Origin of the sequence: Pumilibacter intestinalis (assembly GCF_943193005.1) — a bacterium.
In the GTDB taxonomy this organism is placed as follows: domain Bacteria; phylum Bacillota; class Clostridia; order Christensenellales; family Pumilibacteraceae; genus Pumilibacter; species Pumilibacter intestinalis.
Map to the genome: position 1 here is coordinate 57,672 of NZ_CALPCH010000003.1, position 57,671 is coordinate 115,342.

45 protein-coding genes and 1 tRNA gene (2 of these 46 cut by a window edge) are annotated in these 57,671 nt (G+C 48.3%); 38 read left to right on the top strand and 8 right to left on the bottom strand.

Annotated elements, in window-relative coordinates; genetic code table 11:
• The 7 genes in view from NFR55_RS02125 to NFR55_RS02155 are tightly spaced (at most 26 nt apart) and all read left to right on the top strand, a layout consistent with a single transcriptional unit that may run on beyond the window.
• Nucleotides 1-1,131 carry the 3' portion of an ABC transporter substrate-binding protein gene (locus NFR55_RS02125; protein WP_251545768.1) on the top strand. 207 nt of this gene lie to the left of the window's left edge, so 1,131 of the gene's 1,338 nt are visible here — the last part of the coding sequence; its start codon lies beyond the left edge, outside the window; it ends in the stop codon at nucleotides 1,129-1,131.
• A gap of 17 nt (nucleotides 1,132-1,148) precedes the next feature.
• Nucleotides 1,149-2,120, top strand: a complete 972-nt coding sequence (locus NFR55_RS02130; RefSeq protein WP_251545770.1) for a carbohydrate ABC transporter permease — start codon at nucleotides 1,149-1,151, stop codon at nucleotides 2,118-2,120.
• Between the two features lies 1 nt (nucleotide 2,121).
• Entirely contained in the window at nucleotides 2,122-3,033 is a 912-nt protein-coding gene (locus NFR55_RS02135) for a carbohydrate ABC transporter permease (protein WP_251545771.1), read from the top strand.
• 19 nt (nucleotides 3,034-3,052) lie between these two features.
• Nucleotides 3,053-5,578, top strand: coding sequence for a glycoside hydrolase family 32 protein (locus NFR55_RS02140; protein WP_251545772.1), 2,526 nt, complete (start codon nucleotides 3,053-3,055; stop codon nucleotides 5,576-5,578).
• A 13-nt stretch (nucleotides 5,579-5,591) separates the two neighbouring features.
• Nucleotides 5,592-8,141 carry a hypothetical protein gene (locus NFR55_RS02145; protein ID WP_251545773.1) on the top strand — a complete coding sequence of 850 codons (2,550 nt, stop codon included), beginning with the start codon at nucleotides 5,592-5,594 and terminating at the stop codon, nucleotides 8,139-8,141.
• A gap of 26 nt (nucleotides 8,142-8,167) precedes the next feature.
• Complete coding sequence (locus NFR55_RS02150; RefSeq protein ID WP_251545774.1) at nucleotides 8,168-10,702, top strand: DUF4097 family beta strand repeat-containing protein; 2,535 nt, start codon at nucleotides 8,168-8,170, stop codon at nucleotides 10,700-10,702.
• 26 nt (nucleotides 10,703-10,728) lie between these two features.
• On the top strand, nucleotides 10,729-12,075 hold the full coding sequence (locus NFR55_RS02155; protein WP_251545775.1) for a glycoside hydrolase family 32 protein: 1,347 nt from the start codon (nucleotides 10,729-10,731) through the stop codon (nucleotides 12,073-12,075).
• An 11-nt stretch (nucleotides 12,076-12,086) separates the two neighbouring features.
• Here the strand turns inward: NFR55_RS02155 and NFR55_RS02160 are convergent, their stop codons facing one another.
• The 4 genes from NFR55_RS02160 to NFR55_RS02175 form a co-directional block, all read right to left on the bottom strand.
• The gene (locus tag NFR55_RS02160) at nucleotides 12,087-12,287 is read right to left on the bottom strand and encodes a hypothetical protein (RefSeq protein ID WP_251545776.1); all 201 of its coding nucleotides are present in this window, start codon (nucleotides 12,285-12,287) and stop codon (nucleotides 12,087-12,089) included.
• Complete coding sequence (gene dusB / locus NFR55_RS02165) at nucleotides 12,284-13,210, bottom strand: tRNA dihydrouridine synthase DusB (protein WP_251545777.1); 927 nt, start codon at nucleotides 13,208-13,210, stop codon at nucleotides 12,284-12,286. Before dusB ends, NFR55_RS02160 begins: the two co-directional genes overlap by 4 nt.
• Nucleotides 13,207-14,514, bottom strand: coding sequence for a MazG family protein (locus tag NFR55_RS02170; RefSeq protein ID WP_251545779.1), 1,308 nt, complete (start codon nucleotides 14,512-14,514; stop codon nucleotides 13,207-13,209). Before NFR55_RS02170 ends, dusB begins: the two co-directional genes overlap by 4 nt.
• A gap of 981 nt (nucleotides 14,515-15,495) precedes the next feature.
• A complete protein-coding gene (locus tag NFR55_RS02175; protein WP_251545781.1) occupies nucleotides 15,496-15,705 on the bottom strand; it encodes a helix-turn-helix domain-containing protein in 210 nt (69 codons plus the stop codon).
• Between the two features lie 146 nt (nucleotides 15,706-15,851).
• Between NFR55_RS02175 and NFR55_RS02180 the strand changes: the two genes are divergently transcribed.
• The 13 genes from NFR55_RS02180 to NFR55_RS02240 all read left to right on the top strand — a co-directional run bounded on the left by NFR55_RS02180 (nucleotide 15,852) and on the right by NFR55_RS02240 (nucleotide 35,308).
• Nucleotides 15,852-16,253 (top strand): hypothetical protein, encoded by a 402-nt coding sequence (locus NFR55_RS02180; protein WP_251545783.1) that lies wholly within the window; start codon nucleotides 15,852-15,854, stop codon nucleotides 16,251-16,253.
• Nucleotides 16,254-16,327: 74 nt separating this feature from the next.
• Nucleotides 16,328-18,127 (top strand): molecular chaperone HtpG, encoded by a 1,800-nt coding sequence (gene htpG / locus NFR55_RS02185; protein WP_251545785.1) that lies wholly within the window; start codon nucleotides 16,328-16,330, stop codon nucleotides 18,125-18,127.
• Nucleotides 18,128-18,483: 356 nt separating this feature from the next.
• Entirely contained in the window at nucleotides 18,484-18,726 is a 243-nt protein-coding gene (locus NFR55_RS02190; RefSeq protein ID WP_251545787.1) for a (2Fe-2S) ferredoxin domain-containing protein, read from the top strand.
• A gap of 9 nt (nucleotides 18,727-18,735) precedes the next feature.
• Nucleotides 18,736-20,451, top strand: a complete 1,716-nt coding sequence (locus tag NFR55_RS02195) for a [Fe-Fe] hydrogenase large subunit C-terminal domain-containing protein (protein WP_251545789.1) — start codon at nucleotides 18,736-18,738, stop codon at nucleotides 20,449-20,451.
• Entirely contained in the window at nucleotides 20,448-21,611 is a 1,164-nt protein-coding gene (locus NFR55_RS02200; RefSeq protein WP_251545791.1) for a SpoIIE family protein phosphatase, read from the top strand. Before NFR55_RS02195 ends, NFR55_RS02200 begins: the two co-directional genes overlap by 4 nt.
• Nucleotides 21,612-21,823: 212 nt before the next feature.
• Nucleotides 21,824-23,263, top strand: a complete 1,440-nt coding sequence (locus tag NFR55_RS02205) for a 4Fe-4S dicluster domain-containing protein (protein WP_251545793.1) — start codon at nucleotides 21,824-21,826, stop codon at nucleotides 23,261-23,263.
• 202 nt (nucleotides 23,264-23,465) lie between these two features.
• Nucleotides 23,466-24,833: an amidophosphoribosyltransferase gene (purF, locus tag NFR55_RS02210; protein WP_251545795.1), complete on the top strand. Its 1,368-nt coding sequence runs from the start codon at nucleotides 23,466-23,468 to the stop codon at nucleotides 24,831-24,833.
• Between the two features lie 367 nt (nucleotides 24,834-25,200).
• Nucleotides 25,201-25,785 (top strand): hypothetical protein, encoded by a 585-nt coding sequence (locus NFR55_RS02215; protein WP_251545797.1) that lies wholly within the window; start codon nucleotides 25,201-25,203, stop codon nucleotides 25,783-25,785.
• Nucleotides 25,786-25,809: 24 nt separating this feature from the next.
• Nucleotides 25,810-27,237: an extracellular solute-binding protein gene (locus NFR55_RS02220; protein WP_251545799.1), complete on the top strand. Its 1,428-nt coding sequence runs from the start codon at nucleotides 25,810-25,812 to the stop codon at nucleotides 27,235-27,237.
• A gap of 10 nt (nucleotides 27,238-27,247) precedes the next feature.
• Complete coding sequence (locus NFR55_RS02225) at nucleotides 27,248-28,183, top strand: carbohydrate ABC transporter permease (protein WP_251545801.1); 936 nt, start codon at nucleotides 27,248-27,250, stop codon at nucleotides 28,181-28,183.
• 1 nt (nucleotide 28,184) lies between these two features.
• On the top strand, nucleotides 28,185-29,072 hold the full coding sequence (locus NFR55_RS02230) for a carbohydrate ABC transporter permease (protein WP_251545803.1): 888 nt from the start codon (nucleotides 28,185-28,187) through the stop codon (nucleotides 29,070-29,072).
• 32 nt (nucleotides 29,073-29,104) lie between these two features.
• Entirely contained in the window at nucleotides 29,105-30,436 is a 1,332-nt protein-coding gene (locus NFR55_RS02235) for a glycoside hydrolase family 32 protein (protein ID WP_251545805.1), read from the top strand.
• Nucleotides 30,437-30,439: 3 nt separating this feature from the next.
• Nucleotides 30,440-35,308, top strand: coding sequence for a hypothetical protein (locus NFR55_RS02240; RefSeq protein WP_251545807.1), 4,869 nt, complete (start codon nucleotides 30,440-30,442; stop codon nucleotides 35,306-35,308).
• A 48-nt stretch (nucleotides 35,309-35,356) separates the two neighbouring features.
• Here the strand turns inward: NFR55_RS02240 and NFR55_RS02245 are convergent, their stop codons facing one another.
• Nucleotides 35,357-36,328 (bottom strand): LacI family DNA-binding transcriptional regulator, encoded by a 972-nt coding sequence (locus NFR55_RS02245; RefSeq protein WP_251545808.1) that lies wholly within the window; start codon nucleotides 36,326-36,328, stop codon nucleotides 35,357-35,359.
• 111 nt (nucleotides 36,329-36,439) lie between these two features.
• On the opposite strand from NFR55_RS02245, the gene NFR55_RS02250 reads away from it, so the two are divergent.
• Together NFR55_RS02250 and NFR55_RS02255 are read left to right on the top strand one after the other, a co-directional pair.
• A complete protein-coding gene (locus NFR55_RS02250) occupies nucleotides 36,440-39,532 on the top strand; it encodes a glycoside hydrolase family 32 protein (RefSeq protein WP_251545810.1) in 3,093 nt (1,030 codons plus the stop codon).
• Nucleotides 39,526-40,446 (top strand): carbohydrate kinase family protein, encoded by a 921-nt coding sequence (locus NFR55_RS02255; RefSeq protein WP_251545812.1) that lies wholly within the window; start codon nucleotides 39,526-39,528, stop codon nucleotides 40,444-40,446. The genes NFR55_RS02250 and NFR55_RS02255 overlap by 7 nt, the downstream gene beginning before the upstream one ends.
• 173 nt (nucleotides 40,447-40,619) lie before the next feature.
• Here NFR55_RS02255 and NFR55_RS02260 read toward each other — a convergent pair whose 3' ends face one another.
• Entirely contained in the window at nucleotides 40,620-40,844 is a 225-nt protein-coding gene (locus NFR55_RS02260; RefSeq protein WP_251545814.1) for a hypothetical protein, read from the bottom strand.
• 365 nt (nucleotides 40,845-41,209) lie between these two features.
• Between NFR55_RS02260 and NFR55_RS02265 the strand changes: the two genes are divergently transcribed.
• The 12 genes from NFR55_RS02265 (at nucleotide 41,210) to NFR55_RS02320 (ending at nucleotide 52,854) form a co-directional block, all read left to right on the top strand.
• Nucleotides 41,210-42,508 carry an ATP-binding protein gene (locus tag NFR55_RS02265; RefSeq protein WP_251545816.1) on the top strand — a complete coding sequence of 433 codons (1,299 nt, stop codon included), beginning with the start codon at nucleotides 41,210-41,212 and terminating at the stop codon, nucleotides 42,506-42,508.
• Nucleotides 42,509-42,580: 72 nt separating this feature from the next.
• Nucleotides 42,581-43,747, top strand: a complete 1,167-nt coding sequence (locus tag NFR55_RS02270) for a competence protein CoiA family protein (RefSeq protein ID WP_251545818.1) — start codon at nucleotides 42,581-42,583, stop codon at nucleotides 43,745-43,747.
• A 332-nt stretch (nucleotides 43,748-44,079) separates the two neighbouring features.
• Entirely contained in the window at nucleotides 44,080-44,895 is an 816-nt protein-coding gene (locus NFR55_RS02275; protein ID WP_251545820.1) for a DNA adenine methylase, read from the top strand.
• 271 nt (nucleotides 44,896-45,166) lie between these two features.
• Nucleotides 45,167-46,270: a hypothetical protein gene (locus tag NFR55_RS02280; protein WP_251545822.1), complete on the top strand. Its 1,104-nt coding sequence runs from the start codon at nucleotides 45,167-45,169 to the stop codon at nucleotides 46,268-46,270.
• Complete coding sequence (locus NFR55_RS02285) at nucleotides 46,267-46,608, top strand: hypothetical protein (RefSeq protein ID WP_251545824.1); 342 nt, start codon at nucleotides 46,267-46,269, stop codon at nucleotides 46,606-46,608. Before NFR55_RS02280 ends, NFR55_RS02285 begins: the two co-directional genes overlap by 4 nt.
• A 528-nt stretch (nucleotides 46,609-47,136) precedes the next feature.
• Nucleotides 47,137-47,796 carry a hypothetical protein gene (locus NFR55_RS02290; protein WP_251545826.1) on the top strand — a complete coding sequence of 220 codons (660 nt, stop codon included), beginning with the start codon at nucleotides 47,137-47,139 and terminating at the stop codon, nucleotides 47,794-47,796.
• Nucleotides 47,797-48,106: 310 nt separating this feature from the next.
• On the top strand, nucleotides 48,107-49,195 hold the full coding sequence (gene mobL / locus NFR55_RS02295) for a relaxase MobL (RefSeq protein ID WP_275556901.1): 1,089 nt from the start codon (nucleotides 48,107-48,109) through the stop codon (nucleotides 49,193-49,195).
• A 127-nt stretch (nucleotides 49,196-49,322) separates the two neighbouring features.
• Nucleotides 49,323-49,607, top strand: a complete 285-nt coding sequence (locus NFR55_RS02300; protein WP_251545828.1) for a hypothetical protein — start codon at nucleotides 49,323-49,325, stop codon at nucleotides 49,605-49,607.
• A 146-nt stretch (nucleotides 49,608-49,753) separates the two neighbouring features.
• Nucleotides 49,754-49,927: a hypothetical protein gene (locus NFR55_RS02305; protein ID WP_251545830.1), complete on the top strand. Its 174-nt coding sequence runs from the start codon at nucleotides 49,754-49,756 to the stop codon at nucleotides 49,925-49,927.
• 9 nt (nucleotides 49,928-49,936) lie between these two features.
• Nucleotides 49,937-51,355, top strand: coding sequence for a tyrosine-type recombinase/integrase (locus NFR55_RS02310; RefSeq protein WP_251545832.1), 1,419 nt, complete (start codon nucleotides 49,937-49,939; stop codon nucleotides 51,353-51,355).
• Nucleotides 51,355-51,981 carry a hypothetical protein gene (locus tag NFR55_RS02315; protein ID WP_251545834.1) on the top strand — a complete coding sequence of 209 codons (627 nt, stop codon included), beginning with the start codon at nucleotides 51,355-51,357 and terminating at the stop codon, nucleotides 51,979-51,981. The genes NFR55_RS02310 and NFR55_RS02315 overlap by 1 nt, the downstream gene beginning before the upstream one ends.
• 195 nt (nucleotides 51,982-52,176) lie before the next feature.
• The gene (locus NFR55_RS02320) at nucleotides 52,177-52,854 is read left to right on the top strand and encodes a GIY-YIG nuclease family protein (protein ID WP_251545836.1); all 678 of its coding nucleotides are present in this window, start codon (nucleotides 52,177-52,179) and stop codon (nucleotides 52,852-52,854) included.
• A gap of 53 nt (nucleotides 52,855-52,907) precedes the next feature.
• On the opposite strand, the gene NFR55_RS02325 is transcribed toward NFR55_RS02320, so the two are convergent.
• Nucleotides 52,908-52,983, bottom strand: a tRNA-Arg gene (locus NFR55_RS02325).
• Between the two features lie 266 nt (nucleotides 52,984-53,249).
• Entirely contained in the window at nucleotides 53,250-54,239 is a 990-nt protein-coding gene (locus NFR55_RS02330; RefSeq protein ID WP_251545838.1) for a LacI family DNA-binding transcriptional regulator, read from the bottom strand.
• Between the two features lie 290 nt (nucleotides 54,240-54,529).
• On the opposite strand from NFR55_RS02330, the gene NFR55_RS02335 reads away from it, so the two are divergent.
• The 4 genes in view from NFR55_RS02335 to NFR55_RS02350 are tightly spaced (at most 34 nt apart) and all read left to right on the top strand, a layout consistent with a single transcriptional unit that may run on beyond the window.
• Nucleotides 54,530-55,573: a glycoside hydrolase family 130 protein gene (locus NFR55_RS02335; RefSeq protein ID WP_251545840.1), complete on the top strand. Its 1,044-nt coding sequence runs from the start codon at nucleotides 54,530-54,532 to the stop codon at nucleotides 55,571-55,573.
• A gap of 1 nt (nucleotide 55,574) precedes the next feature.
• On the top strand, nucleotides 55,575-56,525 hold the full coding sequence (locus NFR55_RS02340; protein WP_251545843.1) for an ABC transporter permease: 951 nt from the start codon (nucleotides 55,575-55,577) through the stop codon (nucleotides 56,523-56,525).
• A 20-nt stretch (nucleotides 56,526-56,545) separates the two neighbouring features.
• Nucleotides 56,546-57,472, top strand: a complete 927-nt coding sequence (locus NFR55_RS02345; RefSeq protein ID WP_251545845.1) for a carbohydrate ABC transporter permease — start codon at nucleotides 56,546-56,548, stop codon at nucleotides 57,470-57,472.
• A 34-nt stretch (nucleotides 57,473-57,506) separates the two neighbouring features.
• Nucleotides 57,507-57,671, top strand: partial view of an ABC transporter substrate-binding protein gene (locus tag NFR55_RS02350; protein WP_251545847.1) — the start only. It continues 1,590 nt past the right edge of the window; the window shows 165 of its 1,755 coding nt (coding positions 1-165); the start codon lies at nucleotides 57,507-57,509; the stop codon falls past the right edge of the window.

The following is a 57,671-nucleotide window of genomic DNA, read 5'->3' on the forward strand; positions in this document are numbered from 1 at the left end:
TTCAACGCCGAATACAAGAGCAAGAAAATCAAGGCTCAAATTACCTTTGTTGCTCAAACCTCGGGCGTGGACCAATACGAGGCAACCATATCCAACCTTTACAGGCAGGGCGGCGGCAAGCTGTACGATATAATATCGTTCGACGCGCCCAAGTGCGCGGGTTACGCAAAGAGCGGCATTTTGTACGATATGACGAGTGCGCTCGGCGATTACACCGACGATTTCATAGGCGAATCGATAAATAGGTTTAACGACAAAGTATACGGATTGCCCATACAGGAATCGAGCGCGGGCTTTTACTACAATCTTGACGTTATGAAAGCCGCGGGAATAACCGAAAACGAATTGAACGGCTACAAAACCAACGGCTGGACTTTCGAGCAGTTTAAGAACGTGTGCGAAAGACTCAAAAACGCGGGCAAAACCGCGGTGGATATGCAACTTGCGGCGGGCGGCGAAACGTGCACTTATCTACTCTATCCGCTCGGCAACGCGGCGGGCGGCGAGTACGTTTCCAAAGACGGCAAAACCGCCAACGGATATCTCAACAGCGCGCAGACCAAAGAGGGCTTTCAGTTTATAAAAGACTGCATAGACAGCGGCTACACCAACTATCAGATAAGCGGCACGGAGTTCCTCACCAAAAACACCGTGGGCATGTATCTTTCTTCGGGCTGGACCATTCCCGATATAAAGGAGCAGTACAGCGCGAACTTTGCGGGCGGCTGGGGAATACTCCCGTATCCGCACAAAGACGGAAGCCCCGCGGTATCGGCTACGGGAAGTTGGAGTTTCGGCATAACCAACAACGGCATACGCAACAAAGAAGCGGCTTTGGAGCTTATCAAGTGGATGACGAGCGACTCGAGCGCAACCACCATAACCAACGCAACGGGCATGATAGCGGCAAAGAGCACTATAAACAAAAACTACGAGGCAACCTCGCCCGAGGGAGTGCTGTACAATCAGCTCGTAAACTCGGGTAAAGCCCGTCCCTCCATGGCGGCGTACGCCGATTTCTCCACCGAATTCAACCTCATTATAACGGGCTTGCGCACGGGCGGAGTGGACGCGGTGCTCAACGAGCATACCACCTCTTTGCAAACCAAGATAAACCGTAACGACCGTTAAATCGGAGAGGGGAAAAGATGTTTTTAGGCGCATTGCTTGTCTTTATCGCAATGGCGGCGGCATTCGGAACGGTTGCCGTAGCAGACGTGATAAAGGCAAAGAAAAGTAAAGAGATATACCGAATAAGAGAGTACGGCTCGGCGTATTTGATGCTTTTGCCCGCGGTTATGCTTGCGTTCATATTCGTAGTGTTACCCATAGTTTATTCGCTCGGGTATGCGTTTACCGACTTTCACATGTATTACCCCAACGATATAAACTTTGTGGGCTGGGATAATTTCGTCGAGCTGTTTAGGGAGATAAGCGTAAAGGGCGAACTGTATCACGCGATAATAAACACCGCTATATTCGTGGTGTGCGTAGTGCCGCTTCAAATAGGGCTTGCGCTCGTGCTCGCGCTTTTCACCAACCGCAAGAAAAAGGGCGTGAAGATATTCAAAGTTTGTTTCTTCACTCCCGTGGTGATTTCGCTTACCGTAACGTCGTTTTTGTGGGTGCAGATTTTAGCCCCCAACGGCTCGGGCATGCTCAATTCCTTTTTGGCTATGTTCGGAATAGGGCCTATAGACTTTTTGGCTCAAGAGGACACGGCTATGCTGTGGATTGTGCTTATGAGCGCGTGGCAGGGTTGCGGATATCAAATGCTCATATTCAGTTCGGGACTTACCAACATACGCGACGACTTATACGAGGCGGCGAGTTTGGACGGCGCGAACGCCTGGAAGAAATTTTTGCACATTACTCTCCCCGGACTGCGCTCCACGCTCTTGTATATTACGATTACGGTGTTTGTGGGCGCGTGCAGGGTAATGATACAGCCCATGTTGATGACCGACTACAAACTGCATACGGTTACTCTCAGCTACTACATGTATCAACTCGGCTACGGTTCCAAACTCGTGGGGCTATCGTCGGCGGTGGCTCTCATGATGACCGTGGTTATAGGTTGCATAACGCTGTTGCAGCGCAAATTTTTGAAGGAGGACTGATATGAGAAACGAAATTTGCGCGTTTGGCGGAGTTGTGGCAACAGCCAAACACGCCGCTCCCGTTAAAAAGAAAACGATAACGGCGGTGTGGTATGTGTGCGGCGCGGTGTTTTCGCTTATATTCATTTTGCCCGTAATATACATGCTCGCGGTGTCGACCAAAAGTCAGCTTGCCGCCGACAGAGCAACGGGCATAGCGATGTTCTTGCCCGACTTTCACAATTTGAGCACCTTTTTCGGAAACTACGCAAAAGTGTTTACCGACTACGGCATTTGGCAAAACGCGCTTAACAGCCTTATATACGCGGCGATAGCCATAGTGTGCAACGTGTTGGTTAACGGACTTGCGGGTTACGCGATATCCAAGTTCCGTTTCCCCGGCAAAAAGTTCTTTACCTTTATTATTCTCTTTCTCATAATAGTGCCAGTGGAAACCTCCATAATACCCATGTATATGGTTGTTACCGAGCTTTTGGGTTTGAGCGACCGCGCAACCGTGCTCGGCGTGGTGTTGCCGTCTTGCATAAGCATATTCAACATATTTTTGTTTATTCAGTTCTTTCAAGGCATACCGAGCGGATACGAGGAAGCGGCGAGAATAGACGGTGCGGGCAGACTGAAAATATTTTTCAGCATAATACTGCCTTTGAGCAAGCCCATAGTGGCAACCGTGGCGGTGTTCTGCTTTATAGGAGTGTGGAACGATTATCTTTGGCCCATGATGCTCCTTACGCCTTATCCCGATATGATGCCCATTCAGGCGGTTTTGCAGACAATACAAAACATAGAGGGCGTTACCACGGGTGAAATCATGGCGTCGCTCGTAGTTACGAGCATACCCATTTTCGTGATATACGTAGCCGCTCAAAAGTACATAGTGCAGGGCTTCGGTTCTGCCGGACTAAAAATGTAGATAAGCGGCGGGAGGCAGTATGAAAAAATCAGGAAAGTTAGGAGCGTTTTTGTTGGCGGCGATAGTGGCTGTGGCGGGCTTCGGCTTGTCGGGTTGCGACGAGGCGGAGGCGAGCACTCTTTTGGCAAAGTACGCGTTCGAAGACGTAAGCGGCTTGCAAACCTTAAACGAAGCGAGCGGGAAAGCGGACGCGGTGCGTTATGTGTTTTCCGCCGAAAACGCCGAGTATTTGGTGAAAGAGCCAACCGAGCCGCTTACCAAAAACGGCGCGAAAGGCAAATGCCTTTATATGGACGGATTTTCCACCTATGTGGAAAACGGCGACTTTGCCACGCCCGAAACGGCGATTACTCTTTCCGCCTGGATAGCTCCGCGCGTGTTCGAGAATTTACCCAACTATAACGACCAATCCGAAGCGAAAGGGCAACCGCGACTCACCTCTGTGATAAACAAAGGCAACATAGAGATGGGGCAGGGATTTTTGCTCGGCTACGGCAGACTGGGCATGTGGGGCTTGCAACTCGCGCTTCACAACTCCGACACCGATACGAATTTCGTTGTCGCTTTCTACGACCCCGTAAACGCGTTGCCGCTGTACGCGTGGTCGCACATTGCGGCTGTGTATAACGGCGACACGGGATATATCGCGCTGTTTTATAACGGCGAAAAGGCTTACGAGGATATAATACCCGAGCTTGTTAACACCGAAATCATAGAGAGCTCGGAAGCTCTTTACGTGGGAGCTTACTGTGCGCCCGTAACCGAATTTTCGGTAAAGCGGCAAATGCCTTCGGGGCTACTCGACGAGGTTGCGATATACGGCGAGAGTCTTACGCCCAAACAGGTGCGCGGATTATTCGAGGAGTGCGCCGCAGGCGGCGAAGCTCCCGCGCTCGATTACAGCCAAATCGCGCTCGATTCGTCGGTATACGAGGGCGACAGATACCGCCCGCAGTATCACGCGATACCGCCCGCGGTGTGGATGAACGAGCCGCACTCGCCCTTTTACTATAAGGGAAGATACCACGTGTTTTATCAGTGCAATCCATCCGGACCGTATTGGGCGCAAATTCGGTGGGGACACATAGTAAGCGACGATATGATACATTGGAAATACGTGAAAGACGCCGTTGTGCCCACCAAAGACATATGCCCCGAAGGAGTATGGACGGGCGGCGCGTGCATAGGTCCGGACGGAACGCCCTGGCTTGCGATTACGGCGGGAACGAATTTGTACGGTAATCCCAATCACGGCGGGCAAAACGTGGCGTTTGCTCATGCGGCAGACCCCGACGACCCCGACCTTACCGAGTGGATTGTGGAGGATACGCTCACCATAACCCAACCCAACGACAACTCCATGGGCGAGCGCGAACAGTTCCGCGACCCCTTTGTTTGGTACGACGACGAAACGAGTCAGTATTTTATGCTCGTGTCTTCGTCCGTGCCGGGTGCGGGCGGCACGGCTAACGTGTACACCTCGCAGAACATGCACGAGTGGACTCATCACGGATACTTGTACGAGTGCCCCTATCCCGAATACGATATAGCGGGCGAGCACTGGGAGTGCGTTGTGATGTTGCCCATATCCACCAAAGACGGCAAAACCACCAAATACATACTGTTCGACTGCCCGCAGTACGCCCGCGGCGAAAACGCTCCGCTTGTGGAATGTTATTATTGGATAGGCACGTTCAACAAGCAGACTTGCCGATTTATTCCCGACAGTCACGAGCCGCGACTTTTCGATATAGGCACGGCTACGTTTACGGGTCAGAACGGATACTGCTTTTTAACCGACGAGCAAAAGGAAGCGGGCATGACTTACGAGCAGGGGCGCACGGTGCTGTATTCCATTGCGCAGGGCAAATACGCGGGCACGGGACTCAACTATTACGCGGGTTGGGCGCACAACTTTTCTTTCCCGCTCGAGCTTTGGCTTTCGGACGACGGCAACGAGGTGATACGCGAGCCGATAAAAGAAATAGAGAGTTTGTACGGCAAGGTGGAATACGAATACAGCGGCGCGGGCACGACTGCGGCGCAGATAAATTCCGAAATAGGAGAGATACGCGGCGATACCATAAAAATCGACGCAACCGTTACGCTCGCGCCCTCTGCCGACAATTACGCGGCTAAAATCGGAGTGAGATACAATCTCAATACTTCGCTCGAGGGAACGGAGCGCACGTTCATAACTTTTTCGAACGGCAAAGTATCGCTTGACAGATTGCAGTCTACTTTGCGCCCCGGCGTGGATACGCAGTCGTTGCACGATTGGGCTTTCGGAGATAGGCGCGAGTTCGATATAACGGTGCTTTTGGACCGCTCCATGCTCGAAGTGTATATAAACGGCACGGTGAGCGCAACCATGCGAATTTATCCGCATTACGGCGATTCGGACTATATAAGACTGTTCGACGAAAACGCGGGCATGGTGATAAAGAAATTCAAGATAACGCAAATGAAAAGCGCGTACTCGAAAGACGGGAGCATAACGCCGCCGTACTACGGAAACACCGGCAACCTGGCGGATAAGGTTTAGGAGGGGGAATACGATGCGTAGAACAATTTGCAAAGTATTGCTTGCGGCACTCATAGCGGTTTCGGCGTTTGCGTTCGCCGCTTGCGAACAAGCGGACGAGCCGCGCGCGCTTCCCGTGCAAGTGCTCAACGGCGGATTCGAAACCGCCGATTTGAGCGGTTGGACGGTTGAGAGCGGAGAGGCGTTTAACGACGACAGCGTGTCGTCGCGCAAAACTTTCTCGTTCGCTTACGACTCGGCGCATAAGCAAATACCCGTAAATCAAACGGGCAACTGGTATCTGAGCGGCAAGGGGTACGACAACAGCCGCAGTCACGGATATACGGGCAGTATTCGCTCCAACAATTTTATATTAGACGGCGACGGCACGGTGTCGGTAAAGATAGCGGGCGGAGCTTTGGTTACGCGCAAAGGCGAAAACGCGCCGCTCAAGAGCAAAGAAAAAATTTGCTATGTGGGAGTATATACCGCACAAGACGATAAACTCGTTCACAAATTCACAAACACGTACTTTTTCGAACACACCGAAGATTACGTGAGCGTGGAGGACTACGAAAACGGCACTTGCTGTACGGATAACTTTTACCGCTACACTGCGGATTTGTCGGAGTACGTAGGCAAAGAAATGTATATGCGCATAGTGGATAACGACACCCACGTTTACTACGGATACATCAGCGTAGACGATATAAGAGTGGGCGACTCCGACGCGCAGACCGAGGGAGCGTATTTCGAAAAGACCCGCGACTATTTTGCCGACGCGGAAGCTCCGAGCATATACGAAATAAAGAACGGCGGGTTCGAAACGGGCTCGCTCGCAGGTTGGACGGTGGTTAGCGGTCAGGCGTTTTCCAACAGCGGCGTAAACTCAAACGCGTATTGGTGGAACGAAAACATTCCGTACCGCCGCGACGGCAACTATCACTACGGCTTTTACAAACCCGCCGAAACGGGAGTAATGCGTTCGAGCGAATTCGTGCTCGGCGGAAGCGGATACATAAGCTACAAGCTGGGCGGATGCCGCGACAACTCGCGCACATACCTGCGCTTTATGGTAAAGAACGGCGACAGGGCGGAAGAGGTTGCGCGTTTCTCGAATTTCAAGTTTTGGAACTATCAATTCCCGTACGTTCAAAACGGAATGCGCATACTCAATCTCGTGCAGTATTACGCCGACTTTTCGGCATATCTCGGCAAAACCATGTTTATAGAGGCGGTGGACGAAAACACCTCTACCGCCGACGAGGACTGCATAACGCTCGACAGCGTGCAAACCTATTGGGAAAGCAAGCCGCAATGGTACACGAGCGTTGCGTTCGAAGCCAAAAAAAATCCCGACGATATAGACATAGAGCCCGATAGCCCGTACCAACTCAAAAACGGCACGTTCGAAACGGGCGACTTGACGGGTTGGACTATGAATGGCGAGATAGGCGTGGTTTCTTCGGATTACGGGTGGTGGAACGAAAACTACCCGTATAACAAGAAAGGCACGTACCTGTTTACGGGCATAGCGCACGAGGGCGGCACGGGCACGCTCACAAGCGATTTGTTCGAGCTCGGCGGCACGGGCGTGATTTCCTTCCGCATGGGCGGCGGCGCAAATCCCAAAAAAGTGTATATTTCGGTGCTCGACGAACAAGACAACGAGCTTGCCAGGTTTGCCAACGGCAAATTTGCCGACAACGGCACTGCGGGCTTGAACGTGAACAGCTTTTTGGCTAACATGGTGCAATACAAAGCGGATTTAACAAAGCTCGGTATAGAACTCGGCGCAAAAATAAAATTGCAAATCGTGGACAACGCGGTTTCCAACTGGGGACTCGTTACGGCAGACAGTTTCATTACGTATTACGAAACCGCCGAGCAAGTGCCCGCCGCCGCGTTCGAGGCTGTGAACATAAAGCCCGACGGCGACGAAATACTCGGCGAAAACGACGAATATCAAATACTTAACGGCGATTTCGAAACGGGCGATTTGAGGGGCTGGACGGTTACGAGCGGAACGGTTAACCCCAACCCGCTATCCGACGCGGTAACTTTTTGGGGCGAGAAGATTACCTACAATAAGAGCGGTACTTATCATTTCGACGGTTGGCTCGCAAACTCCGATGAGAATGCTTCGTACACGCTTCGTTCCGAAGAATTCACTTTGGGCGGAAGCGGTCATATAAGCTTCAAGATGGGAGGCAAAACAGCCGAACTCAAAGTGTATAAAGCCGACGGAGAGTTGATTGCCCGCTACGCCAACACGGAGTTTGCCGACGTGAATTTCCCCAAGGTGGAAAGCGGCTGCCGCCTTGCTACAATGACAACGTATGCAGCCGATTTGAGCCAATACGTGGGGCAAAAGCTTTATATAGAAATTTGCGACCGACCGTTCAACGACGGCGAAGAGGGTTGGGGCGTGGCGTTCTTCGACGAGATAATAACATATTACGAAACCGCGCCCGACGTGGCGAATATGTTCGACACCGTGGAGCTTAACGCCGCCACTTCCGCCGACGGCGTGGCAAAGCCGTTTAACATTCCGTGGGTAACGGCTGTAAACAGAGTAAATTAAAATCAAAATACAGGGAGGAAAGGAAAATGAAGAAAGGATTTTGTAAGATTTTGAGCCTCGCGCTCTGCCTTGTTGCGGTGTTTTCGGCAGTCGCGTTTGCCGCGGCGTGCGACGACGAGTCGAAGGAAATCGCTCCGCCGCCGCCCGAAACGTGCACCGTGACTGTAAACGGGCAAGAGAGCAAGGTGGATAAAGGCGGCACGTTTACGTTGCCCCAAACCTTTACGCCCGAAAATGCGGATTTCGAGTTCGTGCGCTGGATTATCGAGGGAGAACACGCCTTAGACGGCAACGTAATTACCGTAAACGGCGACTTGACGATTACCGCCGAAACGCGCAGAAAGGCGGCGGTAAAGATAAAGGACGGAATCCCGCTCGCTTTCACGGTGGGCGACGATGCGAAAACGATTACCGTTTCGGAATATATTACCACGCACGGCAATACCGTTACGGTAAATTCGAGCGAGCCGAACGTTGCCGCGGTTTCGATTAGCGGAGACACCGTTACAGTAAAGGCGGCGACGCACGGCACGGCGAGCGTAACGGTTTCATGCGGCGATATCGAAATTACGTTTACGGTTACCGTAAGCGAAGAGCAAATAATAGTTCCGATAGTTCCGTCGGTTAAAAATCCCGAGGTGGAAATAAGCGAAACGCACGATTTTTACAACGGTGACCTCATCGTAAATTTGGCGGAAAACATAGAACGCCCGGAGCTTATCACCTCGTATGCCGTAAATTCGCAAGAGGTGCAAGGCGACGAGTATACGCTTACAAACAACGATAGCTATACGGATACGCCCGCTCTTATTACGCTTAACGTAACCGCCGAATACGAAGGCGGCAGTTTGACTTACGCGTACAAAGTGAACGTAATAAACTCTGCGGCGTATCGAGTGGAAAACGGCGGTTTCGACAACGGCTTAAACGGCTGGACCAAAACGGGCGAAATCGGAAATATCAGCGAGGCTACGGCGTATTGGACCAACGAAAACGACGGCGCGGGGTACTCGTTTAACGCCGACGGCAAGTTTTTCTCGGCGTACGAGCCAGAAGATAAGTTCGAACGCAATATAGGCACGCTCGAAAGTTCGCCGTTTAAGATTGCGCAAAACAGAGTAATCACGTTCAAACTCGGCGGCGCAAAGCACGATATATTCGTTGATATAGTGGATACCGCCGACGGCGCGATACTCGCGCGTTACGGCAACAGCGCGTGGGCGGCAACAACTACGGACGGGGTTAAATGCGGTTGCACGCTAATCGCCTACAAAGCCGTTTTACCCCAAGCGGCGGCGGGCAAGACCGCATATATCCGCGTAATAGACATGGCAAGCTCGGACTACGGCGTACTGTTCTGCGACTCGTTCGTTACGTATTACGAGAATGAACCCGAGGGCGAGTTTACGCCCGCGGTAGATATAACCGACCGCCCCGCAACTATTTACGATATTTATAACGGCGGGTTTAAAAACGACATGGCGGGCTGGTTTATTTCGGGCGGCGAAATCGGAGCGGTTACTTCGGATAAAAGCTATTGGAACGACGGCGACGGTGAAGCCGTAACCGACCGCGCTTACGGTCAAGAGGGCGAAAAACTGTTCTCTTGGTGGAGTTGGGAAGGAAACAAAAAAGGCGAAGCCGACGAGGGGCATGAAATCAATCGTGAGGGCAACATGGGCACGCTTACAAGCAATATGTTTGTGCTCAAAAACAACAAGTCGGTTTCGTTCATGCTCGGCGGCGCAAATCGCAACGTGTACGTAGAACTCGTTAACGCCGAAAGCGGTACGGTAATAGCCGTATTCCGTAACGATAACGCGGTTGAGAATAAACAAGGTTGCCTTGTGCGGTATCACTATACCGTGACCGAGCTTGAAAAAGAAACGCTTTGTTATTTCCGCGTGGTTGACGTAGCTGTTTCGGGTTGGGGTTGCTTTACCGCCGACGGTTTCAAGGTAAATCTCGACGAAGAGCCCGAAGAAAGCGCGGCGGCTCAAAATCGTTTGAACGAATACAAAACGGTGGTAAACGGCAGTTTCGAAACGGGCAATCTCGACGGGTGGACTGCGCCCGCCGACAACGCGCTCGGCGGAGTTACGAATACCGAAGAAGCAAAAGACTATTATCAAACCAACGAAGAAACGAAAGACGGCGATTACTTGTTTACGTTTGAGTATAACGGAAACAAAGAGGGCGGAACGGGCGTAATTCGTTCGAGCGCGTTCATTCTTCAAAAAAACGGTATCGTTTCTTTCCGTTTCGGCGCGGCGCACAATAGGGAAGTGTATATCAACGTATATACTGCGGGCGGAAAACTTTTGGCTACTTTCCGCAATAACGCTTATACTCAAAATACGGTAATGGTGCAGTATTATTACGAGTTCGACAACGGCGAGGAAATCTCGTGCTATTTCGAAATCGTAGACAACGCGACGAAAGATTACGGCTGTATCGTTATGGACGATTTCCGCGTTAACCTCGCGGAAGCTCCGCAAAATGCCGTACTCGGGAGTGCGCTCACTAAAGCCGAACGCGACGAGGCAAACAATAATATATAAAACACAAAAAAAGGACTTACACAGTTATGGCACAGGAACAAATCAGACCGGCATATCATATCACGGGCGGCAACGGGTGGATTAACGACCCCAACGGACTCGTTAAATTCAACGGCGAATATCACGCGTTTTATCAGTATTACGCGGAGGCTACTTATTGGGGACCCATGCACTGGGGACACGTGAAAAGCAAGGACTTGACGAATTGGGAGCGTTTGCCCGTTGCAATCCGACCCGACGAGCAAGACGACGGCTGCTTTTCGGGAAGCGCGATAGTGCACAACGGAAAGCTGTGGCTTATGTATACGAGTTTCAAGAAAAACGACGGCGGCGTGAGCGAACGGCAGTTGCAAGCTCTTGCTTCGTCGGAAGACGGCATACACTTTTTTAAGCACGGCATTGTGATAGGCGAAGAAGATTTGCCCGCAGAGTACTGCCCGTGGAGTTTCCGCGACCCCAAAGTGGTGCGAGCAAACGACGCGTTTTACTGTTTGGTAGCCGCCAAACGGCGCGGGGGCGGGGGCAGAATACTTTTATATAAATCCTGCGATTTGTTCGATTGGGAGTTCGTGCGCGACGTCACCGAAACCGACAGCGGCGGCAAGATGATAGAGTGCCCCGATTATTGCACACAACTCGGACTACTGACCTACAGCGAGCAGTTTCAGCCGCGCGAGGGTAATACTCATCTGAATATCCACAGTTCGTTTGCGCAATTCGGCTCGTTCGATTTCCAAAATCCGTTTGTGCCGAACGGCAAGCGGCAAATCATAGATTACGGGTTTGATTTCTACGCTTCGCAGACTTTTGCCGAAGAACCCGTTATGATAGGTTGGATGGGCATGTGGGACAGAAACTATCCTTGCGCAAAGTACGGTTTTGCGGGCATGCTTACCGTGCCGCGCCGACTGAGCAGGGAGGGCGACGAACTCATACAAACGCCCGTATACAAAGCAAAAAAGGTATGCGAAAAGTCGGTAAACAAGAAGCTGACCGACAATATTTCCGTGGGAGCCGTTCGCTTGGAAATAAAAGATTTGCGAGCGTTCGATTTGAAAATGCGCAAATCGGGCGATAACTACGCGAGCTTTACTCTCTTTGGCGACGAGTGGATATTCGACCGCTCGCGTGCGGGCGAGCGCATTGTGGGGGTGGAGGAAGACGACGATTCGCTTGCCGGCATTCGCCGCATGCCCTACCGCCGCGCGGAAACTGATACCGTGGAAATCGTTTTCGATAAGTTTTCGGTGGAAATTTTCGTGAACGGCAAAGCTCTCTCTTCCACGCTGTATCCCGACCCTTCCGCTGACGGACTCGAGCTGGAAATCGATTGCGGCGGTTGCGCCTACAGCCGCTACGAAATCGCAAAATAGTTAACCGTATATTATTTCTTTACTTTATTATAAATCAAAAACACCGTGCAACCTATGAAAAACACGAGCAGGATAAAGATATTCCACAGTACGTACTGTTTTGCGGGCAGTTCGCGCTTGGATAAAACTATAAGTCCGATAGTGGCGTAAACGTATTGCGCGGCTATAATCGGCGCGATTATCAGCCATACGGAAAACGCAAATAAAGTCATAATTCGTTTACCGCCTTTATGAGCTCGGCGGCGTCGGTTACCGTGTTTACGTATAAGCGCAGTTGCTTTGTGCCGCGCACGCGTGAAAGATATTTGCAAAGGTGTTTGCGCATTGTGCGCACCGCCACGGCGGGCGGGAAATACTCGAGCGCGTAAGAAATATGCTTCTTTATTATCTCTTTGAGCGTTTCTCGCGAGGTTTGCGTTTCATCGGCAAAAATATCCGGATTGCCTATCGCGCCGCGCCCTACGGCTACGCCCGCGCAACCGTACTCGGCGATTTTGGCTTCGGCATCCTCGCGGCAGGAGATATCGCCGTTGCCTATAACGGGAACGGTTACGGCTCTTGCAACCCGCGCTATTTCGTCCCAGTCGGCAACGCCGCCGTAACCCTGCTTTGTGGTTCTGCCGTGCACCGTGATTGCCGCCGCGCCCGCCTCCTGCATTTTTGCGGCGAACTCGGGCGCGTTTTTGTTTTCGTCGTAATATCCCAAACGGTGTTTTACCGTTACCGGTCTGCCGCCCGCCGCGCTCACGCATGCGCGAACTATATCCGCCGCGCGTTCGTGCTCGAGCATGAGCGCACTGCCCTCGCCGCATTTAGTTACTTTGGGCACGGGACACCCCATGTTTATATCGATTATATCGAAGCCCGACAAAGCGGGGAGAGAAAGAGCGCGGCAAAAAAAGTCGGGCTCGCTCCCGAAAAGCTGAACGCAAGACGGCGTTTCGTTGCCTGCGAGACGCAACAAAATTTCGGTTTTTTCGTTGCCGTATACAAGCCCTTTTACCGATACCATTTCGGTTACGGTGAGCGAAGCTCCGTAGTCGCGGCAAATGCGCCTAAACGCAACGTCGCCGTAACCCGCGAGCGGCGCAAGCGATATGAAAGGGCGGGCAAATTGTATGTTGCCGATTTTCATAACTTTGCAAAAAAGTCGGAAATTTGATTTTTTTGTTCCGCTTTTTCGAAATTTTCCTTGATTTTCGCCAAAAATTTATTGAGCGACACTTCGGCGTCGAAATTTTCTTCCGCCATTTTCGCCGCCAAAACAAACAGTTTTTTGGCGTATTTTTCTTCCGAGTTCGGAGCGGTTTCCGCCGACTTTTCAAGCTCGTCAAATCCGCCCGCGTTAACCTTTGCGAGCTTTTTGTATATCTTTTCGGCGGCGAGCAACGAGGGGAAATTTTGCGGCAAGCGGTTCAATTTGTCGGCGGTGGAAACGTAGCTTTTTTCTTCCGATTTCGCCGCTTCCCAGTAGCCGAGCGCTTCGTCGGCGTTCGCCGCTTTGTTCTCTCCGAAAATGTGGGTGTGGCGGTTCACGAGTTTGCCGCACAGCGTGCCGAGCACGTCCGAAAGCTCGAACTCGCCGAACCTGCGCCCCATGTTGCAGTGAAACACCGCTTGCAAAAGCACGTCGCCTATTTCTTCGGTCATGGCGTCTATGTCGCCGCCGTCGATTGCGTCAACGGCTTCGTAGGCTTCTTCTATTAAGTTAACGCGTATGCTCTCGTGAGTTTGCGCCTTGTCCCACGGGCAACCGTCGGGCGCAACGAGCCTGTCCATTATGCGGCACAGGTCGCCGAACGTGTACTTTTGCTTGTAAAATCCGCTTTGCGCCGCAACGTACAGTTCGCAAGAGTAGTCGTAGCCGCGTTGCATGTCAAGCTCGCAAAGTTTGATTTTGCGCAGAGCGTTCTTTATATATAAGGTTATTTCGGTTTCGTCGCCGTAATATTCCATAAGCCACAGCTTTAAGTCGCCCGCAAGATATGCGTCGTCTATTTCGGTAACGTGCAACGCAACCGAGGTGTCGAGGCAGGGACGGAGCGCAAGCGCGCTTGTTGCGCTGAGCCGCAAAAAGTCCGCGCCGAGTCCGCGAGAACGCGACGGAGCGACTCCGCGTATAATCTCGGTTTGAGTTTTTTGAGCGAGCGCCGCCGCGATTTCGTCCGCGCCGTCGCCGTCGGTGAGATATGCCGCGCTCGAGTGCTCGCGCTCGGCGTTCAATAAAACCGAGCATATTTTTTCGCACAGCTTTGTAAAATCGCTTTCCGACTCGTAGTATTCGTCGAGCGGCACAACGTGCGCAAACTCTTTGAGCACCGCCGCGCCCGCTTTGGTTTTGCCCGACCGCACAAACGCGTGTTTCGCAGTCGCTATCTTTTGCGCCGCGCTTTGCGTGAGGTCGCCTTTTTCTGTTCCTATTCCTATAACGGTTATCATGGCTATATTGTAGCAAAACGCCCGAGCATTTGTCAAATAACCGCATAACTTTTATGCCGCCGTTATTTCGCCGTCATATTTTTAACACAATGATTTATTATAATTACAGCATATTAAATCCGATAAAATTTCGCGGCGGCGTTTCCTCCTTTGTAAAATAAGTTTTTCATCATCTTCCTTTTTTCACAAAAGACGCCGCTGCGGATTTTATATCAAATAAGCCAATCCCAAATTCTTCCTTTGTAACAAAGAGCGCGTGCATGTAAATGTGCCGCGTTCTTTGTTTATAGGGGGGGGTAAGCCTTTTGGCGTCAAAAGGCTCGCGAAAACCGCAAGGGGGCGGAGCGATTTCGACGCGCCCCGCCCCCTTTGAACCCCCACCCTCCACGACTTCCCTGCGGGAAGCGATAAAGTTTAATACGGGAAACCCTGTCATTGCGAGCGGCGTAGCCGCGCGGCAATCTCAAGCGAAAGAACGAACGTCATTGCGAGCGAACGCAGTGAGCGCGGCAATCTCCTGCTTTAGAAAACAAAGGTATTCCCGCTTTTGGAGGCGCCCCAAAAGCGGGGCAAAAGGGCGGCGGGGACACTTTCGGCTGTGTCCCCTGCACCCCCGCAACGATAAGGGCGTTGCCCTTAACCCACACGCTAACGCGTAGAGGTTTTATTGCGGGTAACCGCTACTGTTTGGGGCTATCCCGTCATTGCGAGGGCATTTATGCCCGCGGCAATCTCAGCCGAGAGAAAGTAATAGTTGCTGTACTTGTTCCATGCAGGGGATTGCTTCGCTACGCTCGCAATGACATTAGGACGAAAATACTACAAAGAATTTTTTGTTCCGTCCTCGTTTTCGTATCCTACTAAGTAATCTACGGATATTCCATAAAAAATCGCAAGTTTAATACAATCCAAAACATTGTCGCTTAAAACCTGTCATTGCGAGCGAGCCATGCGAGCGTGGCAATCCCCTGCATGAGAAAATTATTCGTCTTTAATCCCCAATAAGTAGTCGGATGATACTCCGAAAAATTCACAAAGTTTAATCAATATATCAAACGAAGGCTCACGGTCGCCCGTTTCCCATTTTGCTACGGCGGCTTGCGATACTCCCAATTTTTTAGAAAACTCTACTTGTCCTATTCCGTTAATGGTACGTTCTGCTTTCAATCGTTCTTTGAATAATTTTTTCATGTTTATATTATGGCATATAGGAATAAAATTTTGTTTAATTATGGCAAATTGCCATAAAATGCTTGACTTATATTATGGCGATATGTCATAATATAGGTAATACGGAAAAAACAGCCATAGCACATTGTTTCAAAGGAGTGGTTTTTATGAAAAGCGAGGAAGAGGTTTTAGTTTCTTTAGCAAACGACGTTAGCGGTTTTATTATTATGTGTAGCGAAAAAGACGCTGAATTTTTAACTAAGCCGCACAATGACAGAAACATAGAAGAATACATGCGTGTTTTTACGTTGGCGTTTGCGTTCGGGTTTAGGGGAGCGTTTTTGCGAGTTGTAAATATAGCCGAGGAGAACGGCAGAGCGGACGAGCTTTTGGAGAACATGAAAGGGTGCGCTCATAATTTCCCTTTGGTTGAAAAGTGGGTTGAAGAGTTTATTTCGCAGATAAAAGATGAAGAGTTAAAAATTTTATCGCAACAGTTTTGGAAAGAAAAAAAGGAAAAGTTCGAAAAAGAAGGTTTCAGTTATGCAAACCTGTTTGGATTTGCATAAAAAGATTGCTTTTTTCTTGCAAAAGGGGTATAATGCTTTACGAAAATAAACGGTATTATTCGGAGGGCAAAACCATGGCAAAGAAACAGTTCAAAGCGGAGTCGAAAAAACTGCTCGACTTAATGATAAATTCCATTTACACCAACCGCGAAATATTTTTGCGCGAGCTTATAAGCAATTGCAGTGACGCGATAGATAAGCGGCACTTTATGAGCTTGACCGATTCGAAAATGGCGGCGGAGTTTTCCATAACGCTTGTGCCCGATAAAGCGGCGCGAACGCTCGCAATAACCGACAACGGGTGCGGCATGAACAAGTCGGAAATGGAGAACAATCTCGGCACAATCGCAAAGAGCGGCACTCTCGAGTTCAAGGAGAACCAAAAGACCGACGAAAATCTCATAGGGCAGTTCGGCGTGGGATTTTATTCGGCGTTTATGGTTGCCGACAAAGTAACCGTAATAAGTCTTAAAGCGGGCGAAACGCAGGCTTATAAATGGGAGAGCGAGGGCGCGGACGGCTACACCGTTACGGAGTGCGAAAAAGCCGAGGCGGGCACGGAAATCACTCTTCACCTCAAAGCGGACGACGAGGACTGCGAATACGGCGACTTTTTGGACGATTACCGCCTTACCAACCTTATCAAAAAATACTCGGATTATATCCGTTACCCCATAAAGTTGGGGGATAAAACGCTGAACAGCATGGTTCCTTTGTGGCGCAAGCGCAAAAGCGAGGTGAAACCCGAGGAATACGCGCAGTTTTACAAAGACAAGTTTTACGATTTCCGCGACCCCGCAAAGGTGTTTTCGGCGCAGGTGGAAGGTAACATAAACTACTCCATGCTTGCGTTCGTGCCCGAAAAAGCCCCTTACGACTACCACACCCGCGAGTACAAAAAGGGACTTTCGCTGTATAGCGGCGGCGTGCTCATAATGGAAAAATGTTCCGACCTGTTGCCCGACTATCTCGGATTTTTCAAGGGGCTTATCGATTCCGCAGATATCAGCCTTAACATATCGCGCGAGCTGTTGCAAAAGGACAGGCAGTTGCGGGCAATCGCAACCTCGCTCGAAAAGAAACTGCGCGGCGAGCTAAGTAAGTGGCTTAAGTCCGACCGCGAGGGCTACGAAAAAATGTTCGCCGAGTTCGGCAACTCCCTAAAGCTGGGCGCATACGACAATTTCGGCGCAAAGAAAGACGATATAAAAGACCTTTTGCTGTTCAAAACCTCCGACGACAAACTTGCGACTTTTGCCGAATACGTTTCGCGCATGAAAGAGGGGCAAGACAATATATATTACGCGTCGGGTGCGAGCGTGGAAGCAATAAAGGCGTTGCCGCAGGTGGAAATGTTCCTTGAAAAGGGATACGAAATACTTTGCCTGTTCGACGCGATAGACGAATTCGTGATAAAGGTGATAGAGAACTACGACGGCAAAAAGTTCGTTTCGGTTGCCGATAAGAACGCCGCCGCGGTTACCGACGAGCAAAAAGCCGAACTCGAGAAAAAGTCGGGCGACAGCGAAAAACTGCTCGCCAAAATGAAAGAAATACTTGCGGGAAAGGTGAAAGACGTTCGCCTTACCGCGCGGCTCAAGTCCGCCGCAGCCTGCATTACGAGCGACAGCGAAATATCGCTCGAAATGGAGCGGGTGCTCAAAGCCATGCCGGGGAGCGCGGGCATTTCCGCCGACCGCGTGCTCGAAATAAATCCCGACCACTCGGCGTTTGTTAAAATGGGCGAACTCGATTTGAGCGGCGAAAAGTTTGCCGACTACACCAACGCGCTTTACAACGCGGCGTTATTGCAAGAAAATTTGGCGGTAGATGACAGCGCGGCTCTCGCGGCTCTTTTGGTGAAACTTTTGTAAACTCTCACGGCAAAAGACTTCTCTTTAATTCGGAGAAGTCTTTTTGCGTTTACCGAGTCGTTGCGAGCGGTGTCACCATGTCATTGCGAGGGCACTTGTGCCCGCGGCAATCCCCTGCATGGAACAGGTAAAGTCACTGCTCAGTCCTCTCGGCTGAGATTGCCGCGTCGGGCTTCGCCCTCCTCGCAAAGACATATTGCCCGATGTTTTATATTTTTTGACATAGACAAAATCATTGCATAATATGGCGAAATATGTTATAATTCCCATTGCAACGGCATGCTTTCGTCATTGCGGGCAAGTGAAACGAGCGAAGCAATCTCGTTCATTAGAAAGATATCAAGGAGAGCGTAATTATGGAAATAAAAGTTTGTATCGGTTCGTCGTGCCACCTGCGCGGAAGCTACGAGGTGATAGAAAAGCTCAAATCGCTTATCGCGGAGCACTCGCTCGAAAACAAAGTGAACCTTGCGGCGAGTTTTTGCTTGGGCAAGTGCGGCGCGGGCGTTACGGTAACGGGCGACGGCGAATTTTGGGAGGGCGTAACTCCCGAAACGGTGGAAAGCATATTCAAAGAGAAAGTGCTCGGCAATAAATAAAACGGAAAAATGAGAGAATATCTTAATTTTAAGCAAGCAAATTGCAAAAACTGCTATAAATGTTTACGCGAGTGCCCCGTAAAGGCTATCACGGTGATAGGCGACAGGGCGAGAATACGCGAAGATTTGTGCGTGCTGTGCGGTCATTGCACGGGCGTTTGCAGTTTCAACGCCAAAGAGGTGGTAAACGATATCGCCGCGGTGAAAAAATTGCTCGCGGGCAAAAAGAAAGTTATCGCTTCGGTTGCGCCCGCGTTTGCGGCGAGTTTCGCGCCCGATTTCGTTGCTTTTAAGTCCGCGCTTAAGAGCCTCGGTTTTGCCGACGCGTTCGAAACGGCGGACGGCGCGCGCGAGGTTACGGACAGATACCGCAAACTGCTCGACGGCGGCACGTATCGCAATCTTATAGCTTCGGCTTGCCCCTCCATAGTCAGGCTTATGGAAATATACTACCCCGACGCGCTGAAATATCTTGCGCCGGTGGTAAGCCCCATGATAGCGCACGCCAAAATGCTCAAAGCGCAATATCCCGACTGCGCCATAGTGTTCTTAGGCCCTTGCATTGCCAAAAAGCGGGAAGCCGACGAAAGCGGCGTGATAGACGCCGCGCTCACCTTCGAGGAGCTCGCCGCAATGTTCGAGGAAAAAAATCTCGAACTGCCCGAGAGTGCGGAGGTTGCGGCAACCGCGGCGGCGGGAGAGGACGCGAACGGAGATAAAAAGAACGCGGCGAGGTATTATCCCATAAACCGCGGCATTATAAAGTCGTTCGAGGCATACTCGGACGGATACGAGTACATAAGCGTGGACGGACTCGCAAGGGCGAAAGAGGTGCTTGCCAACATAGACTCGCTTTCGGGCATGTTTATAGAAATGCACGCGTGCGAATTTTCCTGCATAAACGGACCGTGCGCGCTCAAAAAGGAACGCGGCGGCTTTATAAAGGCGACCGAAACGGTGCGTTCTTACGCAAAGACGGGCAAAGCCGAGCCTAATCCGATATCGGATATAAAACTCGACTGCAAATACAAAAAACTGCCCGACTCGCGCAAGACGCCGAGCGAAGAAGATATAAAGAGGATACTTGCCGAAACGGGCAAGCACTCGCCCGAAGACGAGCTCAACTGCGGGGCGTGCGGCTACAACACCTGCCGAGAAAAGGCGGCGGCTGTGTTCAACGGTCTTGCCGAAATAAGCATGTGCGTGCCGTACATGCGCGAGCGAGCCGAGGGACTGAGCTACGATATAATCCAAAACAGTCCCAACGGCATATTCGCGGTAGACGGCGAACTCGCCATAACCGAAATAAACGAAAAGGCGGCGCAGTTGCTGGGCGCGAACATAGCGGTAATAAAGGGCGATTTGCTCGAAAAGTATCACAATCCCGTGGATTTCTATGCCGCGCTTTACGATAACGAGTGTTTCACCGCCAAAAAAGTACTGCTCGAAAAAACGGGCAAGTGGGTGGAAATGACGGTGCGCAAAGTGAAAAACCAAAACACTTTGTTCTGCATAATGAAAGACATTACCGAGGACGTGGACTACAACGCCCGCATAAACAAGATAAAAGAGGAAACGGCGCAAGCCGCGAGCGAGGTTGTGAGCAAGCAGATGCGAGTGGTGCAGGAAATAGCATCGCTGCTCGGCGAAACCACCGCCGAAACCAAAATAGCGTTGCTTAAGCTCCGCGACGCGCTCGGAAAAGAGGCGGGAGAGGAGCGATGAACAGCGTTCTCGAATACGGTTATGTGTCGCTCAACAAGAAAAACGAAGAACTTTGCGGCGACAAAGTGGAGATGATACCCGCCGCCGACGGAGGGGCAACCCTCGTGCTCGCCGACGGCATGGGCAGCGGCGTGAAAGCCAACATTTTATCCACGCTTACGAGCAAAATTTTGTGCACTATGGCGGCGGCGAACGTGCCGCTCGAGGAGTGCATAGACACAATCGCGGGCTCTCTTCCCGTTTGCAAACAGCGCGGAGTTGCGTATTCCACCTTTTCGCTTCTTTCGGTAACGCCGGGCGGGAGCGCGTATCTCGCCGAGTTCGATAATCCGCCCGCCATACTTTTGCACGGCGGCAAATATACTCCGCTCGAACGCGCCGAACGCGTTTACAGCGGCAAAAAGCTGTATTTGAGCCGCTTTGCTTTCGAGCGCGGCGACGTTCTGCTCGTTATGAGCGACGGAGTTGTGCACGCGGGAGTGGGCGAAACGCTCAATTTCGGCTGGGACGTAAAGGAAATCCGCGAGTTTGCCGAAATTCAGTACGACCCCGCGCTTTCGGCTCGCACCATGGCGAGCATAATGGCAAACGCGTGTTACGAGCTTTACGGTCACCGCCCCGGCGACGACACCACCGTGCTTGCGGTTAAGTTCCGCGCCCCGCTCTCGGTAAACATGATGATTGGTCCGCCCTCCAGCCCCGAAAGCGACGGCTTGGTGGTGCAAGAGTTTATGGCGCACGACGGCAAAAAGGTAGTGTGCGGCGGCACGAGCAGTCAGGTTGTGGCTCGCGAACTCAAAACGCAGGTAACAACGAGCTTCGATTACATAGATAAAGACGTTCCGCCCATAGGGTACATAAACGGCATAGACTTAACTTGCGAGGGAGTGCTCACGCTCAAAAAATTGCTAACTTACGCCGACAAGTACGTTTCGGTATCCGACCCCGATATTAAGATGTTTAAGGGCAAAGACGGAGCGAGTCTGCTCGCAAATCTGCTGCTTATAGAGGCGAGCGAAGTAAATCTTTTTGTGGGCAGAGGGGTAAACCTCGCGCACGAGGGCTTGGGAATAGACAACAAAACAAAGCTCGACTCGGTGGTAAAGTTGATAAACATTCTCAAATCGCTCAACAAAAAGGTTGAAATCAAGTATTATTGAAGCATGAGATTGCCGCGGGCACAAGTGCCCTCGCAATGACGGGTACACACTTGCCCCCCCCGTGTCATTGCGAGGAGTCCGCAGGACGACGAAGCAATCCCATACATGAGGACACTTTAGCCCCTCTATTGTCATTGCGAGGAGTCCGCAGGACGACGAAGCAATCCCCTGCATGAGAAAGAATATTAAAAGAAAAAGAAACGGTAAAAAATATGGATAGAGTATTCGACACAAAAGTACAGTTATTAAAGTATAAAGTTGTAAAAGCGGTAATCGAGCGGGCGTATGCCGACAACCTCGACCAAGCGGTATACGAAATACCCAAAGAAATAGTTCCCGGTCCCAAGTCGGATATGCGGTGTTGCATATACAAGGAGCGAGCGGTGCTTTCCGAGCGCGTGCGCATGGCAATGGGCGGCGACAAAGACAATCCCAACATTATAGAAACCCTTCCCGTGGCGTGCGACGAGTGCCCCATGGAAAGTTATTTCGTAACTCCCGCATGCCGCGGCTGTATTAACCACAAGTGCATGGAATCTTGCCCGCGCGGCGCGATAACCATAGTGAACCGCACGGCGCAAATAGACGCCGAAAAGTGCATAGAGTGCGGCAAGTGCGCAAAAAGTTGCCCGTACGGCGCGATAATAGAGCTTGCCCGACCTTGCGTAAAGGCGTGCAAAATTAAAGCGCTCAAGATAAACGAGGACAAAACCGCCGTAATAGATAACGACAAGTGCGTAATGTGCGGCGCGTGCGTATACAGTTGCCCGTTCGGCGCGATTGTGGACAAGTCTTACGTGCTCGACTGCGTGGAAATACTCAAGGAAGCGGAAAAAACCAAGCGCAAGGTATACGCCATAATCGCGCCCGCAATAGTGAGCCAATTCAAATACGCCAAAATAGAGCAGATTGTGGAAGGCATAAAAAAGCTGGGCTTCCACCAAGTTATAGAAACCGCCATGGGCGCGGACATCACGCTCGGCAAGGAAATGGAAGAACTCAAAGAAAAGGACAAGATGACCACGAGTTGTTGCCCCAGCTTTGTAATGTATATAGAAAAGCATTTCCCCAAATTAAAGCAATATATTTCGTCGTCGCCCAGCCCCATGGTGGAGGTTGCGCAACTCATAAAACGCACCTCGCCCGACAGCAAAGTGGTGTTTATAGGTCCGTGCGCTTCCAAAAAGTACGAATACAAGCTCGAAAAAACGGGCGGAGCGGTGGACTGCGTGATTTCGTTCGAAGAATTGCAGGCGTTTTTGGACGCTCGCGGCATAGACGTTGCAACCCTCGAGGAGTCGCCGCTAAACAACGCGTCCAAATACGGCAGAATTTTCGCAAAGAGCGGCGGCATTACTCAGGGCGTGAAAGAGCTTAAAGAAAAGTACGGCGTCACCAAAGAAATTTGCCCCATCGCGCTCAACGGTCTCGAGCAAATAAGGATAAACATGCTTAAAATGAACGCAGGCAAACTGCCCGAAAACTTTATAGAGGGCATGGCGTGCGAGGGCGGTTGCCTAAACGGTCCGCTTTGCTTAAGCCACGGCGACAAAAACATTGTGGACGTGGACAAATACGGCGCACAAGCCCGCGAGCAAGACATTGCGGCGAGCATGACGCTTTACGAAATGACAAAAGAAATGAAAAAATGACGCGTCGGGCATCGGCTCATACTGCGTCAAATTTGCTCCACCCTGTCATTGCGAGGGGCTTGCCCCGCGGCAATCCCATGCATGAGAAAACAAACCAACCTTATAAGCGGGCTATATTGTCATTGCGAGGGGCTTGCCCCGCGGCAATCCCATACATGAGAAAACAAACCAATCTTATATAAAAGGAAAACATAAAAAGAAAATGCAAAAACTCAACGAAGAATGCGGAGTGCTCGGGTTTTACGACAACGACGGCTACAACGTGGCGCACATGCTCTATACGGGAATGTTTGCGCTTCAGCACAGAGGACAGCAGAGTTGCGGCATTGTAACCAACGACGACGCGCATCTGCACCAACTCAAAGACAAAGGTCTTGTAAGCGAGGTTTTCAACGAACACAACCTCACCTCGCTTGTGGGCAATATGGGCGTGGCGCACGTTCGTTACGCAAAAGAGGGCGACCTTCTCAAAGAGAACGCGCAGCCGCTTGTGTCGCGCTACTGCAAAGGCAGTATAACTCTTGCGCACAACGGCAGTATAGTGAATGCCAAAGAATTGCGCGAAGAGCTTGAGATGGGGGGCGCAATCTTCCAGTCCACCAACGAAACCGAAGTTATAATGCACCTTATAGCCATTGCGAGAACGCGCGTTAAAAGCATAGAGCAAGCCGTGCTCAAAGTAATGGAGCAGATAGAAGGCGCGTACAGCATGGTGCTTATGTCGCCGCGCAAAATCCTCGGCATACGCGACCCGCAAGGCTTCCGCCCGTTGTGCATAGGCAAAATAGGTAACAGCTACATACTCGCGAGCGAGAGCGTTGCGCTCGACGTTATGCGCGCCGAATTCGTGCGCGACGTAGAGCCGGGCGAGGTGGTGCTTATAGAAGAGGGCGGCAAAATCACGAGCTTTAAGAATTTTTGCGGAAAAAAGCCGAGTTTGTGCGTTTTCGAATACGTGTATTTCGCCCGCCCGGATTCCGTGATAGACGGAGTGAGCGTGTACCGCACCCGCATAGAAACGGGCAAACAGCTCGCGCTTGCGCACCCCGTTGAAGCCGACCTCGTAATAGGCGTGCCCGACAGCGGAACGCACTTTGCTCACGGCTACGCATACCAAAGCGGCATACCGTTCGGCGACGGACTCATAAGAAACCGTTACACGGGCAGAACTTTTATAAAGCAGACCCAAGCCGAGCGCGAAATGGCGGTATCCATAAAACTCAACGTGCTCAAAGACAACGTGAAGGGCAAGCGCATAGTTATGGTAGACGACTCCATAGTGCGCGGCACGACGAGCGCGAACCTTATAAAAATGCTCAAAGACGCGGGAGCGAAAGAGGTGCACATGCGCGTGGCAAGTCCGCCGTTTTTGTGGCCGTGCTACTACGGCACCGATATCCCCAGCAAAAAAGAGCTTATGGCGGTTAAATACTCCATAGAGGAAATACGCGAAAAACTCGGGGCGGACACCATAGGCTATTTGCCCGTAGAGGCTCTCAAAAACATAGGCTTGCGTTCCGATTTCGGCTACTGCGACGCCTGCTTTACGGGCAACTATCCGGTAAGATAAGTTTTGTGAGTTCCTCACGGCGGGGATTGCTTCGTCGTCCTGCGGACTCCTCGCAATGACATAGTGACCGCCGGACTCCTCGCAATGACGGGAGGAAACTGTCATTGCGAGGGCATTTATGCCCGCGGCAATCTCCTGCATGAGAAATGCAATCCCCGCAACAAAAATAATAATGCAAACCAAAAAAAACTCCCCCGAAAATCCGCGGGGGAGTTTTTCGGTGCGCCCGTATACAAAAAATTTATAAAAAACTCTTGACAAGTCGAATAATATGTAGTATCATATATATGTCAAACGATTGACATGTATATGTCAATCAATAGTCGCAAAGCGTATGCGGGAAATAGCCGAGATGAGGAGGCTGTGAATGTATATCTTGGAAAAGAGAGATAGCAATTCGGACTACGGAAAAAGGCAGATATTGGCGGTGCAGGAAAAGTTTAAGGTTTTTGTGCCGGCTTTGGCTTTATTGCTTTCGGGGTTGCTCGCGCTTAATATAGCGAACGTCGCGCTCGATTTCATGGCAGTGTACGTGTGTGTGTTTATCGACGCGATAGGCGTAGGGATAAGTATCGGGCTTGCGCTTTCGCTAATAAAAGGGAATACGCGGCAACGCAATCTGTTTGAGCGGATTGCGGAAAAAGCCGAAACGGCGGCAACGGGCGAGGAGTCGAGGATTTTGCGTTACGCATCCGATTCGGACGGAATATTGAAAAGAGCAAATACGGTGCGCGTAACGGAAACCGAAAATAATTATGTGATTTTGCCATTGTTGCCCGAATACAAACATAAACTTTTTACGCATTATGATTTTCGCGGAGATTTCGGAAGATTGATTTTGCCGAAAGACGAGTATACTTTATTAGAAGAAGAGAGCAATATAAATTTCGTGTCGGATAAAGCCGAATTTAAGTTTACGACCACGGGCGATAACGTAAATAAACGTGCATAGCACGTAAAAATAGGAGGAACAAAGATGAAAAGAGTGTGTGCGGTAATACTTGCTACGATGTTGGCGCTTTGCCTTTTTGCTTGCGGAGGCACGGGCGACATAGCCGGCAAGGGCGAGTTTTTGGGGCTCAAAGACGGCGAAGAGTTTACGACCGACAAAGAAATATCTATAAGCTTTATTCGCCCGCGCGGAAACGACGCGCAGGAAACTTGGTGGGATACTACCGTAGACGCGTTCAATACCGAGTATGCGGGGCGCATAAAGGTGTCGAGCGAGGTTCTCGTGCGCGGCGACAACAGTTCGTACGAACAGCAAATCGGCTTGCGCGTGGCGGAGGGATTACCCGACGTGATGTATATGGACGGACCGTATGTAAGCAACTGGGCGTATAACGGTATGATAATTCCGCTCGACAACTATATTACCGAAACTTATCTGACCGATTTCATGGACTACGTGCTCAATCAGGGGACGTATAACGAGCGGCTTTACGCGTTGAGCATAGTTGACAGTACGATAATGGTATTTTACCGTAAATCGTTCATGAACGCATTTTTGGCTACCAATCCCAAGTTTGACGCCGACCACAGCGCGATTTCGCTTCCCACGTCGCCCGAAAACGCATGGACGTTCAATCAGCTTGCCGAGATAGCCGCCAAGATGACCACAAATCTCGAGGGCAACAAAAAGCGTTACGGATTGAGCATAACGGGAGATAAAACGGAGTGGATGAGTTATGCGTTCTCGCCGATGTGGAACGGGAAAATTTTGGGTGACGACGCTCTTACCGCTACCGGCAATCTCAACTCCGCAAAGGGGCTCGAAGCAGGCAACTATTTGCGCAATTTGAGAAAAAATGAAGCAATCAATCCTTCGGCGAGCGGCACCGATTTTTACGACGACGGCGTTAAAGAGGGAACTACGGGCTCGGTCTGCAAAGCGGCAATGTATTTTACGGGTACGCAGAATATTACCAAATTCAACGAATTTACGAATATTGCCGAAGATTGGGACGCAACGTATTATCCGCGCAACAACGACGGGAGCTACTCCGTTCCGTGCGGAGGTTGGACGCTTGCCATGAGCAAAGACTGCGCGTCGGGTAAACGCGTAGCTGCGGTTGAGTTTATCAAGTATCTTACGAGCGTGCAATCTTGCCGAAGCTTTGCGTCGCAAACCGCTTCGCCTCCTGCGCGTAAGTCGCTTTATGACGATATGGACGAATACAAAGACGGCTCTGTCGTGCAAAACGGAGCGTACGTGCGCATAAAGGAGCAAATATTCAAGGCCGCCGCGCCGCGTACCAAGACGGTGGCGTATGCCGAGTTCAGTCCGCTGCTTGCAAAAGCTCTCAACGAAATCGTTTCGGACACAAATCCCAACATTCAAGAAAAGCTGAACGCCGCCGCCACAACTATAGACAACAAGATAAGACAGGCGAACTACAAGTAACGGAGGGCGTATGTTGGAAATATCGAAAAAGAAAACTTCGGCGCGGCAGCGCAGATACGACGTCACGGGTTGGCTGTTTTGCCTGCCGGCGGTGGTGTTCGGATTGATTTTTTTGATAACGCCCATTGCGCTCAGCTTCTTATTCAGTTTCACCGACTACCACATGTTGCGCGGGCTAAACGCATTCGTAGGCTTTAAGCATTATGCGGAACTGCTGAAAGACGCGGTTTTCGGCAAAGCGATACTCAATACGATTAAATTCGTAATATTCGTTGTACCGCTTCAGTGCGGGCTTGCGCTTGTGCTCGCGTTGCTCGTGAACCGTACGGCAAAAGGCTTCGGCATATTCAAACTCGCATACTTTGCGCCGGTGATTACCTCTATGACCGTTGTCGCGTTGCTGTTCATGAATTTTTACGATACGACCGGGCTCTTTAATCTTTTGCTCGGAGCGGTAGGGATAGACGCGCAAGGATTTTTGCATGACCCTAACCAAGCGATGTACAGCATAATATTCATGTCGGTTTGGCAGGGCGCGGGCTATCAAATGATAATCCTTTTGGCGGCGTTGCAAAACGTACAGCCGGAACTGTATGAGGCGGCTTCTTTGGACGGCGCGAACGGTTGGCAGAAATTTCGCAACGTGACTCTTCCGGGCATATTGAGCGTAGGGAGCTTTGTTTTGCTCATCACCGTGATAGGCGCGTTCAAGCTGTTTACTCAGCCGTATATCATGACGCAAGGCGGTCCGGATAACTCTACCATGACTATAGTGCTGTATATCTACGAGCGAGGCATGACGGATAAACTCATAGGCTACGGCAGTGCGATAGCCATGCTGTTCACGTTCGCGTTCATTGCGGCGAGCGCGATAGGCAAAGGCGGCGGCAGATTGGTCTCGTTCTACCGCAAAAAGCGAGACGCATATATCGAGGAGATGATTTGATATGGAAAACACGTCTAATCTTCCTCTTGTGGAAAAATCGCCGCGTACGGGCGCAAAGGCGCGTAAAACGGCTGCGCTTGCCGTGCGGTATATTATAAACATAGTTCTCGGCATATTGTTTATCTCGCCGCTTTTGTGGATGTTCGTAACGGCGTTTAACCCCGTTCAGGCGCTCGGCAGTCAAATCACGTCTATAACCGAATTTTTGCCCAAAACGCTATCGCTGAATAATTTCAAAGCTGTGTTTACGCGTATACCCATGGTAAGGTATTTGCTCAATACGCTTTTGTATGCGCTCGGCACGGTCGTACTTGTGCTTATAGTCAATTCGCTTGCCGGTTATGCGCTTGCGAAAATTCCGTTTCGCGGACGCGGCGCCGTGGTAATGTTTATAGTAATAATGCTGACCATTCCTTTTGAGGGCATAACGCTGTCGCTTTATATGGTGGTAAGCAAATTGCAACTTCTAAACACTCCTTTTGCGGTGATACTGCCCTCCGCCATGAGTTGCTTTTACATCTTCATGTTCAGGCAGTTTTTTACAGGCATTCCCAACGCCGTTATAGAGGCGGCGGAAATAGACGGTTGCAAACCGCTTACCGTATTTTTCCGTATCGTGCTTCCCATGGCAATGCCCGTGTTCGTCACTGTGTTTATTCTCGAATTTTTCGGTAAGTGGAGCGATTATTATTGGCCTATGCTCACGCTCACGAACTCGGATTTATGGAATATTCAGATAGCCATAGCCGACTTCAATTCACGCGCAGAGCACTACGGACAGTTTATGGCCGCGCTTACGGTTTGCACCTTGCCCATAGTGATACTCTTCCTGTTTTTGCAAAAGTATTATATACAGGGTATAGCTACGCAAGGTATTAAAGATATGTAAAATCGTCGCCCGAACGGCGCAAAGGAGTATGTATGCACAATAAACCCGTTTATCATTTCGCACCCGTTAAAAATTGGATGAACGACCCGAACGGAACGGTGTATCGTGACGGAATATATCATTTGTTTTATCAGTACAATCCCGAAGGCAGTTCGTGGGGCAATATATGTTGGGCGTATGCTACCAGCTCCGATTTGGTGAATTGGGAGCGCAAGGGCGTTAAACTTGCGCCCGAAACGTGCAAAGGCGAGCAGTACTGTTTTTCGGGTTGCGTATTTCCGCAAGACAACGGATATTTGATGGCGTACACTTCCATAGGCTACGAGCCTTGGGCTATACAGGAGCGCGCCCGTCAAAGATTTGCTTTTGCCTCCGCGGATTTTTCGCGTATCGAGCGACTGTACGACAAAGATTTGAACGAGAGCAGTCAACCTTTTCCCGTTCGCGAGTGGCGCGACCCGTTCATTTTTTCGTATAACAGCGCGCATTATCTATTACTGAGCGGGATTTGTTGGAGAGACGGCGGAGCCGAACACAGCGTGCTTTTGTACCGCGCCAAAAACGCGGAATGCACAGAGTGGGAATTCGTGAACGTGTTGCTTACCGAAAAAGACCTCGTTATAGAATGCCCCAACATGCTCGTGGAAAACGGAAAAGCCGCGCTTATATATTCGAGCACTACCGACCGCAAAGTAAAATACGTTGCGGGGGATTTCGACGGCACAAGACTTTGGGAACGCAATCGCGGCGTTGTGGATTGGTCGCTCAACTGCTACTACGCCACCAATTTATCGGCTTACGAAGACGGAGGCGCTGTGCTCTACGGCTGGTTGCAGGAAAATTTGAAACACGGAGATTCGCCCGACGGCACATACAGCGGCTGCTTGGCAATGCCGAGAAAGGTGCGTATAGACGAACGCTACCGTTTGCATTTTGCGCCTGTGGAACGGTTTTGTTCGTTGCACGGCAAAGAGTTGCCGTTCGAGAACGGCGACGTTGTTTTCGACGGCGTAAACGCTCACTTACTGTTCGAAACCGAAGGAGATTGCCGCGTTCGCATTACGGAAGGCGACAGAGAATATATAACCGTGCGCGTGCGCGACGGGGAGATTATCATAGGCAGAAAATCGCGTTTTCAAAATGCGGTGGAAACCGAAGAGCGTATTTACATCGGCGGCAACAAGCACAGGATAGAGGTGTTTGCGGACGGCTCGGCTACCGAATTTTTCGTGGACGACGTGGCGGCGGTAAGCGTGAGAATGTACCGCAATCACAAGCCGAACAAATTGCTTTCCGTAAAAGAGGGAAAAGTATTAAACGTTTGCGCATTTACCATGCGAGCGGCTGAAATAAAAGGAGAATAGAATATGAATAAGGGAAGAAAATGGTTGATAACGGCAGTTGCGCTCATGATATTGAGTTGCTTATGCGTTGCATGTTCTAAGCAGATTGCCGTGCCCGACAATTTGCCGTACGGAGACGTAGACCTGTCGCAGGAAACGGCGGCGGGGTTGGAGAGCGCGGCGCGGTACAAAACGCGTTTCAAAAACGGAGATATCAACATAGGCGACGTTATGCCGTATTATCACGACGGCATATACAGTTTCTTTTATCTTGCGGAAACGGGCAGCCACCCCGTTTACCGTGCGGATACTACCGATTTCGTCAATTTCGAAGATAAGGGAGAGGTTCTTGCCGCGGGAGCGCCCAACGCGCAAGACGCCATGATAGGCACCGGCAGTATAGTAAAAGCGGGCAACGACTACTACTTTTTCTATACGGGATTTAAGAAAGACAATCCCGAAGCAATCATGCTCGCCAAGTCGAGCGGCAACATAGACGATTTCGTAAAAGTAACCGATTTTATTATAAAAGCCGCCGACGTAAACGGGTGCGACCTCGAGGGTTGGGATTTGCGCGACCCGGAGGCATATTACGACGAAGAAAACGAGCGGTTTGTTTTGCTTGTTTCGGCGCGTAGAAGCGACGAACCCGTTATAGCGAAGTTTACCGTGTCGCTCGATTTGTCTGTTGTGACCTACGAGGGCGTAATATATTCCGACGCTCGGTTCGGCGCGAACGTGCTCGAATGCAGCGACCTGTTCCGCATGGGCGACAAGTGGTATCTCACCTATTCGGTTCAGGACGTGTCGAACGGCGGCAACGACGGAGCGAATTCGGTGGAAGCCGAGCTCGGAAGTCAGGGCAAAGTGTTTTATGCGGTTTCCGACGGCATAGACGGACCGTTTGAGCGCGTTTACGACGCGGCGCTCGACAGTCACGCGTTTTACGCCGCCAAAAGCATACAGGACGGAGCGAATACTTATCTTGCCGGTTGGATACGGCAAAAGAACTCCAACATAGGCTGGCAGTATTTATGGGGCGGCAACTTGCAAGTGCATCAGCTTACGCAGAACGCAGACGGCAGTCTTAACGCGTCTTTACCTCAATCGGTGCGCAATTATTATTCGGTCGAGCGTAAATTGGACGGTGCGCTCGAAGCGTACAACGGATTCGATATGATAGCCGAGAGCAAAGACTATCATACGGTGAGCGCCGAATATCCCGAATATCTTCTTCACGCCACGGCGAGTTTCGACGCGGATACGACCGAATTCGGTTTTGCGCTCGGCGTAAGTTCCAATACCGCCAATATAATGGAAGTTGCGTTTGTGCCGCATGCGAACAAAATGCGCAGTTCCATGGCGGGGCGGCAGGAACTTTGCAGTAAAAATATCAGGCTTATTGCCGGCGAAGAATACGACGTAACGCTGTTGGTCGAAGGGTCCGCCGTTACGGTATACGTAAACGACAGCGTGGCTTTTTCTTCGCGTATCCGCAATATCGGCAATAAAAAACTCGCGGTATTCGCCAAAGGCGGCAGCGTTACTATGAAAGATTTCCACTTGTATACGCCGTCAAACTATGCCGATACTCTTTCGTCGGGATACGGAGATTTTACCGTTTACGAAAACGGAGAGGCTAAAAAAGGCAACGTAAACAAATTGAACGTTTCTTCGGCCGCGCCCGCGAGAGCGGAATACGTTTCGCCCGAAGATAATTTTCTGCGTTGCACCGCGGCGGTTTGTTCCGATAAGGCGGTAAACGTGAAAATCAAACTCGGAAACAGCGTGCTTAAAGAATACGGTACGCAGGCGGGGAAAGTTTCGCAAACGAGCGTTGCCGCATACGCGGTTAAGGGCGATAAACTTACCGTGGAATTTACGTCGGACGAAGACGCCGTAGTTTGGACGAACGTATCGGTAGAGACCGACAAGCGCGCGTTCGCGGCGGAAACGAAAGCCGAAATAGCAAACGACGGAACGGCGAGTTATACTGCGGGCGAAAGCGGCGTATACGAATATGTCGCCACTATGTATTACGCGGGAGAGATTATCGGAGAGCCGGTATTCGAAGCGGGCGAAAGCGGTCGGGCGGCTGTAACGAATAGCGCAAGACTGCTTACGCTTCGCGGCGCCGTAAAACTTAATGCGGGAGAGAAATTCGACGTTGCGTTGCGGTACGGTGAATTCGTATCCGAGACGGGCGCGCACAACATTGTGCTCGCTATACGCGGGGGGGGGAATAAAGATACCTTTGCCGCGGGAATAGGCACGTATACAAAGCCCGTATCCGTGCAAAGCAATGTTGTGAGCGAGATAGTGCCGATGTTTGAAAATATCGAATTTTCGGGCATACGCGAAATGTCGGTTGAGATGAACGGCGACGTTTTCGGCGAGCAGGGCAAATGCGGATTTGTGTATGCTTACGGCAAGGCGGGCGACGAGCTCAAGCCCATGACCGAATACAACACGAACGGCGAAACGTGGGAATACAAGCATAAAGCGCCCGAAGCCAACGACGCGCTTGAAATAAAGGCGGACTATATGAAGCAGGGCGGAGACTACGTTACCGCCGTTATATGGGTAGCGCCCGCAGACGGATATATAGATTTTGTAGCCGATTACGAAAGCCACACCGAAAACGTGCAAGTTCAGGCGTTTCGCAACCGAACGCTTTTACACGACGTTTTCTTGAAAGACGCGGGACGCGCGGATATCGCGCTTCTCGGAACGGAGGTAAAGAGCGGCGATTGTATAATACTTGCGGTTCGCGCCGCAGGCAGAAGTACGGGCGAGAGCGACGGCAACTATCATATCAAGATAGGCAAAGGCAATTCCACCGTGCCTTTCGACCCTTCGGCTCCCGTTATAGCGGACTATGCCGCCGACTACAACACCGAGCGGCAGGGCGATTACGGCTGGAAATACGCAACCGCGTCGTACGGTTGGGGACCCGAGCGCATAGACGGAATTACGCTCCTTGGCAAGAGCGGCGAAAGTTGGAGCGGAGGCGGAGCGTCATTCGACGCGCACGGAAAAGCGACGGGCAATCTTGCCGCAATTCTTTGGGAAAATTATACGTCGAATAAAATAGCGGTTCACATACAAGGTTCGTTCGATATATTGCAACCTACGGCGCTACGCGTTTGGATAGTGAACGCGAACGGAACCGGCAAAGAAAAAGTACAGGAAATATTCGCAGAAACCGCGGGTAAGAAATCTTTGCGTAATGCCGCGTATTCGCTTGACGCGGGAGAGAAAATCGCTTTCGTGTTATGCGACGTTGCGGGCAGTACGCCGCAATGCACCGCGGATATCAGAGTGGCAACGAAAAACGGCGTTATCGTAGATACGGCTGCGTTTAACGGCGCTCTTAATGCGGCGCGGGCAATAACAAACGGCGGCAACTCCGACGGCACGTACACCGAAGAAAGTTTCGCGGCATTGAAAACCGCGGTGAACGCGGCAAACGAATTCGCGCCGAGCATATCCGAAAAGTCGTACGCCGAAATTTCCGAGGCAACGAAAGCTCTCGAAACCGCGCTAAACGGCTTAAAACTCGATACAAGGGCGGCGAGAGAAGAACTGAAAAACTATATAGACGAAGTGAAGCATTTGGAAAATCTTGGCTCGCTCGTAGGCAAGGTGCAAGAGTTTAAGTCCGCGCTCTCGGTTGCCCGCAACACACTCGCAAACGAGGGAGCAACAAGCGAACAACTTACCGAAGCCAAAGACTTTCTTGCGGCGGCGAGAGCGAATGTGGCGGTAAGCGTAGCCGACAACATGACCGACAACATAGCGGCACAAGGCGACTGCGGCTGGATTGTCGCCAAGGTCGGTATGCAGTGGGACCCGCAAAAGCCCACCGGATATACCGAGCTTACGAAAGACGGAAACGTTTGGAAGTCGGGCGGCGATATCGCAATCGACGAGAGCGGTAATATTTACGGTAACGAAGTTGCGTATATGTGGCGCAATTACGGTGGCAACGTCACCTTATCCGTAAGAGGCACGGTTACCGTTAAAGACCAAAAAGACGATACGCGCAACAGATGTATTCGCGTATTCGTGTGGCGCAATAACGGAAATCACGAGCGTATACACGAAAGTTTCTTTGCCGACAGTAATGAATTTGCCGTCAATAATATGGCGCTCGCACACGGCGAAATGGTCATGTTTATAGTGTTCGATAATCATTCCGCTATGACGCTTGACTGTTCGATAGAGGCTACCGACGTTGTTACTATCGATAAAACGTCGCTTACCACGCTTGTAACAAATGCCGCCGCGCTCAATGCGGAGGACTACACCGAAGCATCGTTTGACGCGTTGACTGCGGCAAAAGAAGCGGCGCAAAGCGTACTGAGTAAAGATAATGCTACGGCGGGCGAAATGTACAGGGCGGAAACGGCTCTGCAGACTGCGATTGCACAACTCGAAAGCGCTCAATTGGCGGAGATTTTGCAAGGCAACAACGGTTGGACTGTAGTCTCTGCGGAAATAGAGTGGAGCGCCTCCCCTTCTAAATTAAAAGATATTAAAAACATTCCGCTTGAAAACGGTAAATTTTCGGGAAACGGAGTTACGGTACAAAATTCCAGCGAAGGCAAAGTGCTTGTTTCATCAAACGGCGGTGTTGCAATCGTGTATACGGCAATGCAAAGCGGAACGTATGTATTCGAGGGGAATTTGTCGGGTACGCGCGGCAACGGTAGGTTTTATGAAAAGAAAGGAGAAGCTTCCGATTATACCGAACTCGGGTTCTTCGGTGGTGGCTCCGAGATTCGCCGCGAAATAACTTTACAAGCGGGAGAAAGCCTTGCGATTCATTTCGAAGGTCCCGTATCGAATATGCTTATGTATCTTTCGGCGCAGCCGAGTTCGGCGGCATAAAAAAGCCGCCCGATAAAGGCGGCGAAAGAGCACATTGAAATGCAAGTATCAAGCGGTAGTACCCTCTACCAAACGCACCGGCACGGTGGTGATAGGCGGCGCGGATTCGGGTGAAAGTACGTTTTTTACAAGGGCTTCGGCAATGGCGGCTTCGTCTTGCGCGATTACGGTAATTTTCGGGTCTGCGAGAATACGCACGAACTGCGAGTTGTCGAAACCTATGATTTTCAAATCGTCGGGAACGCGTATGCCTTGAGATACCGCGTGGCGGTACAGTGCGTATGCAAGCATGTCATTGGAGCAAAACGCGCCGTCGAACGCGCCGAGTTTGCCCGAGAGACGGTCGGATACGAAAGAGTTGTAATACGAAAAGCCGAATTTGTCGTCGGTTTGGAACAGCTCGTATTTAACTCCGCAGTTATTGCAGTATTCGGCAAAACCGCGATAACGGTTATGCCCTGCAAGACGCGCGTTGGTGAGCGGGCCGGAGATGTGCAAAAGGCGGGTGCACCCTTTGTCTATGAGCCGTTTGGCGGCAAGTCGCCCTCCCTCGAAATTATCCGACGCGACGAGGGGGACGCTCTGCAAAATTCGGTCGAATGTAACGAGCTTAAAGGGAACGTGCTCGTAATGCTCTATATCGAGAGTGTGGGAGCAAACGATAAGACCGTCTACGCCCTGCCCGTTGAGTATGCGTATGTATTCCCGCTCGAGTTTGGGGTCGGTGTAACTGTTGCAAAGGAGCAGACGCTTGTCTCGGATACGGCATTGCCATTCCACTTGACTTATAAGTCCGCTGTAAAACATGGAACCCGAGTCGGGAACCAAAATAGCTATAATATCGGACTTACTGCTTTGAAGCGAGCGGGCTATGCGGTTGGGTTGGTAATTGAGCTGTTGCATCGCTTCGTATACTTGCTTGCGTGTGTTTTCGCTGATGTAGCCGCGATTGTTGAGCACGCGCGATACGGTGGTGGGAGTAACGCCGGCTATACGTGCTACGTCTTTGATACTTGACATAATTCATCCCTTATAAATGATTGTTACATTTCAAGCAATCGTTTGACAGCTTTGAATAGATTATAACATATTAAAACAAATTTGTCTATTTATAAAACGGAGGAGCTTAGCATGAAAATTCAAAAACGCATTACGGTTGTGTTGCTTGCTTTGGCAGTAGCCGCTTGTATAGCGGCGGCATTGCCCGCGATGGCTTTTGCGGCGGAAGTAGTCGCGTCGCCGCATATCGAGCAATACCGCCCTCAACTTGCCTATACGCAGAACGAGCATTGGAACAACGACCCTAACGGTTTGTTGTACGTGCCGAATGCGAACGGCGAGAGCGGCACGTATCACATGTATTATCAATACGCGGTGACGGGCAACAGGTGGGACGCCATGCACTGGGGGCACGCAACGAGCAAAGATTTGGTGCATTGGCAAGAGCACGGCGTGGCTATCACGCCGCTGTGGGCCGGCGATGAAGCCTATTTGAAAGATAAGACGGTGCCCACCGGTCCGATTTTTTCGGGAAGCGCAGTGTATGTTTCGGAAGAACATAAGTCGCGCGGATATAAAAACAAAGCGGGATTTTACGCCGTGTTCACACAGCCCAAGACCGCCGAGGAGCGTGATGCCGAGGCGGACGCGGAGGGAACGACCGACCAACGCCAAACCGTGGCATATTCGCCCGACGGAGAAACGTTCGAACATTCCGAGTTCCGCGAAGTTCTCAAAACGGCAAACAATCTTACGGTGGGAGAAGGCGACGATAAACAAAATATAGGCTTGAAATATCCGGGCGATTTCCGCGACCCCAAGGTGTTTTGGCATGAGGGGCTCGGCAAATGGATGATGACGGTGGGCGGCGGCGAGATTGTGCAGTTCGCGTCCGATAATTTGCTCGATTGGGACTATGTGGGCACTACCGGTTTTTGGGGCGAATGTCCCGATTTATTTCCGCTCGAAACACCCGCGGGATTGCGGGGCGTTTACGGCGAACAAACTTGGGTGCTTGTGATGTCGCCGGAGGATAAAGCGCAATCCCACGAATACAACGGCACAACAAGAGAAACGCATGAGTATCCAAACGAATATTACGTGCTCGGCACATGCAACGAAAACGGTTTGTTTTCCGCCTACGATGGCGAAACCTTGCGCAAATTTTCTTTCGGTTTGGACAGCTATGCGGTGCAGACTTTCAATAACGTGCCGAACGGGCGCAGAATAGGCGTGAGTTGGGCCGCAAGTTGGAAGACTGCGGACGATTACGCCGAAATGGGAAGCGGAGGCTTGCGCGACAACTGGAACGGCGGCATGACCATGCTGTACGAGCTTGCGCTCGAAGAAATCAACGGAGAATTGGCGCTTACGCGTAATCCGGTAAGCGAATATTCGGCATTAAGACAAGGCGAACCTTTATACAATAACGAAAGCGTGACCGTAAGCGAAGAAAATATTTTGAGCGGAGTGAGTGCTTCGCTTGCCGAAATCGATGCGGTGCTCGACGTATCCAATACTACGGCTACCGAGGTGAAGTTACGGCTCGCCGTTTCCGAATACGAGCATACCGATATACTGTACGATATTCAAAATCAAATTCTTACGGTATATCGCGGCAATTCTTCGCTGGCGGCATCGGATACGGCAAGATACAGTGTTCCGTATTCGGCTCCGCTTGCTCCGCATGACGGCAAAGTGCGCATTCATGCTTATCTCGATTGGGGCAATCTGTTCGTGTCGGGCGGTAAAGGTGAGGCGAGCGCCAATGTGGCGATATTCCCGTCGCTGTACAGTAACGGCATGTCGCTTACGAGCAACGGCGAAATTACCGCAAGCGTGACCGTGTACGCATTAAACGGAATTTGGAATAATGAGGATGCAAAAAGCGAATTCGATTCTTTCTATATAAGCGCAAGCGAAGAAACGATTTATGTAGGCGACACGCTTACGGTGCTTGCCTGCTCGCCCAACCCCACATTTTCATTATCCGACGTGACCTGCGCGGCGGACGGCGACGTCGTATCGGCGGAAAAGCGCACCGACGGAAGTATTGCGATAACCGCACTTAAAACGGGGAATGCGGTTGTTACGGTAAAATATAACGATAAAGAGAAGCAAATAAAAGTAGCCGTGCTTTCGGGAGAAGTCGATTCCGATTTGGAAATTACAAACGTATACGCGGGCAAGTGGACGCGCGACAAAGGATTTGTGGGAAGTGCGAGCGGCGACGGATTTATATATTCGGAAGATAAATACACTTACTTTTCGCTCTCCGCTACGGTTACGGCGCGGAGTAACGGTGCAACGGCATTCGGATTTATGTTTGCCGCAGGAGATAATTACCACACGTATTATTGTGCCAATTACGATTATGCGGCGCGTGAAGTCAAGCTGTGGATGAGCGGCGGCGAATCAATCGCTACGTATCCGCTTGCGCTCAGGCGGGGCGAGCCGGTAAACTACAAAGTTACGGTATACAACGGCGAAATCAATATAGCGGTGAACGGACAAACGGTGATAGTTGCCAATCACGGACTGTATGAAGGCGGGCATTTGGGGTTGAACGTATACAACGGCGAATTCGCTTTTAACGATATTCGCATTGCTTCTATCTACGGCGCGGGCGAGTCGGTGCGTGAAAACGTGGGAGACGCGGCTTTTACGGTGCGTAATCTTACCGATAAGACGTATCTTACTGCCGATGATTACACGGTGGAGGGCGGAGTGTTGTCGCTTGCGTCAAGCTATATTTCATCGCTTGTCGGCGGCAACAAATACGATTTCACTATATGTTTCGAAAACGGTAAAACCTCCGCATTTACTCTCTATACTTATTCTGCGGTGCAGATTTACGACAGTTACCGCACGCTCGGCAACGGCGACGCGCTTACGCTCGCGGTGTCGCTCGGAATGGCGAATATAAAGAACGTAATGATAGACGGAAAAGACGTGGAATATGTTTTCGAAAATTCCGCGCTTACGATAGGCGGCGGCATAATTTCCGCGCTCAGCGAGGGCGACCATACCGTGCGGATTTTTACTGACAGCGGCGCGGTCGATTTCGTGTTCGGTTACAAAATAGTGCCGCCCGAACCGGTGGATAAAACGGGTATGGCGATAAGCGTGATAGCGATAGCGGCGGTAGGTTGCGTTGCAATAGCTTTTACGGCGTATTGGATAGCGGCAAGAAAGCGTAAAGACGGAGAAAATAAGGCATGTTAGCGGTATACGGCGAAATATTGGCGGATATGATAGGCAAAGAACAGAACGGAACGCTTGCATACGAACGGTATGCGGGCGGCGCACCGTTTAACGTGGCTTGCGCGTGTACGCGCGCCGGCGGCAAAGCGGGGTTTACGGGCTGTGTCGGCGATGACATTATAGGCAGGTATCTGGTGGAATTTTCACGGGAGCAGGGGTTGGAACTTGCGGATATTTCCGTTCTTCCCGACGTGAATACCACGCTCGCATTTGTGGAGCTTTCGGCGGACGGGGAACGCAGTTTTTGTTTTTACAGAAAGGGGACCGCCGATTATAAGTTGCAACAACATACGCTCGCTTATATAAAAGATGCGGATATCGTGCACCTCGGTTCGCTTATGCTTAGCGAACCCGAGGGCGTCGCATTTGCCGACAAAGCCGTAGACGCGGTGAAGAAAGCCGGTAAGAAACTCAGTTTTGACATAAACTACCGCAACGATATTTTTCCTGACGGTCGGGTGGCAAAAAAGATATACGCAAAATACGCCGAAGCCGCGGATATAGTGAAATATTCGGAAGAAGAGCTCGAAATGTTTACCGGCATGAAAGGGATTGACGGAATAAACAAGTTGTCGCGTTCGGATAAACTCGTGTGCGTTACATTGGGCGGCAATGGCAGCGTTTATGCGATAGGCGGCAGAGTGCGAACGGTGCCGAGCATAAAAGTCAAACCTGTAGACACTACGGGAGCGGGCGATGCTTTTTACGGCGCGCTTTTGAGTAAGTTGGACGGAAAAGATTTTGCCGCGCTTTCCGATAGCGAACTATACGATATTTTCCGCTTTGCAAACGTGGCGGGCGCTCTTGCCACTACCGCCCGCGGCGCACTCAACAGTTTGCCCGCAAAGGAAGAAATAGAAAAATATCTTAACTGAACGCGACGATTGCAAGCGAAAAGGCATTGCAAATCAATTACACTTATGACGATATTCGCAAGCGGTAAGAGCATTTCCGCACGCTTGACCACTCGAAGGCGAAAACCGCAAGGCATTGATTGACGCGTTTATTTATCGCGTTGTGCTGTGCGACTATAAAATAAAAGTGATTTTCAATCTGAAAAGCGGGAAGAAAAACGAACTGCTTTTGAATTTGTTTTTCCCGAGACCGACGGCAACGGCGACGATGACGGGAGCGAAGACAAAAACAGCGCAAAAGAAAAAGAAACCGAAAACTCGGTTTCTTTTTCGTCGGGATATTCGTATACCCATGTTATGGTGCGTCCGCCGAGGCTCGAACTCGGACCGAAGGCGTCGGAGTTAGCAAAATTTTCCACAATATTTTGCAAAGCACATTATATTGTGCTTTTTCTTTTATTTCATTTCTATATATTGTGTATAGCTTTTATAAAATCTATACCCTTTCATAACTTTTACAGCATCAGGGTGTATATCGGGTGTAGATTTTCAGGGTGTATATTTATGAATTAGGGTGTAGATTTTGAACAGCGGTCTATCTTGTGAAATAAAAATGCGTAAATACGCAAATTTTCCGAATTTATCTTTTATCGGACTAAAATCAAAAAATATGTGGCAATACGCAAATTTTCCGAAAAAGTCATTGACTATGCGGAGAGGTTGTGCTATACTATCATTGTGATTTTTTGCGTCGATACGCAAATTTTCCGAAAGGAGCTTTGACATGATAGAGAGAAAAAGATATCTCGATAAACTTATCCGTAAAAAAGAGAACGGCCTCGTAAAGGTAATCACCGGTGTTCGTAGATGCGGTAAATCTTATTTGCTGTTTGAATTATATCATAGCTATTTGAATTCCATCGGGGTTGATGACGAGCATATTATCGAGTTGGCTCTTGACCTCGACGCAAACAGTACGTATCGAGATCCGTTTGAACTCGGCAAATATATCCGTAGTAAGATTGTCGATAAAGACAAAATGTACTACGTATTTTTGGATGAGATTCAGATGGTAGAAGAAGCTGTAAATCCGGACGCTCATTCGGTGGAAATTAAAATAGGCTTTGTTGATGTTGTGCTCGGACTGATGAAAATCAAGAACGTGGACTTGTATATCACGGGTAGCAACTCCAAAATGCTCTCGACAGATATCTTAACACAGTTCCGTGGTAGGGGAGATGAAATTCGCGTCAATCCACTTTCCTTTGCAGAATTTTATTCCGCTTACAAGGGCGATAAGCATGAGGCGTGGAAGGACTACTACACTTACGGAGGCATGCCGCTTATCTTAAATCAAGCAACTCACGCAGATAAAAGTAATTATTTGCGTACACTTATTCAAAAAATTTACTTGGATGATATTCTGGCGCACAATAAAATTAATAGTGATAGGTCTGTTTTGGAAGATTTAATGAATACGATAGCTTCTTCTGTTGGTTCGCTTACAAGTCCTTCAAATCTAGCAAAAACTTTTTTGAGTGTAAAAAACAAAAAAATAAGCGAAGAAACAATTTCCAAATATCTTGATTTTTTTGTAGACGCTTTTATTGTGTATAAGGCAAGGCGCTATGATGTGAAGGGCAGAAAATATATCGGCGCGCCTCTTAAATATTATTTCTCGGATATCGGACTTCGCAACGCTTGGCTCAATTTCCGTCAGACGGAAGAAACGCATATTATGGAAAACATTATCTACAACGAGCTTCTTGTTCGGGAGTTCGACGTGGATATAGGTATTGTGGAGCATAATTATCGCGGCGAAGACGGCAAAAGCAAGCGCAAACAGCTCGAGGTGGATTTCGTTGCCAATCAAGCGGACAGGCGTTATTATATTCAATCAGCGTTATATGTCGGCACGACGGAAAAACGTTTACAAGAAACTAATTCTCTTAACCGCATTGACGATTCGTTCAAAAAGATAGTCGTAGTCAAAGACGATATTATTCCATGGCACGACGAAAAAGGCGTCTTGTACATGGGCATTGAACAATTTTTGTTAGATGAAAGTGCTATGGAGCTGTAAAAAAGTAACAGATTTTAATCCATAATAATTGCTTTCAACAATGGCATAAGGAATAAAGAGTGACATCAGAAAATGAAATATGCTATCAATAAAGAAAATGAAATAATTTGGGCAGATGATTATAATCCTAGAAATCAATGGTTGGAGAAATTGCTGTGCCCCTGTTGTAAAGAACCAGTAAAGTTTGTGCGTGAAAGCGCTGGAGATCGGTATAGAACTGCTCATTTTAGACACAAAAGTGGCAAAAAATCACAAGATTGTGAACTTTACATTCCTTTTAGTGGAAGCTACAATATTGGAAATATAAAAAGAAGTCAGCTTGCAACAGATAACCTTGCTATGTGTGTTAATGTCAAAAATAATTTCTTTCAATTCTATATTGCAATTACTTTTTCAGAAGAGGATTTAATTGATTATGAATCGCAACAAGCTACGTTTAAATTATCGTATTGGGCGAATGAACGTCCGTTCAATGAAACACGCCTTATAAATCATGCGCAGTTTTCAGCAAATCACCAAGGGAGTTTCCCCTTAAATATTGGTTGTAAAGATGTGTTATTTAGTATCAACAATACAGAAAAAACCATTTCATGTGCAAATAATACAACATATTATCGCATCAATGAAGCTGAATCAGATGACGATTCAATATGGGCACGACAGATTGAAAAAGACAGCTTGACACAAAGTTTATATATCGGGGAACGATATGTGTTGGTTGTGCCAAAATATTCACCTTTAAGAGATATATACCATATAATTCAGTCTATTACCACAGTGTCAACATACGATTTATATATTGTGGAAATCAAAGAATATAACGATAAGACAATTGAGATTTGTGAGAGTCAAGGGTATAATTTAAAAGAAGTTCGAGAGCAGTTTGGCATATTATGGCCTCCGGTAAAAAATAACAATGGTTACTTTGAAGCCAACTCTAATAATTTATGTGTAATGTCAAATATTGAACTTGAATCTGGCAAAAATATCAATTTTGACAGTCTAACATTTGAGGATGATGTTTATTACGTTTGTTTTGATAGAGGATTAACAATTAGTGGCGAATTGAAAAACATTAGATGCGTATTTGTGGAGTCAAGTGAGCCTATATATAATGCATTGCGCATTGAAACTGTAATTTGTAAAGAGGTATCCATAGACTCGGCTCAATATTATGCAAAAATTGTTTGGATAACTTTTGGAATCAGCGGAATCATCAGTTGTTCAATAGACATCTAGGTATTCAGTTACTTAATTGGGTAAAGAATGGCGAGGAACCGACGGTAAGCTCTATAGAACAACAAGTAAAAGAATTGTCCCCACTGGTAAAATTGTTAGAGGATTATGGCGAAACAATAACATACAATGGCAGTAGTATTGTTTATAAAACGCAACAACTAAATGTCATACCCTCGCTGCTACATAAGCATAATGATACAGAGAAAGATATATATATTTCGAGTCATGATATATCCGATTGGTTGCCTGAAACTCTAATGAGAATTAAAAAATAAAATACAAAAGGCTTGGCAGACTTTGTTTCACTGTTATAATAATAATTTGGAGGCAATATGATTAGTTCTCCCTTACGATATCCTGGAGGCAAAGGACGTTTATACGATATAGTCAAACAAATTATGCAAGACGGTAATTTTATGAATCGTACATATGTTGAACCGTTTGCAGGTGGTTTTGGTATAGGCATACGTCTTTTGACCAATCATGATGTGGATAGCATTATAATAAATGATGCCGATAGGCATATATACGCATTCTGGCACTGTGTTTTTTTTGATACACAAAATTTTGTTGAATTAATTAGGAGTACAGATATTACTCTTGAAAATTGGGACGTGCAAAAAAATATATACAATTATGATAATGAAGCTACAGTGCTTGAACTTGGATTTTCAGCGTTTTTCTTAAATCGAACCAACTATTCTGGCGTATTAAGTGGGGGGCCGATTGGTGGAAGAAAACAGGATGGTAAATATGCCTTGGGGTGTAGATACAATCGAGAAGATCTTGCTCATAGAATTGAGATGCTAGGACAATATCGTAATCAAGTTGAAGTGTATAACTATGATGCAATTGAGTTTATTGACAGGATAGTATTGCCACGAGCAGGTCAGCTGTTTGTAAATTTTGACCCGCCATATGTCAAAAAGGGACCAGTATTGTATAGGAATTATTATTCTAAAGAAGATCATGTAAATCTTGCTCAGCATATACAGCAACATATGGCAAATGCGCAATGGATTATGACATATGATGATTGTCAGATAATACGTCAATTGTATGAAAGATATCAACCGGAACAAATAAATTTAATGCACTTTGCGGGAAGGGCAAAGATGGGAAAAGAACTGCTCATAAAAAATGTGTAATGATATATTACTACCAAATAGGCAGGGATTAAATTAATTTGTATTTGCAGGATTATAAAATAACACTGTAAATGATACTCAAAATGATACTGCAAATTTTGTCGGTGTAAACGTCGTAGTAAATGACGGATTGCTTGGTTGGTACGGTAAATGTAATCAGAAATGTCATCATAGGTGTTACCATTTATAGTGCCATTTATGACACTATAAATGGCACTATAAATTTTTGAATTGAAGCTAATAACAAGTTAACGGTGGAGTAAGTTCTCAAATGAGAAATATTTATAAACCCATACAAGATAAAGAAGTCGTCGTGGTTGTGGACGGCAAAAGCGTTACGTTCACCAACGAGAAGGGACAAGCTGTTAAGTTTTCGGCAAGTGGCGAAGATTTTTCTATCAAGTATAACACGGGTGCGCTCGGTGAGGAATATTGTATTGTTGATGGCGCGTGCGCATATACCGAACCGAATCCGAAAGACTTTGTAAACGGCAACACTTATACTGCCTACTACATTGCATATTTCACAGAACGAAAATGCCATAGGGCGAACGGAACGTGCGACCATTACGACGAAATGTACGTGGAATTGAAGACAGATGACGGGTATTATTCCGATATCTTACTACACTCCACTAACATTACCGTTTTTGTGGACGGGGAAGAACAGCCGCGTCCCAAGCGGCGCATATTTGCGGGATATTACAAGCGCTATGACGGTATGCCGTTTTACGTTGTAGATGTGGTGCGTGATTTTGAAACGCGTCGGGAAATCGTTATTTGCAGACATGACGACGGAAAGGCAAACGGATACTTTACGCTTACAATGGAAGCGTTTTGCTCGAAGGTTGATTATAACGGCAAACAGATAAAAAAGTATTTCCGCGACACAAAGCGCGAGAAAGCGGGAGAGCTTACTTGCGAGATGTTAGAAAACGACGGTTACCGCACTCCCATTCGCAAAGAGAAAAAAGAAGATAAAATCCGCTATCGCGGAACGGCGACCACATATACCGATTACGCCAAAGATTTATGTACGCATTATGCAATAGATTTGCGCACTTACGAGCTTTGTCAAAAGACGAAAAAGCTCGTTGGCGTTAGAAACAAAGACGATTATATTGCTTTGAAAGAAGATTTGCTGTTTATAAACAGTTGCTTGAAAACGACGCTGAAAGAGTTTTGCGATTATTTCAAAGAGCGCTTTTACGAAGGGAAATCCTTGCGCAAGTATGCGGAAGAACACGGTATCAATCGCGGTAGCGCGGACTATATTCAGAAGAAACTGATCGCGGCACTTGCGGAGAATTTGGAAGCGCGAGATGCCGCCGACGGTGAATGTAGACTTAGTAAAAATTTCGGAGATGAAGAATGACAAAAGAAGAATTGACGGAAATTGTAAAACTTGCAGACAAGACAGCAATCGACTCCAAATTGGAAAAACGTGGCTACATATATTGCAACGGGCATAAGAAACTCGGCAAAGTCGGAATTGTATCTCTTGTACAAAGTGTTATCTGTGAAACGGAAGATTATTCGGACTACGAGCGCAAGCATTTGTATAGCGGATGCATATGCGGCAGCGTAGCCGGTTATGAAAATTACGAATTTATTTTTGTCGAAGTTTACGATATAAAAATATCAACCGATCCGTTTGACAACGAAGAAATTGCCAGACAAACGCGAATGGATGTTTGGGCGAAGGAGTTGTAAATGAACTATACTTGCAGTAATTGTCCCTATTGCCAAAGGACAAATGATTTGTGGACGTGTTGGTGTACATATTGGAATAAAGTTGTGCGTATCGGCGAAGGCTGTACCGTAGACGAAGAATAAAAACAATAACTGAATACTCCCTTTAAGGGCGGTTGCTAAGAGAAGCAACCGTCCTTTTTTATGTCATTTTTCTGTACTTGCGAGTGAAGCCGCCTACCAAGTGAAGGGGCTTGTTACATGCGAGCAAAAAAGCATTATGACAAAATTCTGTACAATTCCATTCTATATGTTTATTGAAGAGACTTGATGATAAAATCTTTCAAATTTATTTTTTAGGGCTCCCAAAAAGTATCGAAGAACTTTTTGGGAAGAGGAGAAATTACGGAGCGAAATTGCAATTTGCGCAAAGCGTAAATTGCTTTAAGCGTAGTAAATTTCGACGAGGAGGTGATGCGTATGCGCTGAGATAAAGACTTGCAAGCGGTCTATAAATGCTTGCGACAAATAAAACTTTATGGAGGAATAATGGAACAGAAACAACTTACACAATTTACCTTTTACGACTTGTATTGGGATTTAATCAAACAGTCGGACGACAGTGCGGCGGGCAGATTGATACGGAATATCTGCAAGTATATGTTTACGGACGAGCCTATAACCGAGCCGCAGGACGACAAAGAAAACTACTTTTGGAGTAACATTGTAGACGTGCTTGACGAGGACAAGCAGTGCGAATTAAGCGGCAGAATCCCCAAAACGCTCAACCGCAAAATGCGGCACTTCACTTTTCTCGATACGTACTACAAGGCTGTCAAACTGATAACCGAAGCGGAAAGCGGACAGTACGTAAAAACGATTTGCGACTACATATTTGACGGTACGGAACGGAAATTGAAACCGCCTGTTGACGCATACTTCGCGCTTGCCAAACGGAAATTGTCGCTTGCAAGAACGAGAAAGAAAGTCGGCGCAATCGGCGGAAAATCGGAAAAGCCTACTCCCGCTGTTACGCTCGGAAAGATAAAATCTGACTTTCACTTATCGGGCGAATTATATAACAAGGACGAGTATTTGCGCGGCATTGATTTAGCCAAAGTATATGCGTTTTTTAAAGCTAATCTGCCGATGGAAGGGCGCAATATATACCGCGCTTTCGAGGATTATAAACGTGCAAATAGTGTGTAACTTTTGAGAAGCAAATAGCCAAAAAATCGGTATTAAAACGTGGGACGAAGTAGGCAGGATAAGGGTTTTGCATTTTTTGATGCAAAACCCTATTCGGGCGTAGCCGAATGCGAGACGGGAAACCCGCCCTCGACGAAGACCTAAGCAAATAAATTTTAACTTATAGGAGAAACAACTTATAGCAAATCAACCGATAGTTTTTAACATTCAATACACGCCTTACAGATTGCCCAAAAACGCAACCGAACAAGATATTGTAAAGCACCAATCGGACAGAGCGTTTTATGACTTGTCGGGCGGAGAAAATCATTTGAAGTACATAGCAACCGAAAGCAAACGTGCGGGCAAAATTACCGCTATTGACTACTTTCAAAAATGCACGGGTATCTTCAACAAAAACGGTATGATATCGGCGGAAGAATTGGAACGAATGAAAGTCCGAGCGCAGACGGGCGAAAAGAATTTATGGCACGGTTTTATTTCGGTGGACGAAGAAAATTCTCACAAGATAGACAGTCCCGAAAAGTGTATTCATTTAATAAAACGCACGTTCGATTCTTTCTTTCGCGATATTGGTTTCGACCCGAAGAATATCGACCTAATATGCGCCTTACATTTGGACAGACCAAAGAATTTACATATTCACTTTGAGTTCTGGGAGAAGGAGCCGAAACAAAAGTATCGTAAAAAGCTAACCGAGTATCGGCACAAAGGCAAGATTCCGCAAGCCGTGATAGACAAAATGCACGAGCGGTTAAACTTGTTTTTAACGGACGAACATATCTATCATTCGCGCGACGAAGCGTTGCGGCAGTTGAAAGAATTATCCGTAACGCACGGCTTTGAGCGGTTCTGTGAAAAGGAGGCGCGCCGTGAGATTACGGCGCTTGCAAAGGACTTGCCTATCGGTGCAAAAATTTTTTACGGGCACAAGGATATGGAGCCGTTTCGTCCACGCATAGACAAAATCATCAACCTACTGTTGCAGACAAGCAAACCGGCGCGAAAAGCCGACCTGAAATTTCACGAAGACTTAGAAGATTTGAAGCAAAAAGTACAAGCGGACAACGTCTTGGAGGATATAAAGGCTGACTACATACGCCGACAAGGAAACATTGTTTTGAACGCTGTGCGAACGATACGTGCCTATACGCCGAGACGCACCACGCGGGGAAAAGTAAACGATAAAAATTTGAAGCGACGAGCGGGAATTCGTACACGGGTTTTCGGGCGCACAATAAGTAAACTCTTTTCTTCTTTCGGTGAGCAAAGCGAATTGCTGGAACGCGACTTCTCCCACCGTTTGCAGGATATCGAGAAAGAAATCGAAGAACAGCGTTTACAGGAACAAACAGCCGAAAGCGCTAAAACAAATTCTAAATGGAATTGGGGGAAATAGCATGTAAAAAAATAAGCAAAAGTCGTATTAACATCATAAATTTGCTTGACTCTTTCCTTGCCTCACGCTATAATAAAAATATAGAAAGTCGTATGCATACGACGCAAATATTTCCGGAGGAATTGACATGGAAAAGACAAGAGCAATTAAGGACAAGCGTTACGAAGAGCGTCATAAAGAAGAACGTAAGGCAAAGTGCATGGTTTGGGGAACGAGCGTACCGAGAGAGAAAGCCGAACAAATAAACGAGTTTTTGAAAAAGTACGGCTATACAAAGGTACAATTAATCGAGGCGGGCTATAAAGCATTATTAGACGAAGCTGCCGAGCATGATTTACCCCTTGCGAAAATCATGGATGGTTATGACGATTTCTTTGAAAGCGAGCTTGAACAATTTAAGAAAGATAAATAATATCTTTTTCGTCGCCGAAAATCAAAAATATCGGCGGCGAGACAGCGGGTCTTAAAAGATAAGAAAATCGGAGAACTCCCGAACTCCAAAAATTTTTTTGGAGAACAGAATTGGAAATAAAAAACACTACAAACAAATTGGCAAGAATGAGAACTATAAACGAAGCGCTTGCGCTCATCAGAAAGCAAGATCCCGATACGGCGGTAACGTATAATTTTATTCGTAAGTTATTGGACGGCGATAGGGTACGCCACTTCTGTTTTGGGTCGAGATACATTCTCAATTTTGACGATTTATTAAACGAACTCAATATGAACTAAGGAGGGAATATGGCAACATTCAGAAAGAGAGAAACGAAAAACGGTTTTACTTACGATATTCAGGTAAAGGTAAAAGACCGCAGTCAAAATAAAACTGTCACAAAGACTATGTCATGGCGTTCCGAATATCCTATGACGGAAAAGCAAGCCGAGCGAGAATGTGCGCGAGTGGCGGAAAAGTTCGAGGAAGATATTAAACGCATGTTTACGAGCAGCCTGCCGGATATTCCCGATTATAACGTAACGGTGGCGGAAATGGCGGAAAAGTGGCTTGAGCGTGTGCAGCACGACTTTTCCGTGGGGTATTATGAAATAGGCGTTGGCGCTGTGGCGTGGATGAATCGTTATATCGGCGGATATAAAATACGCGAAGTCACGCCGTATATCATTCAGGACTTTTTCGATAAGTTAGACAGCGAAAGATATACCACTTACACTGTAACGGCGAAGCCTGCATTTAAGGAAGTGCTTGAACGTAGCGGTATATCGTATAATAAATTCCGCACCCAATACAAATTAAATACTTGTTCGCTCGTACACTTAATAGGCGGAAAGTCGGTCAGCATGGAATATGCAAGCTGCATGGCAAAAGTATTGCGTGTAGATATAAACAAAATCTTTAAGATTGAAAAGACGGTGCGTCCCTATGCGGCGGCAACTATTGCAAGAGTAAAGCGCGCTACGAGGTGCATCTTTGCTATGGCGAAGCGGCAACGGCTTGTGGAAGATAATTTTGCGTCGGCTGATTACGTTTCCTACGGCAGAAAGCCTAAACGCAATATTAAGTATCTTGACGACCAACAAGCAAAGGAACTATTCGGCGTGATTATGGAGTACGATGATATTCGCGCCAAGACGGCAATTATGCTTGCGCTCATGACGGGACTTCGGCGTGGCGAGCTTGCGGGACTGGAATGGAAAGATATAGACTTTGTGCTTCATACGCTTAGCGTAAACCGCACTGGCTGTTATAGCAAAACCACGAGAGGCATTTACACTAAAGAGCCGAAAACAGAAGGTTCCATTCGCAAAATAACTATTTCAGAATTGCTTACCGAGCAACTCAAAGAATACAAGGTTTGGTATGACGCACAGCGTGAGAACTGGGGCGACCAATGGGAAAATTCGGACAGACTGTTTGTGCAGGAAACCGGCAAGCCTATCAATCCGAGTACGATACACTTCTGGTTAAAGAAGATGCTCAAAAAAGCTGACTTGTCCGACGTTACGCTTCACAGTTTGCGTCATACGAATATTACCTTGCAGATTGCGGCGGGCGTACCGCTTACGACGGTTGCAGGCAGAGCAGGTCATTCGCGCGTAAGCACCACGAGTGATATCTATTCCCATTTCATAAGAACAAGCGACGAGGCGGCGGCAACAGCGATAGAAGATATTTTTATTCCGCGTGCTGTGCAGGAGGGCTGATGTACATTCCGAGATTGCGTAAGATAGACGCCGTTCTGAAAGAGATGAAGCAATCCGATTCCGATACGGTGATTTCGCGGTTCTTTATAACCAAGCTGTTGAGAGATGGAAAAATAACGCCGCTCAAATACGGCGACGCTTGGGTGGTGAATATTGATGAACTGTACGGGTATTTGGGCGGCAAGCCTTTTCAGGACAAACCGTATATGCCACCGCCTAAACGCAACATTCAAAAGAGCGGCGATATATGGCGAACGTTCAAAGCGGAAGACCCGGATACGATAATCCGCAAACTGAACTTGCGTCTATTCATTAAAGAACAAGGTGGGTGGTATTTCGTCTCCTCGCTTGGGCGTTGGCTCATAGACGGCGATGAACTTATGCATCGACTAAATCCCCGCGGCGTAGATTGCCGTGCTGATATGCCGCGTTTACGGTGGCATGACGACACGGTGCGACGGTTTGGGTATTTGCATCAAGATATACCCGTAACTATGAGCATTGTAGAAAAAGCATTTCAATCTGATAACGTATTCAAAATCCAAAACGGACACCGTTGGATTATCAACTACGACCAACTTGAAAGGGAAGTTTATAAAATATTAGGTTGCGCACCAAATCAATAGCCGTTATAAAAAGTTTACAGCGGGTAGAGAAATCTGCCCGCTGTTGCTTTATATTTAATAATAGAATGAGTAATTTATATTAAAGTAATTTTGGCGTATTATCTAATTGTGAAAATTTGAAATCCGTGATATAATAAGGCTATAACATACGGCAAATGGCAGTCTAAAACTACCGAAAAATGGAGATAAGTAACGATGGACAAGATATTCCAAGGTGTAATTTATATATTAACGAATCCGTCATTTCCTGAATATGTAAAAATTGGTTATGCCAAGGACGTAAGGAAGAGAGTAAAAAATCTCAATGCATCATCATCTACGCCGTTTGCATTCCGGATATATGCTACATACGATGTTTTGGAAGAATTGGAAGACCTCAAACTACATTCTATAATTGATAATTTAAATCCTGATTTGAGAAGCAGGGATGAAATTGACGGAAAACAACGTGTAAGGGAGTTTTTCGCAATGACCAAAGAAACCGCATACGGCATTTTTGAGGCTATTGCGGAAATAAGTGGCACAAGCGATAGACTGCACTTGTGGACAGCATCGTTCAAAGAAGAAGCTGAAGAGGAACTTGCAGAAGAGAATCGGGATACTATTTTACATAATCATCATTTCAAGGAGATAGAATTTTCGTCTAGCCTTACAGGGAAGCGATACATATCCAAGGCGAGCGAAAAGGGAACTTTGATGATTGTTGATGCAGTGTCGGGTGAGGAAGTGCCGAATTTCTCAAAGCCGTCAAAAAAGCAAATTGTGGCACAAGCTTTGAAAGACCTTGGCGAAACAGTAGAAAAGGGACAAAATGATACCTTATATCAACTTGTTCACAGACTGGAAAAATTGGTTTTGTTGAAATGCAGTTAAATGACAAAAAGAAAATGGCTGACATGATTGTATCAGCCATTTTCTTTGTTCACTGGTGCGTCTGCCGAGGCTCGAACTCGGAACATCGCCGTCGGAGGGCGACGTTTTATCCAATTAGACTACAGGCGCAGATTGTTTTTGCGGAGAGCTTGTAAGCTATGCGCTAGGGTGTAAATTCGGGTGTAAAATTTTTATGCATTGTGGTTTTTGTTCCGAAAAAATTACCTACACCCACTATATATAGTAATTTTTTCGGAAAATGCCTGCGTAGCCGCGGAAAGTCGGAGGCCTTTATGGTATCCAATTCCACCACGGGCGCAAAGAGCGGGAAAAACTATGCGTAAGTATTGTATCACGCGGGAGCGAAATAGTCAAGTCTTATGAGGGGGGGGGGATTAGTCGGCGGATTGAGAGTCGCTCACGGAGTTGCGTTCGTAAAGTCGAAGGTTGAGTTTGGTGTAATTTACTTCGTCGCGTTTGTTGATGCGGTTGAGCATTGCGCCGAGAGCCATGGACGCGTACACTCCTTTTTCTATGCCGAAACTCGTAAGGCGTGGAGAAAGACGTTCGCATAAAGCGGTGTTGTCGAACCCTATTACCGAAACGTCGCGTGGGATTTCGTAACCGCGAGCGTGCAAAATATCGTAGAGCGCGGCGGCGGCTTTGTCGCAGTGGCATATAAATGCGGTGGGAAGGTTGTCGAAATTTATTTCGTAGGGCGAGTGTTCTATGTTGGCGTTTACATGCAGGCTTTCGTCGTGCGGAATGCGATACTTGTTGAGTGCGCGCAAATATCCGAAGTATCTGTCGGCAATCGAGTTGGAGAAAGATATATCGCCTATAAAGCCTATGCGGGTGTGCCCTTTTTTAATGAGATATTTTGTGAGCGAATAGCCGGCATAATAATTGTCTACGTATATATAGTCGAACGGATAGTCGGAAGAATAGAAATCTATGCACACAACGGGGTTCTGCAATTTCCGCAATCCGTTGAGCATTTCGTAGGAAAGCTGACCGGAAACGAAAATGCCCGAAATGCCGCGTTCGGCGTCGATAGACTTGAGCGTGCCGAAAGTGGTGGTGGGAATATCGTGCACCACGAGCTCGAGCGTTGCGCCGAGTTTCAAACATTCCATATTAAGGTGCTGATAAATTTCGGAATAAAACTGTTCGTCGCGGCTGAGGATAAAATTTTTGTGTATCAAATAAATAAAACAGCGCGGCTTTAATCTATCGGGCATTTTGTAACCCATTTCGCATGCAAGTTTGATGATTTCGTTGCGTGTTTTTTCGCTCACGCCGTGCTGATTGTTGAGCGCTTTGTGAACGGTAACGGTAGAAACACCCATTTTTTTGGCAATAGTTTGCATTGAAACTTTTTTCATTACCTAATTACTCCGTGGGGGATTGCTAATATTATATCAAAAGGCTCGAAAAAAATCAAGGATAAAGAGCCTTTTTTGCGTTTTCGAATAAAATTCGGGCAAATATTTAGCTTATTACAAAAATATATGAAAAAAATTAGCTAAAAATCATTGACAAAATTCGGGGGGGGGTGATATACTGTTTTTGTAATCAAAAAACACAAACCTCGTACAAATAAGAATTAACGCGGATTAAATGAGTTAAACTAAAGGACGAGGAGAAAAAGCGATATCGACAATGGGAGAAAGTGATGGTTAAATACAGTTCGCAAAATCCTATAATAACGCCCGAGGCTGTGCCGCCGCTCGGAAAAAATTTCCGAGTGATAGGCTCGTTTAATCCGGGCGTTACTTTATTCGAGGGCAAGCCGCTTTTGCTCGTTCGCGTTGCGGAGCGGGCGGAGAGCGGCGAGCGTGGAACGGTTCACGTGCCCGTAGCCGATAACGGGAAAATAAAACTGCTCAGTTTCGATACGTCGGACGAGCGGTATGATTTTTCGGACGTGCGCACCATACGCGGCAAAAACCGCAATTATCTCACGAGCATGAGTTTGTTTATGGTGGCAACGAGCGAAGACGGCGAACACTTTACTCTTCACCCCGAGCGATGCCTGATACCCGACGGCGAATACGAAAAGTTCGGAGTGGAAGACCCTCGCATCACGTTTATAGACGGCGTTTATTATATCACCTATTCGGCTATATCCGATTGCGGCATATGCACGGTGCTTGCCCGCACTTCCGACTTTGTGAATTTCGAAAAGATGGGAAACATATTGCACCCCGACAACAAGGACGCCGTATTGTTCCCCGAGAAGATAAACGGAAAATATAATATGATACACCGACCGTCAACGTCGGCGTTCGCCTATCCCGAAATGTGGATAGCGGAGTCGGATAACTTGACTTATTGGGGTAATCACCGCCGCATTATGACGGTGCGACAGTCGGGATGGGACAGTGCGCGCATAGGGGTGTCGAGCACGCCCATGCGAGTGGAAGACGGGTGGTTGGTGCTCTATCACGGTGCGGACGAAAACGACCGATACTGTTTGGGCGCAGTGCTTTTGGACTCCGAACGCCCCGATATGGTGCTAGCACGAACGGTTAGTCCCATAATGGAACCGATAAACGCTTACGAGCAAAAAGGATTTTTATCTAACGTGGTTTTTGCATGCGGTTGCATACGCAGCGGAGATATGCTTCGGGTATATTACGGCGCGGCGGATAAATACGTGTGCCTTGCCGAAATATCGGTTTCACAGATACTCAAACAGCTCAAGGAGGGAAAGTAATATGTCGCTTCCCAATGTGCAAACGCGCCGACCGTTCAAAGAACGCGTAAAGCGGTGGGATATAGTCAAAAACCGATGGATTTACTTACTGCTGTTGCCGTCGCTTATATTCATGCTCGTGTTTGCGTATTTGCCCATGATAGGCATAGTAATAGCGTTCGAGGATTACGACCCCATGCTCGGATTTTTCAAATCGGCATGGATAGGAATGGAAAATTTCAAGTTTTTCTTCTCGAGTTCGAGTTGGCTGCTCGTAACGCTGAACACGCTGTATCTGAACGCGCTGTTTATAATAACGGGTACTGTGGGTTCGCTGATAATCGCCGTAGTGATGAGCGAGATTAAAAACAAGTGGTTCACGCGCGTTGCGCAAACGTTCATGACTCTGCCCAACTTTGTGTCGTGGGCAACAATCGCGTTGTTTTCTGTGGCTTTCTTCTCGGTAGACGGAATATTGAACAAAGCCGTAACGGGAATGGGCGGCTCGTCCATACCGTTTTACTCTTCGCCCGATATGTGGCCGCTTGCGTTCGTGCTTATAAGGTTGTGGAAGGGAGCCGGCTGGGGAGCGATAGTATATATGGCGGCTATACTCGGAATAGACAAAGAGATATACGAGGCGGCGCGTATAGACGGTGCAAGCAGATTGAGGTGCATTTTTAAGATTACGTTGCCGCTTATAAAAAACATAGTGATACTGATGTTTATAATGAGCATAGGCAACATCTTCAAGGGCGATTTCGGCATGATATATCCGTTTATAGGCGACAACGCTCTGCTATATCCCACCACCGACGTTATAGACACTTACGTATACCGCGCGCTGCGCACGTTCACAAACTACGGGCGCACCGCCGCAATAGGACTTTATCAGTCGGTAATGGGCTTTGCGCTCGTGCTGTTCGCCAACTGGCTTGCTCGGCGTCATTCGCCCGAAGCCGCGGTATTTTAGGATAGAGGAGGTAAGAAAAAATGCAGAGGCAACAATCGCTGCTTAGCTCGCCCGTAAAGAGCAAAATAGGCAAAAGCACAGGCGACAAAATAATGCTTGGCGTGTTCTACGCGTTTGCCGCGCTGTTTGCCGCGGCGTGCCTTTATCCGTTTTTTCAGGTGCTGATATCGTCGTTCGCCGACGAAACCACGCTCGTGCGAGAGGGGTACAAACTCATACCGAGCAAATTTTCGCTCGACGCTTACAAAACGCTTTTCAAGTCTAACGATATACTGTTTGCGTACGGTTTGACTATAGGCGTGACGGTTGCGGGTACTGCCATAAGCGTGCTTGTTACCGCGCTTGCGGCGTATGCTCTTTCCGGCAAAAAGCTCAAATACCGCAACGCCATAAACTTTTTATACTATTTCACAATGTTATTTTCGGGTGGATTGATACCCTATTATATTCTCATAACCAACTATTTGCATCTTAAAAACAATTTGCTCGTGTATATATTGCCGTCGGCGTTCAACGTGTGGAACATGTTTTTGCTCAGAAACTTTTTCAACGATATTCCCGAAGCGTTGGTGGAGTCGGCAAAGCTCGAGGGCGCGAGCGAATTAACGATAGCGTTCCGCATAGTTCTTCCGCTTTCTCTGCCCGCTCTCGCCACGATAGGACTGTTTTCCGCCCTGTCGTATTGGAACGAGTGGATGGCGAGTTCGCTTTATATGGACAACGAAAAATTCTACCTTTTGCAGTATCATATAGTGCGAATGGTAAACAGCATATCGGCGGCGAGCAACCTCGGCGCAAGCGGACTCGCGCCGGGAATGGTGTCGGTGCCGGCAAACACGCTCAGACTGGCAACCGCCATAGTAACCATAGGACCTATAGTGCTCCTGTATCCGTTTTTGCAAAAGTATTTTGTGGCGGGGCTCAGAGTGGGCGGCGTAAAAGGCTGAAACAAACAAGATATATCTTAAGGAGGCAAACAAAATGAAAAAACTGCGCAACGTAATTTGTTCGATACTTGCCGTGCTCATGCTGTTTTCGGTAACGGCGTGCGGCGACGGCGCGGGTAGCGGCGACAACAGCTCCGAAGTTCGCATATTTTTGTGGAGCGATACGGGAAGCACGCCCGACGGTTTCGACGAAGTGGTG

Excerpts from the sequence above, each read along its gene's own strand:
- NFR55_RS02130 (WP_251545770.1), top strand. The coding sequence starts at position 1,149 with ATGTTTTTAGGCGCATTGCTTGTCTTTATCGCAATGGCGGCGGCATTC.
- NFR55_RS02135 (WP_251545771.1), top strand. The coding sequence starts at position 2,122 with ATGAGAAACGAAATTTGCGCGTTTGGCGGAGTTGTGGCAACAGCCAAA.
- NFR55_RS02140 (WP_251545772.1), top strand. The coding sequence starts at position 3,053 with ATGAAAAAATCAGGAAAGTTAGGAGCGTTTTTGTTGGCGGCGATAGTG.
- NFR55_RS02145 (WP_251545773.1), top strand. The coding sequence starts at position 5,592 with ATGCGTAGAACAATTTGCAAAGTATTGCTTGCGGCACTCATAGCGGTT.
- NFR55_RS02150 (WP_251545774.1), top strand. The coding sequence starts at position 8,168 with ATGAAGAAAGGATTTTGTAAGATTTTGAGCCTCGCGCTCTGCCTTGTT.
- NFR55_RS02155 (WP_251545775.1), top strand. The coding sequence starts at position 10,729 with ATGGCACAGGAACAAATCAGACCGGCATATCATATCACGGGCGGCAAC.
- NFR55_RS02160 (WP_251545776.1), bottom strand. The coding sequence starts at position 12,287 with ATGACTTTATTTGCGTTTTCCGTATGGCTGATAATCGCGCCGATTATA.
- dusB (WP_251545777.1), bottom strand. The coding sequence starts at position 13,210 with ATGAAAATCGGCAACATACAATTTGCCCGCCCTTTCATATCGCTTGCG.
- NFR55_RS02170 (WP_251545779.1), bottom strand. The coding sequence starts at position 14,514 with ATGATAACCGTTATAGGAATAGGAACAGAAAAAGGCGACCTCACGCAA.
- NFR55_RS02175 (WP_251545781.1), bottom strand. The coding sequence starts at position 15,705 with ATGAAAAAATTATTCAAAGAACGATTGAAAGCAGAACGTACCATTAAC.
- NFR55_RS02180 (WP_251545783.1), top strand. The coding sequence starts at position 15,852 with ATGAAAAGCGAGGAAGAGGTTTTAGTTTCTTTAGCAAACGACGTTAGC.
- htpG (WP_251545785.1), top strand. The coding sequence starts at position 16,328 with ATGGCAAAGAAACAGTTCAAAGCGGAGTCGAAAAAACTGCTCGACTTA.
- NFR55_RS02190 (WP_251545787.1), top strand. The coding sequence starts at position 18,484 with ATGGAAATAAAAGTTTGTATCGGTTCGTCGTGCCACCTGCGCGGAAGC.
- NFR55_RS02195 (WP_251545789.1), top strand. The coding sequence starts at position 18,736 with ATGAGAGAATATCTTAATTTTAAGCAAGCAAATTGCAAAAACTGCTAT.
- NFR55_RS02200 (WP_251545791.1), top strand. The coding sequence starts at position 20,448 with ATGAACAGCGTTCTCGAATACGGTTATGTGTCGCTCAACAAGAAAAAC.
- NFR55_RS02205 (WP_251545793.1), top strand. The coding sequence starts at position 21,824 with ATGGATAGAGTATTCGACACAAAAGTACAGTTATTAAAGTATAAAGTT.
- purF (WP_251545795.1), top strand. The coding sequence starts at position 23,466 with ATGCAAAAACTCAACGAAGAATGCGGAGTGCTCGGGTTTTACGACAAC.
- NFR55_RS02215 (WP_251545797.1), top strand. The coding sequence starts at position 25,201 with ATGTATATCTTGGAAAAGAGAGATAGCAATTCGGACTACGGAAAAAGG.
- NFR55_RS02220 (WP_251545799.1), top strand. The coding sequence starts at position 25,810 with ATGAAAAGAGTGTGTGCGGTAATACTTGCTACGATGTTGGCGCTTTGC.
- NFR55_RS02225 (WP_251545801.1), top strand. The coding sequence starts at position 27,248 with ATGTTGGAAATATCGAAAAAGAAAACTTCGGCGCGGCAGCGCAGATAC.
- NFR55_RS02230 (WP_251545803.1), top strand. The coding sequence starts at position 28,185 with ATGGAAAACACGTCTAATCTTCCTCTTGTGGAAAAATCGCCGCGTACG.
- NFR55_RS02235 (WP_251545805.1), top strand. The coding sequence starts at position 29,105 with ATGCACAATAAACCCGTTTATCATTTCGCACCCGTTAAAAATTGGATG.
- NFR55_RS02240 (WP_251545807.1), top strand. The coding sequence starts at position 30,440 with ATGAATAAGGGAAGAAAATGGTTGATAACGGCAGTTGCGCTCATGATA.
- NFR55_RS02245 (WP_251545808.1), bottom strand. The coding sequence starts at position 36,328 with ATGTCAAGTATCAAAGACGTAGCACGTATAGCCGGCGTTACTCCCACC.
- NFR55_RS02250 (WP_251545810.1), top strand. The coding sequence starts at position 36,440 with ATGAAAATTCAAAAACGCATTACGGTTGTGTTGCTTGCTTTGGCAGTA.
- NFR55_RS02255 (WP_251545812.1), top strand. The coding sequence starts at position 39,526 with ATGTTAGCGGTATACGGCGAAATATTGGCGGATATGATAGGCAAAGAA.
- NFR55_RS02265 (WP_251545816.1), top strand. The coding sequence starts at position 41,210 with ATGATAGAGAGAAAAAGATATCTCGATAAACTTATCCGTAAAAAAGAG.
- NFR55_RS02270 (WP_251545818.1), top strand. The coding sequence starts at position 42,581 with ATGAAATATGCTATCAATAAAGAAAATGAAATAATTTGGGCAGATGAT.
- NFR55_RS02275 (WP_251545820.1), top strand. The coding sequence starts at position 44,080 with ATGATTAGTTCTCCCTTACGATATCCTGGAGGCAAAGGACGTTTATAC.
- NFR55_RS02280 (WP_251545822.1), top strand. The coding sequence starts at position 45,167 with ATGAGAAATATTTATAAACCCATACAAGATAAAGAAGTCGTCGTGGTT.
- NFR55_RS02285 (WP_251545824.1), top strand. The coding sequence starts at position 46,267 with ATGACAAAAGAAGAATTGACGGAAATTGTAAAACTTGCAGACAAGACA.
- NFR55_RS02290 (WP_251545826.1), top strand. The coding sequence starts at position 47,137 with ATGGAACAGAAACAACTTACACAATTTACCTTTTACGACTTGTATTGG.
- NFR55_RS02300 (WP_251545828.1), top strand. The coding sequence starts at position 49,323 with ATGGAAAAGACAAGAGCAATTAAGGACAAGCGTTACGAAGAGCGTCAT.
- NFR55_RS02305 (WP_251545830.1), top strand. The coding sequence starts at position 49,754 with ATGAGAACTATAAACGAAGCGCTTGCGCTCATCAGAAAGCAAGATCCC.
- NFR55_RS02310 (WP_251545832.1), top strand. The coding sequence starts at position 49,937 with ATGGCAACATTCAGAAAGAGAGAAACGAAAAACGGTTTTACTTACGAT.
- NFR55_RS02315 (WP_251545834.1), top strand. The coding sequence starts at position 51,355 with ATGTACATTCCGAGATTGCGTAAGATAGACGCCGTTCTGAAAGAGATG.
- NFR55_RS02320 (WP_251545836.1), top strand. The coding sequence starts at position 52,177 with ATGGACAAGATATTCCAAGGTGTAATTTATATATTAACGAATCCGTCA.
- NFR55_RS02330 (WP_251545838.1), bottom strand. The coding sequence starts at position 54,239 with ATGAAAAAAGTTTCAATGCAAACTATTGCCAAAAAAATGGGTGTTTCT.
- NFR55_RS02335 (WP_251545840.1), top strand. The coding sequence starts at position 54,530 with ATGGTTAAATACAGTTCGCAAAATCCTATAATAACGCCCGAGGCTGTG.
- NFR55_RS02340 (WP_251545843.1), top strand. The coding sequence starts at position 55,575 with ATGTCGCTTCCCAATGTGCAAACGCGCCGACCGTTCAAAGAACGCGTA.
- NFR55_RS02345 (WP_251545845.1), top strand. The coding sequence starts at position 56,546 with ATGCAGAGGCAACAATCGCTGCTTAGCTCGCCCGTAAAGAGCAAAATA.